Genomic DNA, 57,671 nt, shown 5'->3' on the forward strand with positions numbered 1-57,671 from the left:
GCTGTTTGGAATATTCCGGTGGCGTGTAATGAGGTAAGTGCAGATATGTTATTAAGCTCACCGCTTATGGACGTAGAGCTTGAACGTACATTGCCAGATTACGAAAAATACCTCGCTACCCGACAAATAGATCTTTAAACCTCAATTGTAATCTAGGTTATTTATAAAGCATGCTGGCCCATTTAGTCAGGCCAGCGGTTACACTACCAAAGTGATCCCCGTTAACCATCTTTATATCGCCTAAGTGCTCACTTAAAGCCGCTTTAATCAATGGTGACTGTGCACTACCGCCAGTTAAGTAAATAATGTCTGGCGTGGTCGCAGCGTCGCTGATTGCTTGTTTTGCTAAAGTAACTATTTGGCTAATACTACTCTCAACGGCAACAGCTAAATCTCCTACAGATACATTTTTATTCAGCCCACTATCTAAAAAGCTTAAATCACAATCAAACACACTAGCAGACGAAAGTGCTATTTTAGCCGCTTCACCTTGTTGCACTAACTGATGGCCTTGCTTGTTTTGCTGTAAATGTATTAAGCGCTTATAAAGCTCAGGTGCACTTACATCACGTAATTGTGCGTTTAGCTCTCGGGTATGGCTTTCACTATAAAATTGGCTTTGTAAGTTTACATCGTTAATTTTACACGCTTGCCAAAACGCTTGATTAGGCAAAGGCAAACCCGATTTAAACGTACTACCTAAACCCAATAACGGCATTAAACCATGAAAGCTCAAAGCAATATCTAAATCGTTTCCGCCAACACGTTTACCACTGTGAGATAAAAAATCGCTATCGCGCTGGCTATTTCCTCTAAAGCTTGGGCCCATTTGTACAAATGAGCAGTCACTTGTACCACCACCAATATCAATAACGAGTACTTTTTGATCCTGAGTTAAATCACTCTCGTAGTCGATACCCGCAGCAAGTGGCTCATATAAAAACTCTACGTCTTTAAAACCAGCACGTTTAGCAGCACGCTCTAAAATACCGACCGCTTGTTGATTTGATTGCTCGCCACCCACAGCTTGAAAGTTTACCGGGCGACCAATTACTGTTTGTGTAAGTGTTTTACCTAAAGAGAGCTCAGCGCGTTGCTTAATTTTTAAGATCATCGCGGTTGCGATATCTTCAAAAAAGTTAATTTGACCTTGCTTTAAACCTGTTGCACCAAAAAATGATTTAGGAGACTTAACAAAATAGCCTTCTTCAGGAAACTGCACGTACTCGCTAATCGCTTCACGACCAATAAATAGGGTTTCATCTGAAGGTTGTAAATCAAGGTCTGACTTAATACGAGGTAAGGTATTTAATAATGCTTGGCGCTGCGTTAAAAAGTCATGCTCATGGGCTGTGCCATGTAAATGCTTAGCAACAAAATCAACAACCAACGCGCTGTGATGAGTGTAAAGTGTAGACGGTAAGTAATGTTTTCCTTGCTCTAGCGGTACTAATTGAACATTACCCTCGCTCATTACACCCATAGCACAATTAGAACTACCGTAATCAAAACCTACAAACATACTTCACCACACATTACCAAAAAGGCCGCGCAATTTAGCACACTTTGTAAAATTTATAAATATTATAAACTATCTCTGACCCGTAAAAAACTGGCAAAACGCGGTAACCCATTTTTTGTTAAGCCATGAAATCGGTACGTTACAGTACTACCAATCTCCGGTGGGATGGAGCGCTGTGCATCATTAAACCCAGTACCAATAGAAAATACCTGTCCCTGCGCTGTTTTTACCCTTAATGCCCCTAACATACCTTGGTACTTGCCTTTACCTGGTAAATGCGCAACTACAATCGCTTCAGCATCTAAATAAGGCTTTAATTTTAGTAATGCATTACTTCTTCCATTGCTGTGCTTAGCACTAGCCAAATGAAGCATTACGCCCTCACCGCCCTGTTTAGTTATGTTTTCAAAATACTCTATAAGCTGCTCATTATTGGTAAAGCTATATTGAACTACAACACTAATATGCGGCGAGTTTAGGCTAGTAATGAGCTCATTATAGTTTTTATAGCGAGTGCTAAAAGGCAAGTTTTTATCTGGCATATCAAATACTTTATAAGTAATAGTTTGCCAATCATGATTATTAGGTTTTTTAGTTCTTACTATGCCACTAAGCACAGAAAAGTGCTTACGCTTGGTCCATAGCTCACCATCAAGCCATACATTTGGCAATGTGGCTGTAAACCAACTTGGCGAATTGATAATATTGCCCTTGCGAGTAACAAACTGCGTGCCGGTCCAGATAGCTCTCACACCATCATATTTTTCACTGACTAAATATTTACTTACATCATAATGCTTCGTTTCGTCATATACTTTAGCCAGTAAAACAGAGGGTTGTGCTGCACTTATACATTGCGTAAAAAGTACAGCAACAATTAAAAGCAGATGTTTAAAAGTAAACATTGGCGCATCCAAGCAAGTAAAAGTTGGCTTAAACTATAGTTGAGATTGCGCCCATTGCCAAAACTCATCTAAGTTACTCATTTTATAAGTAGCTTGGCTAAAATCATGATCTTTAGTGTGGCTATTAGCAATAGCTACAACACGTAATAAGGCGTTGTTGGCCGCCGTAACGCCGGTAAATGTATCCTCAACAGCAATTGCATTGCCAGCTTGTATATTTATCTGCTTAAGCGCCAGTAAATATGGGTCTCCTGCTGGTTTAGGATTAGTTACATCATCTTTTGTTACCACCGTGTCAAACAGCTCATAAAACCCTAAACCTTTCAGTATTGGCATGGCTTCACTTTTAGCGCTACCAGTTACTAGCGCCATTTTTAAGCCACTCGCTTTTACAGCTTTCAATGTTTGCTCTGTAAATGGCATCAGTGGCGGTAAATGTGTTACTACATATTCACCAAATAAACGGTATTTTTCATCTGCTAAAAACTGTGCACTTACCGATAAGTTATGCTCTTGCTTAATTTCAATTGCGGCTTCTAAAGTGGGCCGTCCCGAAAAGCGCTGACAAAAATCATTTTCTAAATAACTAACACCGTAGGGTTTAAGTAATTTACTCCAGCATACAAAGTGCATGCTTTCTGAATCAACTAATGTGCCATCCATATCAAATAATATTGCTTTTAAAGTCATCCTCATTCCTTATTTAACTTGTGCTAAATTTTAACAATAAAAAAGGCGCCTTAAGCACCTTTTATATAAATACAGTTATTGCGTTAAGCCTGCTGGCGGCTCACCCGTTGCTTCCTCACCCGTTTCAACATCAACAAGCTCGTAGCCACGCGTTTTACGTACAACTTTAAGTACTGGTTTATCAAATGCAGTTTTTAAACGCTCGGAGTCATCTTTCAACTCATCTAAGGTTGTTCCAAAAGGGGCTGCGCCAGTTTCTGACCAGTTAGTTACTTTACCATTTAGGTTATACTCTACTTCATGTATTTGATATTGCGCTGCTTCGTCTTTCGTTGCTTCACAAAAAATTACACGGTAATTCCAAAATCCAGCCATCTTTTTATCTCTTTAAATTAATTAACGCTACTTTACCAGCTTTATAAAAACATAAAAGCCTGCACAAGGCAGGCTTTTAAAAATTAATATAATTTAAGGTTATCTCTAGAAGAAGTTAACTTTAAATTCAGCACCTACATAACGCTCTTCGTTAACAATACCTGTATTGTTATTGAAATCTACAGCGCCAATAACTTGTTGCTCGTCAAATAAGTTACGAACAAATGCAGCAACTTCGTATTCGTAATCGCCTTCAGACCATGTGTAACCTGTACGCAAACCTGTTTCAATAAGCTCTTTACCTTCAAACTCTACTGATTCGTAAAGGAACATGTTGATTTTACTGCGATAAGAAATATCACCGCTTGCGAAGAAGTTACCATCGGCAAGTTCTTTAGTGTAGCGAAGCGTAAAGTTAGAGATCCACTCAGGAGCATGCGGTAAGCTATTACCATCAAGTATTGCACGATCTTCAGGACCAAACGCACCTGCTACTTGGAAAGTCGGGTCTGTTACCGTACATTGTGCACAAACAGCCACAGCTAAATCGTTATCTTTAATTTCTGTTTTATTGTAGCTTAAGTTAAACGTTGCATTAAACTCATCGCTTAATACCCACTGCGTATCTAACTCAAAACCATAGCCAGTTGTTTTATCAGCATTAACTAAACGGTTAAAGTTAGCACCACCGCCTACAGCAGTAAGCTGTTGGTCGTCCATCGTATAATAAAACACAGTTGCATTTACACGACCTTGGCCGTCTAGCACGTCTGATTTAATACCTGTCTCGTACGATGTTACCGTTTCTGATTCAGCTGTTGTTACGTCATCACCAAATAAAATACGACCTTGTAAACTAGGTGCGCGGAAGCTATTTGCTACACGGCCGTACCAGTTAACATCATCGTTTACTTTGTAGTTTGCAGATAAATCCCAGCTAACATGGTTGTCACTAACATCACGTTCTACAAGTAAAGCACCACCGCCGATCGGGCTAATTGTACGGTCTGCTACAAAATCTTTATCATCGTCAGAGTAGCGAAGGCCTGCAGTTACTTTTAAATCATCTGAAAAAGTATAATCTACAGAACCAAATACAGCCCAAGCTGTTGTATCTTGTTGCTGGCGAACATAACCATTTAAAACACCGCCTTTCTCAGTGTCATAACTAAAGTTTTCAATAGTTAGCTCTTCATCAAAGTAAAATACACCTACTTGATAATTTAAATCACCATCAAAGTTACTCGATAAACGTAGCTCTTGCGTTAATTGGTCGTGTTCTGGAATGCCATCAGCACTTTCTGAAGAAAAGAAAATAATTTCAGGGCCGCTTTCTGGTGCAGCGTCAAAACCGCCGTAACCACCATCGATGTCAGCGCGAGAATATATTTCAGCGCTTTCCCATGCAGAAATTGAAGTGATTGTGTGGTTTTTAAGTTCCCACTCAAGCTTTAAGCTTGCACCTTCCGATTCTACTTGTTGAGTAGAGCGAGATGCCGCATCTTGATAAACAACATCATTTTCGTAGTTATCTACTAGCTCATTAGTACCCGCTTTAATTACATTTGCACGAAAGGCAATTGGTGAGCCATCTAAGTCACGTGTGTGATAGTTTAATAAAGCAGTAAAATCATCGCCTTCATATAAAAACTGAACGCGTGCCGCTTTTTCAGTGTAACCACCTTGCTCATCTTTAGCTTCAAAGCCTGGAGCTTGGTTATCAATGTAATCGTCTTTGTCTTGCCATAATAATGAAACACGAGCAGATAAACGGTCAGTTAAAGCACCACCTACAGCACCACTTGTATCTACAGCACCACGGCTACCGTATGAAACAGAGCCATAACCATCAAATTCTTGACTTGGTTTAACAGTATCAAACTTAACAAGGCCAGCTGGCGTGTTACGGCCAAATAGCGTTCCTTGAGGACCACGTAATACTTCTACGCGTTCAACATCAAATACTGGGAAACCTTTTAAAATTGCATTTTCTTGAACTACTTCATCAACAACAAGTGATACTGGCTGTGATGCATTCAAATCGAAATCGGTATTACCTAAACCACGAACGTAAAAGCGTGGGAATGAACGACCAAATGAAGACTCAATAGATAAACTTGGAATTTTCGCATTTAAAAAGCGAATATCCATACCTGCAGAGCTATATGCATCAAGGTTATCACCTTGTAATGCAGATACAGCTACAGGTACTTCTTGTGCATTTTCTACGCGTTTACGGGCGGTAACTTGAATAACTTCTAGTTGATTGCTTTTTTTAGCCGTTTCTTCTTCAGCGGCGAATGCTGAAATAGATGTGCCAGCAGCAGATAGTAGTGCAGCGTTAATAATTGTCGCTATTGCAGATTTCTTTAATGATTTCATGTCGGGTATTAACCTTTAGTATGCACTCTTGTTCAACGGTTTTTTGTGTTGCGCAATGTATTCATTGCGGGCTCGTACAATTTTTCGCGACTTGCTATATGGCGCGCGGACCTCATCACCGAGAGTACAAAACGGAGTAACAAGGCTGAACGAACGATTAAGATTATACCATTGTGTAATAATTTTACTGCATAAATATGAACATAAATGGAAACTTTTTTGCAACATTTAACTACAAGATTACGTGTTTTTATCAATATTTAGATGCAAAAACCTAATAATGAGGACATATGTCCTTTATTGAAGATCGCGAAGTAAAGTAGGAAAAATGGATTGCTTTACATATTAACCCAAAATAGAAACGTTGTGGTTACTCATAAAAAAGTCACACGCAAGCGACTTTTTTTATTAGAACTACGACCTTTTAAAAGCAATTTCACCATCTATATGAATATCGCGCTGTGGAAACGCAATCACTACATCATGCTCTTCAAATACAGCATAAATACTAAAACGAATATCACTGCGTACTTTTCTAAGCATGGTTTCAGACTCGGCGCATACCCAAAAAATAGCATTAAATACAAGCGAGCTATCTGCAAAGTCATCAAATAACACTGATGACTTTGGATTAACCAATATTGCATCATGATCATCAAGCACTTGCTGGATAAGCTTTTTAACCAGTATAACGTCTGAACCATACGCAACGCCGACACTGACCGATGAGCGTGCATTGCCATCTATCAGCGTCCAGTTTGTTACTGTATTTTCGAGCAATTGAGAATTAGGTATAAGCATATGTACGCCGTCATTTCGGCGAATACGTGTAGAACGCGTATTAATAGTTTCAACTACGCCCTTTGCGTTACCTACCTCTAAAAAGTCACCAATGCGAATTGGACGTTCCCACATCAATATCCAACCGCTGATAAAGTTATTAATAATGTTTTGTGCACCAAAACCTACACCAATAGCAATCGCACCGGATACAAAAGCAAATGCCGTAAGCGGGATGCTGAGCACTTCAAGCGATGTAAAAATTAAAATTGCGATACTTAAAATAAAGTAAATGCGAGTAAACAAATGCACTGCATCTTGGCTTATTTTTTTAGCGAGTAATGTTTTTTTAATAAGCTTGCCAATGCGTGTGACTACAAACCACATAGCAAACAATATAAGTGGCACTTGAATTACTTTTGCTACCGTAATATTCACATCGTTATAAGTGAATATTACAAAGGCTAAGTATTGATTAATTTGTTCGAGGGTCATAAGTGTTCCCAATATCTTTTTTGATTGTTATTTGTTCACTAAAAATAAGTGTGGTTCAGTTTTCGCTAAGCTTAGCACGTCATAATATAACTAAAACGCCAAGTTAATAAGTTCAATATGAATTTTATAAACAATTTATTAACTCTTTATTGCACCGAGTGCTATATAAATAGTGTACAAGCACTGGAGATCACATATGACACAACTTACTCTAAATCAAAGACTCGCTACTTTGCAGCCGCAGGTAGATTTAAAATTGTTTGAAAGCAGCCTAGATTACCGAAATAAAGTTTTGTGCTTGCTGGCCGAACAAGAGCAAACTCTAGCAACTATTAATAAAGAGTTTGGGCAGCAATCTAATAGCTTTGGCTCAGAGAAAAAATTTGTTTTAGGTTATAACTAACCCCCTCTCAAGCACACAATCGTATAATTAAGTAGCTTTAACGTTTGATTTTAGAGCTACTTTTACCCACCTTAATACTAATTATTAGCTAATTTGCGTTCAAATCCCCCTTAATACCGATAAACTTTATTGTATAAACCCACAAATTTGATAAGTTAACTAGGTTTTTCGACTCGCAAAGCCTATTTCGGCTAATCTTTTTATGGAGTTATTATGCGTAAAACCCTGATCGCCACTACTATTGCTAGTGCCCTAATCCTATCGGCTTGTTCTTCTAACGAACCTCAAGACATGGCAAAAGAGAGCGCAGCACAAGTGCAAGACATGAACGCAAACAATGTTTTATTCAAACCAAGCCCATTACAATACATGGCACCTGAGTTTGATAAGTTTGGTACAAAAGACTACGAAGCCGGCTTTGATGCTGGTATTGCTCAGCATACTGCGCAAATACAAGCTATTGCTAACAACCCAGCTCCTGCAACTTTTAAAAATACATTAGTTGAAATGGAAATGTCTGGCGAGCTACTAAACCGTGTATCAGCTGCTTTTTATAACCTTTCAGGTTTGATTTCTGATGACGAATACCAACGTATAAGTAAAAAAATGGCGCCGGTATTATCTGCTCACTCTGACGACATTTACTTAAATGGTGCATTATTCAAGCGCGTACAAACTATTTACGACAACAAAGACTCGCTTAATGCTGAAGATCAACGCCTTGTGGATTTTTACTATAAGCAATTTGTAAAAGCAGGCGCTAAATTAAATGACGCTGAAAAAGCAAAAATGCGTGAAATCAACTCACAACTTGCAGAGCTTTCTACTGCGTTTTCTCAAAACATTTTAAAATCGTTTAAAGAAGATGTCATTGTAGTTACCGATAAATCTAAACTTGCTGGCCTTTCTGAAGGTGAAATTGCAGGTCTTGCGGCCGCCGCTAAAAAAGCAGGTAAAGACGGCTACATGATCACGCTAGTAAATACGACTCAACAGCCAATTTTATCAAGCCTTGAAAACCGCGACCTACGTGAGCAAATATTTAAAGCCTCTGCTAACCGTGCAGCAAAAACTAACGGCCCAATTATTATTGAAGAAACAAACCTACGCGCTCAAAAAGCAGAGCTACTAGGGTTTAAAGATTGGGCATCGTATGTAATGACTTCGCGTATGGCACAAACAACTGACAACGTGTACGGCATTTTAGATGACCTAGCACCAAAAGCAGTTGAAAAAGCTAAAATTGAAGCAGCTGCTATTCAAAAAGTAATTAACGATTCAGGTGAAAGCTTTGAGCTTAAACCATGGGATTGGGCTTTTTACGCAGAAAAAGTACGTGCTGAAAAGTACGACTTAGATCCTGCCCTTGTTAAGCCTTACTTTGAAATGGATTCTGTAATTCACGATGGTTTATTCTTTGCAATGAACAAGCTATACGGTATTACATTTAAAGAGCGTAAAGACTTACCGGTTTATCATGAAGATGTTACAGCCTACGAAGTATTCAACGCTGACGGCAGCGCCATCGGTTTATTTTACCTAGACCCATACGCACGTGAAGGTAAGCGTGGCGGTGCATGGATGAGCGCTTACGTAAGTCAAAGCGGCTTAAAAGGCACTAAACCTGTAATTTACAATGCCCAAAACATTCCAAAACCTGCTGCAGGCGAGCCAACGTTAATGACGTTTGACGAAGTGTCAACTATGTTCCATGAGTTTGGTCATGCGGCGCACGGTTTATTCTCTGACGTTAAATACCCAAGCTTAGCAGGTACTGCTACAGCGCGTGACTTTGTTGAGTTTCCGTCGCAAGCGAATGAAGATTGGATGATTGAACCTACGGTACTTGCTAACTACGCCAAACACTACAAAACAGGTGAGCCAATTCCACAAGCTTTACTTGATAAAGTACTTGCATCGCAAAAATTCAACCAAGGTTTTGGTACCACTGAATATTTAGCAGCTGCTTTACTTGATATGGAATGGCACTCGTTTGGCTCAGATAAAAAAATTACTGATGTTCAAAAGTTTGAAAGCGATGCGCTAAAAGCACACGGTATTGATTACTACCCTGTACCACCGCGTTATAAATCAAACTACTTTAGCCATACATTTGCCGGTGGTTACTCTGCGGGTTACTACGCATACCTTTGGACTGAAGTATTTGCAGCCGATGCCTTTGCACACATGGAAAACAACGGCGGCTTAACACGTAAAAATGGTGATAAGTTCCGTAAAGAAATCCTATCTAAAGGTAACAGCCGCGACTTAATGCAAAGCTACATTGAGTTTAGAGGTCAAAAACCAACTACCGACGCATTACTTAAGCGCCGTGGTTTAGTTGAGTAAATAACTTAATTTATTAAGCTCACTTTTATAAAAGCCCGCTTGCGGGCTTTTATTGTTTATACCCTCACATATAACAGATAAACTTAGCTCAATATTTATTAAAAGATGATGGTTATGCAGTACTTATTTGCAGTCACTTTGCTTTGGGCGTTTTCGTTTAGTTTAATTGGTGTGTATTTAGCAGGCCAAGTTGACGCTTGGTTTAGCGTATTAATACGCATAGCACTGGCAACACTGATTTTTTTACCTTTTTTAAAGCTCAAACAAACGCCTAAACCTTTAGCCTTAAAGCTTATGCTGATTGGCGCTATACAACTTGGTGTTATGTATAGCTTTTACTACCACTCATTTTTATTTTTAACCGTTCCCGAAGTGCTGCTATTTACTGTAATGACTCCTTTGTACATTACCCTGCTAAATGATGTATTGAACAGACGCTTTAACCCACGCTTTTTTATAGTCGCACTTATTGCTGTAATCGGTGCAATTACTATTCGTTACGAAAACCTAAATAGCGATTTCATAATCGGCTTATTAATCGTTCAAGGGGCGAATATAAGTTTTGCTGTAGGCCAAGTTACCTACAAACGCTTAATGAATAACAATCAGCTTGATGACAAAGCCGTATTTGGATGGTTTTTTATAGGCGCACTTATTATTGCCACAATTTGCTATGCATTATTTGGTAACTCAAACAAATTACCAACCACTTTCACACAGTGGGGCATACTAATTTATTTAGGGTTGGTTGCATCAGGACTTGGTTACTTTATGTGGAATAAAGGCGCAACCCTTGTCAACGTAGGTGCTTTGGCAGTTATGAATAACTTGCTTATTCCAGCTGGGATTATAATTAACGTGCTGATCTGGAACAGAGATGCCGATATAGTTCGGTTAAGTATTGGGGCTGCTATAATGTTAGGTGCATTATTGGTCAATCAAATGCTTAATAAAAAAGTAAATTAATAAGCTTGTAGCAAAATTGTCATTAATAATCATTAAGGTAGTACAAATTTTACTTTTTAAGGATAAACAATGAAACGTATTACCTTACTTACAAGCTGTATATTGTTAGCCACACTTGCAGGCTGCGACGATGATGTAGAAATAGTAGAAAAAGAAGTGGTTGTTACCAACACCGAAGTGGAAATTGTTGAAGTACCTACGCCCATTGTTGTAGAGGTTGCTGAAGGAGTAAATATTCAGCTAGGGGCTCGCCCTGACTATTTAATTAACGATATGGCTCAAAGCACACTAAAAACAAAATTAGAGTCATGCAGCGAAGGTCCTTTTTACCGCACCGATTTTTCTATTGGTCATCGCGGTGCATCAATGCAATACCCAGAACACACTAAAGAAGCCTACATTGCGGCAGCGAGAATGGGCGCTGGCATTGTTGAATGCGATGTTACATTTACAAACGACAAAGAGCTTGTTTGTCGCCACTCTCAATGCGATTTGCATACCACAACTAATATTTTAGCCATTCCTGAACTTGCAGCTAAATGCAGTGTGCCATTTACACCAGCCAACCCTGCTAATGGTATTGCCGCTTCTGCAAAATGTTGTACCAGCGATATAAGCTTAGCGGAGTTTTTAACCCTTGAAGGTAAAATGGATGGTGCAAACACTAATGCAACGACCGTAGCCGATTACATGGATGGCACACCAAGTTGGCGCACTGATTTATATGCCACCAACGGCACATTGATGACCCATAAACAAAGCATTGCACTGTTTAATGAGCTAGGTGTAAAAATGACACCAGAGCTAAAATCGCCACAAGTAAGTATGCCATTTGATGGAATGACGCAAGAACAATATGCGCAAAAAATGCTAGACGAGTACACGCAAATGGGTGTGCCAGCCTCAAAAGTTTATCCGCAATCATTTAACCTTGAAGACGTAAAATACTGGATTAACAATAACCCTGACTTTGCAGATAAAAGCGTTTACCTAGATGGACGTGACAGTGAAGCCGGATTTGATCCAAGTAACCCACAAACATGGCAACCGGGTATGGATGAGTTAGTGGCTGATGGGGTGAAAATTTTAGCTCCTCCAATTTGGATGATGCTAACAATAGATAACGAAAGTAATATTGTGCCATCGCAATACGCTATTGACGCAAAAGCAGCAGGTTTAAAGCTTATTGCATGGAGCCTTGAGCGCTCGGGCCCGCTTAATGAAGGTGGAGGTTATTACTATCAATCAATTGCTGATGTTATAGATAACGATGGCGACATGATGACAGTAGTCGACGTACTCGCAAAGGACGTGGGGGTAATGGGTATTTTTTCAGATTGGCCGGCTACGGTAAGTTACTACGCCAGTTGTAATAAAATGCCTGCAAGTATTTAATACCAATCTGCTTATATATGGGGTCTATTTAACGTTAAGAAAATTACGCTAGGGCCTGTTTATCTTTCGAGGTTAAATTTGCATCAGACTGTTTGGTATTTAGGCAAGGCAGAGCCTATGTAGTGTGGTTATTCCCCATAAATAGGCGATAACGTAGCATAAATGCCAAACAGGCGCTGCCCAAAGGGTTCTGCCTAGGGGCTATTGACTCTTTGTTACTCGGTTTTTACTTAGCCCACTAGGTTACAAACCTCGCGCCGCGATTAAATGCCCCCTAGATTGAACAAATTTTAATCCTGAAAGGTCAATAGGCCCTAGAACTAGGCAAAAATTTTTTTATCTAGTTGTTCTAAATAAAAAATTTTTAACGACGTTGTAGTGAAATTTAATTCGTTAAATTGATCAAAGATTTATGCAGGTTGGTATAAATACTCAACGACAAAAGTCGTATATTTTATCGCGCTCAGTTACCATATCAGCATATATAATTTTATTTTACTGAGCGCTTTTTATGATAATCCAACAACATAATGCTGACTTGCCAACACCGACAGGTTTAATGCGAACAACTGTATATCGCCCTCAAGCGCAAGGACAGTTCCCTGCTATCATTTTTTATTCTGAAATATTTCAGCAAACTGCCCCCATCGCACGCAGCGCAGCTATTTTAGCAAGCCATGGCTTTGTAGTGTTAGTGCCTGAAGTGTTTCATGAGTTAAACCCTATAGGCACTGTGCTTGCTTATGATGATACAGGTAAAGACAAAGGCAATGCCGACAAGTGGGCAAAGCCACTTGAGCACCACGACAGTGACACACAAACTATGATCGACTTCATTAGATTACAAAGCTATTGCACAGGCTCCGTCGGCGCAATGGGCGTATGTATTGGCGGTCACTTAGCTTACAGAGCGGCACTAAATCCTGAAATTAATGCGGCTTTTTGTTTATACGCAACTGATATTCACAGCAATACATTACCTGCGCAACCTGGAAATAACTCATTCGAGCGTATGGCTGATATACAAGGCGAAATTCACTTTATATGGGGCAAACAAGACCCGCATGTGCCAAAAGAAGGCCGCGCTAAAATATACCAGCAATGCGTAAGCACAGGCATCAATTACCAGTGGCAGGAAGTTAACGCACAGCATGCCTTTATGCGTGATGAAGGTGAGCGATACGATGCAGCCCTTGCGATAAATATGTATCAACAAGCGGTGGCATTATTTAGCCGAACTTTATAAATGCTGTAAAAACTACTCATTAAGTACTTTTCAGCATACCTAAAGCGGTATGCTGTTTTACAAAGTATGCTTTTAAGTAATCAATAAACAATCGTAGCTTTTTAGAGCCCGCAGCCCCTGGCGGAAATACCCCGTAAAGCTCAATATCTTTGCTTTTATAATCATCTAATATTATTTCAAGCAGTCCAGCTTGCACTTTTGGCCACGCATCGTAAAGCGGAATACGCCCAATGCCATGCCCTGCTTCAACAAAAGCAGTACGAGCAGCGGCATTATTGGTGCTTAAGGCGCCTTGCATTGTAATATCGTGTTTTTTGCCATCTTTTTGAAGTGTTAATGTTTTACTGCCCAATTGATAAACGACCCATTGGTGCTCTGCTAGCTCTAAAGGCGTTTTAGGTTTACCAAAATGTGCAAAGTATTCCGGCGCGCCACAAATACAAGTGCTCATTGTAGTCAGCTTGGTTGCCTGCAAGTTGGAGTCACTCAGTGCCACGCCCCTAATTGCAAAATCAAACCCATTTTTAATAATATCAACCACATCGTCAGTAAGCTGTAAGTCTATTTGAATTTTAGGATATTGGCGCTTAAACGTATTTATTGCAGGCACAATTAACTGCATTCCCACATTTACTGGGCAACTAATTTTAAGTAAACCTTGTGGCTCGCTCTTTATATTTTCTATTTGCTGATTAGCCGCATTAGCTTGTTCGGTAATTATTCTACAACGCTCATAATAAGCAATGCCCGCTTCAGTGAGCGCCATGGTACGGGTTGAGCGATTTAGTAAAGTAACTTCAAGCTGCGTTTCTAATTTTTTTAAATGATAACTTGCAACTGCTCGCGTAAGCCCTAGCTGTTTGGCAGCAGCGGTTAAGCTGCCCTGCTCTACAATTTGTGCAAATACAACCATGCTCTTTAACTGCTCAAACGACACTTTCATAAATGCTCCGTAGTGTGTTTTAAATTCAACCTTTTTATTGTATCAATTATTAAACCAATAAAGTTAAATTTATCATCGTTGTTTAAAGCAGTGTTAGTGCATATAGTAATTGGTAAGCAAGATAAACTAATTCAAATCATCAGAAGGAATATATTCAATGTCTAAAAAAGTACTTATGGTTCTTACATCTCACGCAGAACTTGGTAACACTGGCGAAAAAACAGGTTTTTGGGTAGAAGAATTTGCAGCCCCTTATTACGCCTTCGTTGATGCAGGCGTTGAAGTAACATTAGCGTCTCCAGCTGGCGGCCAACCACCCATTGATCCGACAAGTACACTTGCCGATTTTCAAACAGATGCAACTAAACGTTACGACGCCGATAGCGCAGCACAAACACTTATGGCAAACACTAAAGTGTTGAGTGAAGTAAAATCTAGCGATTTTGACGCTGTATTTTACCCAGGCGGTCACGGTCCATTATGGGACTTGGTTGACAACACAGATTCAATCTCTCTTATCGAAAGCTTTGTAAAAGAGCAAAAACCTGTTGCTGCGGTATGTCATGCAAGTGCTGCATTTTTAAATGTTAAAGATGCCGATGGCAATGCACTAGTAGCGGGTAAAAAAGTAACTGGTTTTACTAACTCTGAAGAAGCTGCAGTGCAACTTACCGATATCGTGCCATTTTTAGTTGAAGACGAGCTAATTAAAAAAGGTGGCGATTATCAAAAAACTGACGACTGGGGTGTATTAGCACTAGAAGACGGTTTAGTAATTACCGGCCAAAACCCAGCAAGCTCTGAACTAGCTGCAAAAAAACTATTAACTAAATTAGGTTAATAGTGAGTAATAATTAAAATTAAGCACAGCATTTAATGCTGTGCTTTTTTAATTGCTTTTCATTAGCAAATACAATTCCTATACTGGCAACTCTTAAAGTCAATTAGGGCGATTATATGGCAACCAAGCCAACCACACTGTCATTACTAACAAGTACCCGTTTCGCAATATTTAGTATTGTTGTTATTTGCTTCGTACTACAGGTGATCAATAGTCTACCTGGCATAAATATTAATGGTTTAGGCATATATCCACGCAGTATCCAAGGATTAATTGGCATACTATGCGCACCTTTTTTACATGGTAGCTGGTGGCACTTTGCCAGTAATATGATCCCATTTGTAGTATTAAGTTGGCTAATTTGCCAGTACAGCGTAAAACGTTTTTATAACGTATTTATTTTTACCGCTCTAATCGGTGGACTTTTAGTTTGGGCATTTGGGCGCAGTAACATACATGTTGGTTTAAGCGGTGTTATATATGGTTTATGGGGCTTTATTCTATGCTACGGCTTAGTAAGACGCTCATTAAAATCAATTATAATTGCAGTTGTAGTGGCTATACTTTATAGCGGTTTTATATGGGGTGTTTTACCTCAGCGCTATCATGTATCGTTTGAAAGCCATTTATTTGGAGCGCTAAGCGGGTTGTTTTTAGGTTATAGATTAGCAAAAGCCGATAAATTAAAAGGTCGGTGAATTAAATATTTAGGGCCTTTAATTAATTTTTTATGGCCACATTTATGAGTAAGTATTAAGCATTTTCATTTAACATTGAGGTTATTTATGAGTGATCAAAACGAATACACGCCACCAAAAGTATGGACGTGGGAAAGTGAAAGTGGCGGTAAATTTGCCAGCATTAACCGCCCAATTGCAGGCGCGACTCATGACAAAACCCTACCTATTGGTGAGCACGCATTTCAGCTTTATTCTCTTGCTACACCAAATGGCCAAAAAGCTACAATCATGTTTGAAGAGCTTTTACAGCTTGGTTGCACCGATGCAGACTATGACGCATATCTAATAAACATAGGTGATGGCGATCAGTTTGGATCTGACTTTGTTGATATTAATCCAAACTCAAAAATCCCAGCGCTAATGGATCATTCAACTACCCCACCTACTCGCGTTTTTGAATCGGGTTCTATTTTACAATATTTGGCTGAAAAATTTGATGTACTCATCCCTAAGGATTTAAAAGCTAAAACGCAGTGTCGTAACTGGCTATTTTGGCAAATGGGATCAGCGCCATACTTAGGTGGTGGGTTTGGTCACTTTTATAGTTACGCACCAAGTAAAATGCAATACCCTATTGATCGTTTTACCATGGAAACTAAACGCCAACTTGACGTGTTAAATCGTCATTTAAGCGAAAATGAATACATGGCGGGTGATGAATACTCAATTGCCGATATTGCAATTTGGCCTTGGTATGGCTCGCTTGTTTTAGGCGACTTATATGATGCAGCTGAATTTTTAGATGTTGCCTCATACACTCATGTTGTTCGTTGGGCAAAACAAGTTGCTGATCGCCCTGCTGTAAAGCGCGGCCGCCGCGTAAATCGCACATGGGGCCCTGAAGAAGATCAAATGGCAGAGCGCCATAACGATAGTGATTTCGAAGGTTAAATATACTAAACAGCAAGTAAAGTCGTTAACACCTTAACCTGCTTAATAATTTTAAGGCTCATAATGATTATTTATTATGAGCCTTTTTACTGTGCTAGCTTTTTTTTTTGCTTTCATAAACTATATTTATTCTTATACTCAGGATTAGAGCCTAACTAATCGATGTTTAATACGCTTTTGTTCATCTGAAATACTTGCTGTATTTCTTGAACGTTTCTCCATCGCTAGTTGGAGTGACTTTTGTATAAGGTTTTACTTAGTGCCATATAAAAATCTAAATAGTGAAGAACGCAGAGAAACCGTTAAAATTTTATACTCTAATGCCATCTCTGGCATTGCCATTTCGACTGTAGTCAGTTTTATATTAGTGTTTGCTTTTGATTTAAATAACCAGAAAATATCCTACGAAAAAAGTATTTGGCTAAGCATTATGGTTGTCTTATTAGCAGCTCGCGCTATTGATGTAATATGGTTTTATAAAACCAAAAAGGATAGCCCGCTATTTAATGCTGACACATACTCAAAAAGATTTTCAACCGGGTGTATTTTAACTGCGCTATCGTGGTGTGGGTATGCACTTTGGTTTCATAGCACCTCATCAGCAATAGAGACGACAACCACGATTGCTATTTTATCGGCATTTGCAGGAGGCTCTGCAAATCTGCTTTCAGGAAGTCGAGTAACCGCTGTACTCTATAGCATTATTTTACTGGCGCCCTACTCTTTTTTATTAACCTTTTCTAACGAAAACTACAACTCTGTCCTCGGTATTTTAGGCCTAGCATTTACTGCTATTATGGTGGCTTCATCGTACAAATCAGCCACATTTACACACAGCGCAATCAAGCTCAAAAACCAAAACAGAGAGCTGCTTAATGAAATGGAAAACAAGGTTGAGCAACGCACAGAAGAAATCTACCGTTTATCGAATACCGATCCACTTACGAATCTATTAAACCGAACCGCATTTTTAAAAAATGCAAACAGACAACTAGCAGACAACCCTCAAGAACCCTTTGCTTTATTATTTGTAGATTTAGATGGGTTTAAACAAATAAATGATTCGTTGGGTCATAAAGTAGGCGATAAAGTATTAAAAGAAATAGCACGAAGAATTAGTAATGTATGCAATCAACAGCTATTTAAATGCCGATGGGGCGGGGATGAGTTTTTAATTTTAGCAACGTATCAAAAACAAGCTGAGCTTATCGAGTTTGCAGATAGAGTACTTCAAAGCATTGGTGCCGAGCATGAAACATATAAATATCAAAAATGGGTATCTGCAACTATTGGTATTGCCATGTATCCTGAGCACGGGAGTGATTTTAATACTTTAATTCGCTCTGCTGATACTGCAATGTATCACCAAAAACGCATCGCGAAAGGTAATATCAATATTTATAACGATTCACTCAAATTAATACAAGAAAGGGAGTATCTTTTGAGTCAACGCCTAGCCAGTGCCATAGAAGAAAATAGTTTAAGGCTAGTATTTCAACCAATTGTTGATAGCAAAACCTCAAAAGTAACCTCTTTTGAATCATTATTACGCTGGCAACTAGATGGTGAAAATATTTTCCCTGATGAATTTATAGCTATTGCCGAGCAATACGGTTTAATAACCGAGTTAGGTATTTGGGTAATAGAACAGGCATGTATACAAGCAACAAAATTAAGTCACTTACAACCACAAATTGCTATAAGCGTAAACGTATCGGTTATTCAGCTACAAGATCCTGATTTTGTATCTAAGGTATTAAAAATAGTAAATCGCCACCTGGTAGAACCTAAAAACCTACACATAGAAATTACTGAGTCAGTATTTGCCGAGGATAAACTCACATTTTTGACAGCCGTTAAAGCACTACAAAAACAAGGCTTTTGTATTTCAATTGATGATTTTGGTACAGGCTACTCATCACTATCAAGCATGCTTGATATTGGTGTCGATATAGTAAAAATAGACAGAAGCTTTATTCAAAATATGGATAAAAGAGGGTTAAGTATTATTCATGCAATTGTACAAATGGCCTCTACTTTAGATTTTACTGTTGTTGCAGAAGGCGTTGAAACTATTGAGCAAGCAAACACACTCACTAAAATTGGTGTATCTCACCTACAAGGTTATTACTTTTCAAAACCGATGGAAGTAGGTTTTGTAGATGCTTATTTAAATGAGCAAAATAAGCGATGTAGTTAATAACCAAACACTTCTAAAAGCGCTTAGCTATCATATGAGTTATGCGCTACCTTTCTTATTAGGGCCAGTATATTTTTCGAGGTTGAATTTGCAGCAGACTGTTTGATATTAAGCAAGGCAGAGCCTATGAAGTGTGGTTAACCCCCATAACCAGTTGATAACGTAGCATAAATGCCAAACATGCGCTGTCCGAAGGGTTCTGCCTAGGGAGATTGACTCTTTGTTACTAGGTTACAAACCTCGCGCCGCGATTAAATCGTCCTTGGATTGAACAAATTTCAATCCTTAAAGGTCAACAGCCCCTCCCTAAAACATAATCTTACAATTGCTTACACCCAGTACATAGTAATTAGCGTAGGCTAAATATAATCCAACTTACATATGTATATTACGTTTAAACGAAAAAGCCCCAGCGCTGGATAGTAGGTGAAATTATGCGCTGACGCTGCTTAAATAATAAAAAATTTAACGATACAACTAAATATAAAAAAGGAATTTGCATGATAAAACCACTTTGCTATTCACTCATCACTTTACTTACCCCCATAAGCGTTATAGCTCAAACAATGGCAATAAAAACAACGGATGAATTAGTATCAACCGATTCAGAGATTTTATTTGCATATAATAAAGAATTAAAACAATTAGAAGCCATCAATTTACTTACATCACTTAGTAGTGAACTTGCTTTACCAAAAAACGCCATCGGGTTTGATGTGGCAACACTTGCTAACATCACCGATAAACAAGCACTCGTACTAACAAGTGATGGCGTATATAAAGCCCAAGCAGGTAAACCAACATTGTTGTTTAATTATGAGTCGGTTCTTAATCAATTAAAAATAGATAAATTTGAAAAAGTAGACTTTGTTTTCGATGCTAACAACGATGGTCTAAGCGATATTTTCATTCCTGGGTTAGCAAGCAGTACTTTATACATTCAAAATAAAGATGGCAGCTTTAAGCCTAACCAATTTAAGCAAATACCTAAATATGAAGGCCGCTTTTCAGGAAAAGGGCTTTCTTTAGAAGTTAATATTAACAATAAACCTGTGGTTATCGATTTTAACCACGACGGATTAAACGACCTGGTTTTTTCAAATGACTTTGGAGCAGATGTACTACTTGCTAATTCAGAGGGCTTTGAGCAAAAGCTTACCTCAATTGATTTTAGCATTGAGCTAGGCGAGCTAAGCAATGGCGAGACTCGCAAAATAAAGCAAATTATTGATATTAATAACGACGGATTTCTAGATTTTACAACCAGACAGTTTAAGCCTACACAAGGTATGGACTCGCTAGATATAAAAATAGCACATACTTTGTACCTAGGGAGTGCTAAAGGTTTTACTAATACGCCCATTACCTTATTTGAAACACAGGGCCCTAGTGAGTTATTGCTCAAAACTGACTTTAATAATGATGGCTTAATTGATTTACAAAAAATGGACTTAGATATTGGCTTAGGTACTATCGCCTCTATGGCATTAGGCGGTGGCAGTACTGATGTAGATGTAGAAATGAATCTTTATAAGCAGCAACCCGACGGCTCATTTGCCAATAAATCGAGTATTGAACTTGATTTAGAAATGGAAGTGGGGATGAATGGCGATGAATCAGAACCGGCTCTCTATTTAGGTGACATTAACGGCGATAGCTATATTGATGCGGTATACAAATACAGTAAAAAAACGCTGTATATTTATTATGGAGAGCAAGACTCACTGCTAAATGATAAACGCAAAAAATTAAAGCTAACGCTGCCTAAAAATAATAAAGATATTCTTCTGGTAGATATAAACCAAGACGGTAAAAAAGATTTTGTATTTAAATTTACCGAAGAAGATGGCACCAGCAAAATAGAAACACGATTAAATTAAGCCAATAAAAAAGCCCAACAGAATTAACCGTTGGGCTTTGGACTTAAGACTTTCGAGTAACAGTCAGCTTTACTCTAAGTAATAACACCTAAGCAGTTACATTTAGCAGTGAATCGCCTTCACTTAAACCAAACTTCTCTTGCACTGATGCAAGGATTGATTCTTTATCTTCATCAGACAACTGGTTTGAATACTCAGTTAAGAGCTCATCTAAGTAGCTCACTACCTCGTCTGTATCGACTGATTCTAATGAGTTTTGTGGCGGTGGCGGCGGTCTTTGACCTTCTGCTCTTCCTGCATCACCAATGCTTTTAGCATCAAACTCGAGTTCGCCCATTAAATCAGCAAGCTCTTTTGTTGGTTCAATACCTTGTTCTTTAAATGCAGCTTGAATACTTTGCGCATCGTCGCTAGTTAAGTTTTCTGCATCAAACTGTGCAAGCGTTTCTTTAACAAAATCACTTTGCTCTGTTGTTAATTTTGCAGCTTGACTACTTTGTTGCGGCACAAAACTCACAGAGCTGCTGCCAATATTATTAATCATTTTAGTATCCTTTCAACGTTCACGACGAGGTGGTTTATGATCGCTAAGCTCTTGTTCACTAATTTCGCCATTACCATCGGCATCTATAGAATCAAAAATTGTTTGTGCATCACCGTGCGGCGGTTTTTTAGCACTAAACTCTTCAAAGCTGATTACGCCATCACCATCAGTATCAATAGTTGAAAAGTCAGGTTTTTCAGGAGGATTGTCACCGCCTCGAGCAGCTACATTAGCTGAAAAAGCAATAGATAATATTGCCACAGTGGCAAGAGTTGAAAAATGCTTCATAGTAATAACCTCGTATTTAAGAATTAAACTAAGCTTACGCTTTAAAAACGCAAACAATGTGCAAATAATGAGGAAGTAATAAATTATTTTTAATAAAAACTGATGATTCAAAAAAAGTTCTGGTTGATTGCTTTGCAATCAATATATAAGCTAATAAAATAATACGATTAATTACTCTCTGGCAGTAGTGTTACTGCCCTTAATTCTCAAAGCTGATATACTGCTTGAGCCAATTAAACAAACAAATACAGAGCACTTTCATAAATAATGATTAATAACCAACCCTACTTAGCAGGCAATCTGTGAAAATACCTAAACGCCTACAACCTCTTGTTGATGATGGCCTTATTGACGAAGTAATAAGCCGACTAATGAGCGGTAAAGAAGCCGATGTATTTATTGTGCGTTGTGGTGAACATATTCGCTGTGCGAAAGTGTATAAAGATGCGGTTAAACGTAGTTTTAAAAAAGCGGCACAATATCAAGAAGGCCGAAAGGTACGTGGTGGACGCCAAGCGCGTGCTATGGGTAAACGCTCTAGCTATGGCCGCCAATTAGAAGAAGAAATTTGGCAAAATGCCGAAGTTGATGCGTTATCTCGTTTAGCTGGCGTGGGTGTACGTGTTCCTGATACTTACTTTTGTATTGATGGCGTGCTGCTTATGGAGCTCGTCTCTGATGAAGATGGTAACGTAGCCCCTCAACTAGGACATGTCGTTTTTAGTGAAGAGCAAGCGATTGAGCAGTATAAACTCATGATACATTACATTAAGCTAATGCTTTGCGCAGGTATAATACACGGTGATTTATCTGAGTTTAATGTACTTGTAGATAATAACGGCCCTGTAATTATAGATTTACCGCAAGCCGTTAACGCCTCAGCAAATAACAGTGCACAAGCTATGTTCGCACGCGATGTCAATAACATACGCCGGTACTATGGTGAATTTGCGCCAAGCATACTAAAAACTCAATACGCTAAAGAAATGTGGGCACTATTTGAAGAGGCCAATTTAACGCCTAATTCAACGCTTACAGGTGAATTTGAAGACAGCGACGAACTTGCTGATGTAGATTCTATTCTTGATGAAATTCAAGCTGCCGAATACGAAGAGTTTGACCGTTTAGAGCGAATTAAAAATGCTGACGACGATGAGTAACTCATCGTCATAGCTCATTCCACCTTACTGTGGATGCACAAACCGGTAGCCAACCCCATAAACAGACTGGATAACACTTTCAGTTTGTGTCACTTCATCTAGTTTTTTACGCAACTTTTTAATATGGCTATCAATAGTACGATGGCTCACAATACGCTGATCGGCGTACATAGTGTCCATTAAGCTATCGCGCGAATAAATACGATTTGGGTTGTTAAACAAAGGTTTAAATAGTTGAAATTCAAAGTTCGTCAATTCTATACTGTTTGATCTATATTTTACGCTGTAGCTGCTCTCGTCAAGCTTCATTGTTGACTCTGTAACGTCACTTGCGTTATTTAATCGCCTTAAAATAGCTTTTACGCGTGCCACCAGCTCAGCATAACTAAACGGCTTACAAATATAATCATCTGCACCTAATTCCAGCCCAAGCAGCCTATCTATTTCTTCTACTTTTGCCGATACCATAATAATAGGCACGTTTGAAAAGCGCCTGATTGCTTTACACAGTTCAATACCACTTTGCCCTGGTAACATTATGTCTAGCAAGATTACACTCGGCCTGTTAATTTCAAGCCAAGGTAATACTTCATTCCCGTGATGTATTTGATGAGTAATAAAGTGATGGCTGCTTAAAAAGTCACTCATTAAGTTAGCTAGCTTTACTTCATCTTCCACAATTAGTATTTGTTCACTCATAGGCATCTCTGTAAGTAACCTTAACTTTATTTTATAAGCTAAATAGTTGGCAATCTAATAATAATAGCAAGGCCGCCTAATCTGGCTTTTTCTGCAGCTATTTCACCTTTATGACCTTTAACTATATGCTGGCAAATAGATAAACCTAAGCCAGAACCGCCCTCTTGGCGATTACGCGAACTATCTACTCGGTATAAATATTCAAATAAATGCGATAAATGCGACTGCTCTACACCTACGCCATTATCTTCGATTATAAGCTCTAAATAAGTTTGCCCTTTAATGCTTATATTATTAGCCGTTAAAGAAATAGTTGTACATTGTGCATAGTGTACTGCGTTCATTAGAATATTATCGAGTAGCTGCAAAAGGCGTGTTTTATCTGCTTGTACAGTTATGTGTTTAGCGCTATTTAGTAGGTATATTTTTATATTATGTTGTTCAAGCAAAACCTGATACTTTTGCTCAATAGTATTTAATAATAACGCCATATCAGTAGGTTGCATAGTGTAGTGCATACCTCCTAACTCTGCGCTATTGAGCATATGCAAGTCGTCTATTAAGCGTTTTAAATGTAGGGCTTCATCGTTAGCCGAACTTATATTTTTTGCGTTCGGTTCTCGTATACCAAGTAGCATAGCTTCAAGTTCACCGAGTAAAATACTCATTGGCGTCCTAAGCTCATGAGAAATATTAGCAAGCCAACGCTTACGTACTTGCTCATCTTTAGCGAGTGTAAATGCAAGCGTATTAAAATCTTCGCTCAACTGTCCTAGCTCGTCTTTTCGCTCAAGTGTGAGTTTGGTCTCGTAATTACCTTGCGTTAAGCGATGCATACCGTTAGCAATTTGCTTTACAGGGCTTACTAGGTGACGAGACAATAAAAAAGTAACCATTAATGTTAGCAATACCGCAGCTAAAGCAATAAACCATAAGTAGTTAGTTTGCTGCTGTAAAAAATCAAGCTCGTAGCCATCAACCAAGCTATCTCTTTTAGAAACTGCTAAGTAACCCACTATTTTATCGTTAACAATAATTGGGGTTGTTATATATTTTAAATCGCTGAGGTATCTACCCACTACTCGCTGTTTATTTTCGTCAAGCAAAGCGTAGTGAGCAATATTTTCTGGCGGTGGGCGGCGATCTTCCTCTAAACGAATATGATCTGGCGGCGGTGGTCGCATCATTCGCCCACGCGGACCTGGGCCTTCTTGTGGCCTAGGCAAAAACTGGCTATTTTCTAATTGCGATTCAACACGTTTTCTAAAGCTTTCGCCATTGCCGACAACATGCTCCCATGAGGGTGTTTGTTCGTATTGCTTTGCAAATTGCACAACAAGTGGTTCAAGCGCTTTCACCTCTTTTGCATTAACAAAATCAATTACGCCTTGCCCTATGCTCCACTGTATAAGAACCACAAGCCCTGCAATAACACTAAAGGTGAAACTAAATAGTATTAAAAAAAGTTTATTATGAATTTTCATTAATGCGTGTTTTCAACCTTGCTAGGAAAGCTCTCAAATCGGTATGTTATAAACTCTTTGGTTTGGTCGTTAACATACAGCGTAGCAACTATTTTTTTACCTTGAGCGGTCCAATACATATGACCATGATTATTTAAAGTAACCGATACGGTATTTATACCAGTTTTAAATAAGTTAGCAGGTAAATGCAACGCTTGTCCGTAAATTCGCTGTATTTTAACCCCATTAATGTATAAATGAGCATGACCTTGTAAAAAACCGGTGTCTTGGTTTGTTGTCACGCCCATCATTTGTTGCATGTTCATCGTGCCCTCTGGCGGCACAGACAAATCATAACGCTGTGTATCTAAAATTAAGTTATAACCCGACATACTATCTTTTAATAACTTAAGGCTTAATGCCGGGATTGGCGTGTCATTTGGCACAGCTATAGGCATATGGCTATGATCCATCATTTCCTGCTGCGCAAAGAGCTTAAAACTCAATAGCACAGCAGTAGTTAGGATCAATGCGTATTTAAAATAACGCATAGTTACTCCTTACATTCCCGGTGGTGGACCCATTGTTTCGCCAGTATCACAGCGACCAATTGAATTAGCGGCTAATTGACCTTTAAAACGAGGCCCTATTTGATAAGGAAAAGAAGGCTGTAATTTACCATCACTGTCTAACGTTAGTGTTATATGGTAGTGATAACCCTTACCATCATTAGTATCGTGGCCGTTATGCTCATCTAATTGAGCACCGGTTACTGTTTTTTGCGCGTAGTAATAATCTTCAAAGTAATAACCATCGTCGGCATTCAATGTATTACCAGAGAGCGTCGTTACTTGTGCACCTATAGCAGGACCTGCATCACTTGTTTGTGTACCTTGGCTAACATCGTATTGATCAACTAAGGTACAGCTTCGCTCACCCTCAGTACCACAACCCCCTTCACTTGTAGGTGCACCGTAATCTCGCATTTCCCAGCCACTTAATGCTAGTTGTCCGTTACTTTCATAAGGACCATAAAGCGGATAGCCATCAGCTGCAAACCCATAGATAGGTGAATGCGCATCGCCATCATCTTCAAGTAAATCAGCTAAGCAACTAGTATAAAAATGGTGATGATATTCACCGTTAGCAGCATGTCCACCACACACATCAACATCATATTGCTCAGCAATGGGCGCTAATGTATACCAAATATTATTTCCGTAGCTCATACCATCGCCCCAGTTAAATATACTGGTGCCATTAACCATTAAGCCAACTGTACCTAAACCTGTTTCGCAAGTTTCAGCGTCAGATAAATCGGTAGGTGTTAGCGGAAAATATGCTTCAACCGCTTGTTCTGTTGGGCAACCCGGTCCTGGAGGCCAATAACCTGCACCGCCTGTGTCATCACAGTTTTCAGTGCTGCTGTTATAGCCAATATCTTCACCAAAGGAAATGGTTTGCCCTACTGCTGCAGAAGTTACACCGTTATAAAAATCGGTAGCTGCACGCGGGCGGTTATTTAACGCGTCTACTTGGTCTTGTGTAAGCGTTACATCATATTTAGGAATGTCAGTAGTTTGCACATACATGTATTCAACGTCAGCATCTTCCTCAGTAACGCTAACAACCTCAACTGATTGAACATCTTCAACCACTGCACCATTATTTTGTATGTATGTAGAAGTTGTATCGTTGTTAATTAACCAGCTGGTAAGTTTTGCACTATTATCAACTGTATCTGAGTCTGATGAAGCAATAACATTAACTATAACTGTATCTACAACGACATCGTTTGTGCCATCATCTGCACTAATTTCAAATACAAGTGCTTCATCGGTTAAAACTTCAGGTGCAACAAACTCTGTAGACGTTGCAGTACTTGAAGATAAACTAACGGTAGTGCCTGATGTTTGTGACCAACTAACCGATACTTCACCGTCATCTTCAACCATTGAACTTAAATAAACGGTATCGCCCGCATTAACAGTTTGGTCAATACCAGCATCAACCGTTGGAGCACTATTACTGACTGTATCGCCGTCTGTTGCAGTACTTGTTGAATCGCTATTACATGCGCTTAAAGCGATACAAAGCGCACTTAACGCAAATAACTTAGTTGCATTAGCGGCTTTTGTTTTAAGAAGTGTTTTCAATGCTTGAACCTTTACTTTAACGTTTAATAAAACAAAGTTAACAAGTAAAAGTGCAAACAATGTGCACAAACAAAGGAAGATTGTGATCAAAAAAGACAACCTAAGTTGTCTTTTTGCTATTTAACTGGAGTCTGGCTATTTATTTTTTTCAAATGTTTATCAAAAAAGTCTAAAAATGCCTGAAGAGTTTTAACTCTGTGTTCTTGATAAGATAAGTAATGATCGCCATCCTCAAGCTCAATATAAGTAACATCTTTTGCTTCATCATCAAGTTCATCCTGCATTTCTCTACTATGATAAACAGGTACCACACTGTCGTCAGTTCCATGTACAAGCAATATTGGTCTTGTTATTTTTTTAGCAAAATTCACTGGAGAATTAGCTTCTAGTAAATCATCATCAGTTCCAAACTGCTTTCTAACGATATTTTTGTTTGTAAAGTGTCGTGCTTTACTCACTAAATACTGTAAATCACTTACCCCAGCAAAACTAGCTGCACATTTAAACGTTTCTGGGTGCTTAATTACAGCCACTAACGCTGCATAGCCACCATAGCTAGCACCACCAATACAAATGCTATCTGCTTGTGCTATTCCTTGGTCAATTAACCAGTTTGCACCGTCTTGCAAGTCATCTTGCATAGCCAAACCAAAACCTTGAATTGACTGCATTAAAAAGTCGTGCCCATAACCACTCGAACCACGGAAATTAGGCTGTAAAACAGCATATCCGTTATAGGCTAATAAAGCTGTCCAGTAATCAAAATTAGCATAATCCCTTGCCATGGGGCCGCCATGTGGAAATATAATTGTTGGTAACTTATCACCTTCTTTATATTCTACTGGTAGAGTTAGATAGCCTTCTATTTTCAAGCCATCTCTTGCCTTGTAGCTAATGCGCTTTTTGCCTCTGTATACAGAGGCATCTATTTGCGGATAAACATCAGCAATTGCACTCACCTGCTTTTTTACTCTATCCCCAAATAAATAACTACCCGACGTTTTGTCTGAGCTGATATAGAGTATATATTTTTGCTGATCTTTACTGGTACTTACAATGTCTAATTTATATTCATCTTTAGGGAGCGATACGCGCAAAGAACGATGTAATTTATCTAAGTCTTTATCCCAATATTTAATACCATCATCTAAATGTGAATCAGTAAAGCCTGCAACTTCGCCAGTTTGTTGTGAATAAAAAATAGACCCATCAAAATCATATTTACTATTACTGTAAATTAGCTCGCGAGCTTTAGTCGTTAAATTGAGTTTAAATAATGCATCGCGCCCTTCATGTAACGCAGTGATGTATAAAAAATTAGAGTCTTTATCAAACCCTAATATAGAAATACTTTGCTTACTAAAAACCTCATAATCAAATAAAGTTTCCCACGACTGTTTATTCTCATCAAAATAATCGTAAGTAAATTGCGTATCGTCCATTTTTTTTGCAATACGAACTTTACCTTGCCTGTCGGCAAACCAAGTAACAACATTACTGCGTGGCCTTTGGATTTGGGTCTTACGTAATGTGGTTAAATCTAACTCATAAACTGCTGGGGCATTTGCTATTTTAAAATCCCCTTGAACTAAAATTTTATTCTCTTTTTCAGGTAAAAAACTAACAATTCGGTCTGAAAATTGTGGCTGGATTTCATCTCTTACTGTGTTGGCTTTAAAAGCTAATTTAAGACCTTTATCATTTTTAAAGTTATACGCATACATAAGCGTTGATGTATATTTGACTCCGCCAAACTGATATTTTATATAGCGAGCACCAAGTAATAGTACGTCATCATTTGCCCAGTTATACCAATCAAAAAACACTGTATGGTTATTTGAGTTTATAATTGGTGTAGTAACCCCCGTCTCCGAGTTTTTAACCATTAAGATTAAAGTCCCTTGATGGTTTCTTACAAAAGCGAGGTTCTTACCATTGGGAGATAGCTTAACTTGGCTAAAATCTTTTAAGCCTGCAAAAACTTCTATAGGTAGTTTTTTATCTTGTGTGGCAAAAGAGCCAAAACTTTGCAAAGCAATTAACAAAGTGAAAATGAACTTAAACATTCGTAAATCCTTTTATTATTGTATTCCTAAGTAAACGATTATTTCACAACTGTGGCCTTTTAAGCAAAAACTTATCTTTGGTTGTACTAAAGTAATCGCCGCCCATTTTGCCCACTGCATTTAATAATTCAGGGTCAATATAGCCACCACTCATCACTTCATCGTCTATACAAATACCCACTACATCCAGCAACATCATTTTTCCGCCGCCAGGCTCATTTGAAATACTAATAACTTCGCGTAACTTACATTCAAACCGTACTTTTGAATCGGCAACGCTTGGCGCGTTAACTAACTTACTTGGAGCTTGGGCAATGTTAGCTGCATCAAATTCGCTTATATCACTAGGATAATTTGCACAACTTTGATTCATTTTTTCAACTAGTTCTTGGCTGACAATATTAACCACACATTCTTTAGTTGCCATTAGATTATTGAGCGTATCTTTATTCGTTTTATCACTAGGGTTTACTTGCGTAACACTTAAAACAGCTGGCTTGCAGCTAGCCACAGTAAAAAATGAATAAGGCGCAATATTTGCAATACCTTCGCTATTTAATGTACTTATCCATGCGATAGGCCTTGGGCTGATACCGCCTACTAAGTAAGAGTAAACATTTTGGTTGGTATTTTCGGTGAGATCTAAAAACATATTTTTTCAACTAAATAAGAATATCAACATGCCTAATATCTTAATCCGATGAAGGTTGGGGTTAAAGAAGATTTACAAATGAGAAAAGTTAAAAAGTAAAACCGAGCCTTCAGGCTCGGTTTTCAATCCATTTAGCAAGGCGCTACATTATTGAATACTCTGACTTTTGTTTTTAAATCAAATGCAGCATAAGCTGCAACAATAATAAAACACCCCGCAGGCACAACATAAGAAAACGCGACACTGTATGTATCAATAAACACAGCTTGGAATACAGGAACTATCGCTCCACCTAAAATAGCCATTACTAAACCAGCAGCACCTAGTTTTGCATCATCGCCTAACCCATGTAGTGAAATCGCGTAAATAGTTGGAAACATTAATGATAAGCAAGCCGATATACTTACCAGCGCCCATACGCCACTTATATTTGGCATTTTCACCATATAAAAACACAGCAGCATTGCAATAATAGAGGTTGCCATTAACAGTTTGGCAGGACGAATAAATCCCATAAGCCAGGTCATTACAAATCGAGAAACTAAAAAGGTGATCATACTGTATTGTAAAATACTTCCCCCGGTAACTTCATTTGTATCGAGTGCCTCCATTACGTACTGGATGGTAAATGTCCATACACAAGTTTGCGCCGCAACATTAAAAAACTGGGCGATAACACCAAAGCGGTAATGGGTATTTTTAAACAAACGCTTAAACGTTGCACTAAATTCTACATGCTTAGAGACTTTTTTTTGCTTACAAAAATTAGGTGTTTTAGTAAACGCAATTGCCAACCAAATAAAAACCAACACACAAGCCATACCAACATAAGGCACCATAACTGCATCAAGTTCTGCGCTTATAATGCTAGTTAATTGCTCACTATTCATATTTATGCGCTCACCAGAGGTTGCTGTATTGAGCTTTGGTAAAATAAGGGTGGCGGCTAAAAAAACACCAATGTTAGTACCGACAGGGTTAAATGATTGCGCCAAATTCAACCTGCGAGTTGCACCTTGTTGGGTGCCCATTCCCATTACATAAGGGTTTGCTGATGTCTCTAAAATAGATAAGCCTCCAGCTAACACAAACAAAGCCACTAAAAAAAAACCATAAGTCATTGCTTGGCTGGCGGGATAAAACAAAAATGCTCCGATTGCAGCCATCCCTAAACCGGTTAACACACCTGTTTTATACGAAAAGCGTTTATTGATATATGCCGCCGGAATAGCTAGGCAAAAGTAAGCTCCATAGTAGCTAAATTGTACCAATGCAGACTGCACTGACGACATAGTAAAAATTTTACTAAACACTTTTACTAGCGGATCAGTCATGTTTGCCGCAGCTCCCCATGCAGCAAAGCACAGAACAAGTAAAATAAAGGGAACCACCATCTCCTTGGAGACAAGAGGTGTTTGTGTGTGTGTGTGTGTGGTCATTGCCGTGTCTCAGTTGTTAATGTTAAGTAAAGCATTTAACCAGTTAAATATCATTCCGTCAATAAATCAACTATAGTTATTTATTGACCTCCTGTGACTTATTTATACTCTGTCGTAAATTTAATAATAAGAAATGAACCCGGCAATAAAGCTAATATAGTCGCCAATTACACACACTCGGTGTACAATTAATCAGGTTATTCAAGATAATAACAACTAGGTAGGAATAATTATCAAATCTAAAAACCCTCGACTCTCTTTACAAGAAGGCCGAAGCCAATCTGGCCTGCGTGCTCATAATGAACGCCGAATTATGTCATTAATTCGCCAACACGGTAGTGCTCCAAAAGCTGAAATTGCACAAAAAACAGGGCTTTCAGCACAGGCCGTCACAGTAATTATCAATAGTTTAGAAGCCGAATCGTTATTAATACGGAAAGACCCTCAGCGTGGTAAGGTTGGCCAACCAACCATCCCATTTGCGTTAAATCCAGATGGTGCATTTGGAATTGGCTTAAAAGTAGGTCGTCGCAGTTTTGATTTAACCTTGATTGACTTAGTAGGAAATATACGCGCAACTTTGCACGAAAACTGCGCTTACCCCACAGTACAGAGCTTGCTAACCTTTTTAGAGAAAGGGATCAGCGTACTTAAAATGAGCTTAAGTGACGAATTAGCCAAGCGTATCTTAGGTGTGGGTGTTGCAACCCCTTACGAAATTTGGAACTGGACAGAAGAAGCCGGCGCTCCAAAAACAGTATTGAATGAATGGAAGTCTTTTGATTTTAAAGAAAAAATAAATCAAATTGTACATCTTCCCGTGTATGTATGTAATGATGATACCGCTGCTTGTTCAGCTGAATTAAGCTTTGGTAATCCTGCTCGTTTTAGCGATTTTTTATATATTTTTATTGGTACTTTTATTGGTGGTGGAGTTGTTATAAACGAAACCTTATTTACTGGTAAAAAAGGTAATGCCGGCGCTATAGGTTCATTACCTAGGCCTATGCTTAATAGAGAAGGACAACTAACCTCCCAACAACTTATTATGCAATCATCACTGTATATTCTCGAAAAAATGCTCAAAGGTGATGGCTACAATACTGACATAATATGGAGTTCAAAAGAGTATTGGGGAGACTTAGGCCCCGTACTCGATAAGTGGATAGACCAAGTTGCAGATGGCCTCGCCTACGCGGCATTGTGTTCTTTAGCTATTTTTGATTTTGAGGCAATTGTCATTGATGGCGCCATTCCTATCAATGTCAGAGAAAAAATAGTTTTGGCAACAAAGTTAAAATTGAGCCAGGCTGATCATCGCGGTATTAATCGCTGTGAAGTACAAAGTGGCTCTATTGGCGCCAAGGCTCAATCAGTAGGCTGCGCTAACCTTCCGTTACTTATCAACTTTTCTCAAGATCACGCAAGCCTTTCACACCACTAATATACTTTAAAGTTAAAAAGCAGCCATCGGTAACGTTGGCTGCTTATTTATTTTTTATCAGAGGTAAAAAATTCACTTAAACAATCAAAAAGCTGTACAAAAAATAATAAGTAATAATAGTTGATTTATTATTTTAAGTTCTCTACATTCTATTTACAAATTTGATAACACTGACATGTTTGATTAATAAAACCGCAAATTTGTATACACACACAACAAAGAGAGAACAGAAAAATGAAAGTATCAGCAAAAATGACTCTAATTGCAGTCGCTGTAGGTCTATCCATATCCCCTAGCGTCTTGTCACAAGAGCAACAAGAAGCAAAAAGTGATTTAGGGTTTGAGCGCATCATTGTAACGGGAACATCTCGGCCAAAAGAGAAAATCGAATCAACTAATGCAATAACTACCTTTAACGAAGCAAAGTTAGAGCAATTGGCTCCGCACAGTGTTGCTGAATTAGTGCGAAGTATTCCTGGTTTTCATGCCGAAGACACCGGTGGAGAAACCGGTAACAACGTAGCCCCACGAGGCTTTCCGTTATCAACGCAAACAGAGTTTACAGCACTACTTCGTGATGGTATGACCGTGTTTTATAATCAAGATATTTTATTTACTCAAAATGATCGCTTTACCCGTTTGTCTAATTTTGTTGGCAGCGTTGAAGCTATTCGTGGTGGTGCCTCGTCAATTTTTGTTGGTAGCGCGCCAGCTGGGTTTATTAATTTTATTTCTCGTGAAGGCTCCGATGATACCCAAGGTGATGTGTTTTTTGAAACCAACAGCAACAACCGCCTAGGTGGACAAGGTTGGGTTAGCGGATCAATAGACGATCAGACAACCTATGCTGTTGGCGCTTGGTATCGCAAGGATGACTCCGCACGCGATCCGGGGTATACAGCTAACCAAGGTGGTGAGCTTAATGGCAATATTAAGCACTTTTTTAAAGATGGCAGCGGCTTTACCCGCTTTGAGTTTAATAAACAAAACGATAGATCATTCTTTTTTATTCCTCAGCCATTAATAGGCTCAACCACCAATGCTAAAACAATCCCAGGCGGGATGGATATCAGAGATGGCACCACCGGTAACTCAGCAGGTGCGCGTTTATTAACTCTTAATAACACCCCAAGCGGCGACATTGATTTGGATATTGCAGATGGTAACTACGCTAATGTGACCTACTTTGGCAATACAACCGAAATTGAAATCAACGAAAACTTAGTCTTTTCAAATCAAATGCGTTATACCGATATGCTAACAACCTTTACCGGCATCATTAACGTAGGTAACGCCGAATCGTTAGCTAGTAAAGCACAAGCTATATATGCTGCAAATACTGATGTCCTTGCAGGTGCCATGGTTGATGGTAACCTAAGTTACGATATACGCGATGCAGGAAACGGCTTTGTATTGGCTGATTCAAGCAACGTAAATACCTACAACACCAATGGATACGGAATAAACGCAGGCTTTTGGCATAGACGTTTTGAAGGCGATAACTTTCAAAACGAAACCAGATTCAACTACACCTTTGATGATGTAGGCGAAGGGACTCTTTATGCTAATTTTGGCTTATTCTTCTCTAATATTAATGGCCATGTTACCGACTATCGAATTAATACACTGCAATCAGTAGAGCCCCTGCCGCAGCGCTTAGATGTTGTATTTACAGATGCACAAGGTCTTGACATTGCCAGCGGTACTTACAAAGGTATTCAGGCTGGATCACATGGTTTTGCCGATATTGTTTATAGTGAAAATACCCTTGCGCCCTTTGCTGACTTTGAATACGAGCTTGAAGATGTGTCGTTTAATCTGGGCCTAAGGTACGAAACCCTCAAAGCAGATGGGGAAGCGCAAAACCAAGCTAATTACACAATTGACAGTTTTGCCAGCGATACTGATACCGTCAATGGGAATATTACCCTGCCCTTTGGTGATGGGACTTACCGAAACTTTGATGTTGAATACAACGAAATGGCATGGACAATTGCAGCTAACTACAAATTTAACGACGACTTAGCGGTATTCACTCGATATGCAGATGGTTTTCGTATGCCTGATGTAGATAAATACATGGCGATTACCAACCTAACTAGTCAAGAGGAAATTAATCAATTTAATAACTCTGAGAGACGCGAAACACAACCAGCTTCAACGGTAATGGCCGAGGTGGGCATTAAATATAACGAAGGTGATGTCGCAGCATTTGTAACCGGTTACTTCGCCGCTGCGGATGATTTATTCTTTAATGTACCTACTGTTGAAAATGGTCAAGTAGTGCAACGTCAAGCCTTTAGAAACACAGAAACCTTAGGTGTAGAAGCCGAATTTAACCTGCAAATCACCCAAGACTGGCGCATTGGTGTATCTGCAACGTACCAATCACCCGAATTTGTAAACACACCAGCGGCGCAATACTTGGATGCTAATGGAAGCTCTGCCTCTATTGATATAAACGGCAACTTACCTGTACGTGTGCCTAAGCACTTTGGCCAATTAACTAGTAGCTATCAGTTTGAAGATTTTTCGTGGGGTATGGCAGCTATTCATGGTAGCTACTCTTGGAGCGGTAAACGTTATGCCGACGACGCCAACACAGCAGAACTGCCTATGTATGGCATGTTAAACCTTGGTTTATCCCTTGAAAACGAAGACGGTTATTACCTTCGTGCCGATGTTAAAAACCTAAATAACTCAGAAGGCTTATCAGAGGGGGATCCTCGCGCAGGTGAAACGGTAGCAGGTCAAGCAACTACATTTAATGCGCGCGTTGTCTTACCTCGTACCTTTAGCCTTACTATTGGTAAGCGTTTTTAATTTTACTCTAATCTAGGGTATCGTCATGCAAAGCGATACCCTCGCAATTTTTAGGAAAATATAATGGAAGTAGTTGCAATTGGTGAAGCTTTAATAGATATACTCTCACATGACTGCATGCACAATAAGGCATCAAATAGCGAACTAGACTTCACACAGTTTGCCGGAGGCGCACCCGCTAATGTTGCTGTAGCCGTAGCAAAGCTTGGTGGTTCAAGTTATTTGCTTGGTAAAGTAGGCAATGATAAATTTGGTCGCTTTTTAATAAATGCACTCAAAATGTATAATGTAAACACATCTTATGTTGGCTTTTCAAAAAAAGGGAAGACGGCACTCGCGTTCGTATCGTTGGATGAAAACGGTGAACGTACATTTGAATTTTACGATAAAGATGCTGCACATTACGATTTACAAATAACCGATTTAGAGCCCTCTTTATTTTCAACACCTAAAATTGTGAGTTTTTGTTCAGGCTCTTTTGCAAAACCTTTAGTATTAAATACAACCTTACATGCGCTAAAACACTTTAAAGAATCAGGCTCGGTTACATGCTTTGACATTAACTTTCGTTCAGCCTTCTGGGATGAACCACTCACAGCTAAATCTGTTATTGAGGATGTTGCTAAAACAGTTGATGTTATTAAAGCGAGTAAAGATGAGCTGATCTCGCTTTATGGAATAGAGCATATTGATACCACTATTAGAAGTTGGGTAGATAGTGGCGTAGCTTTAGTTTTAATGACCGATGGTGGCGAGCCTATTACTTTTTCATCTAGCTCATTTAGTGGTACTTATCCTTGCCCTAAGGCATATGTTGTGGATACCACAGCTGCAGGCGATGCGTTTGTAGGTGGTTTTTTATATCAAATATCTTCGCTAGTGAGTAATAAAACAGAATTTACTGACTGGGCAAATAACTTTACTAACGTTTCAAAGGCTATCGACTTTGCTACTAAATGCGGAGCCAAAACAGTAGCAACGTTTGGAGCCTTTGATGCCCTACCTACATACCATGATATCTCGGCGAGTACCCTTAAATCTTCGTGTCGATGTTAAAAACCTAAATAACTCAGGAAACTTATCAGAGGGAAGTTTCACTCAGGTGAAACGGTAGCAGATCAATCAATTATATTTAATGCGCGCGTTGTCATATCTCGTGTCTTTAGCTTTACTATTGGTAAGCGTTTTTAATTTTACCCTAACTGAGGGTATCGTCATACAAAGCGATACCCCCGCAAGTTTTAGGAAAAGATAATGGAAGTAGTTGCAATTGGTGAAGCTTTAATAGGTGTACTCTCACATGACTGCAAGTGCCAAAATTGCTTAACTATCACGGTAATTCTCCCTATTTATAATACTTCTTTTATTGGCGACTCATTTTAGTATCACCTTAACATGAGTTGCCTATATCAAAATCGTTTTTACACTAGTCTTCTTCTACATTTAATACGTATTGGTTTTGTCCTATTATTTATAATGCCACGGTTTTAATATTGCCAGTATGAAAGAAAAAATAAACATCGTGTGGTTTAAACGTGATTTACGTCTTAGCGATCATCAACCATTAAAAAATGCATTTAGTAATGGCTTACCGACCCTGTTACTTTATAACTTTGAGCCATTACTGCTCGAAGATGCACACTACAATGAGCGGCACTGGCGCTTTGTGTATCAATCGATAGTTGAGTTAAATAATCAGCTAGCGCGTTTTAACGCCTGTGTTTATATATTTAATTTAAATATGAACGATTTACTTGAGTCGATAAAGACGCAGTTTGAAATAGTTAATATTTTTAGCCATCAAGAAATAGGCTTAAACAACACCTTTGAGCGCGATAAGGCAATAAAAGCATGGTGCCAGCATAACCACATTAATTGGCAAGAGTCGCAAACAGGCGCGGTAATTCGCGGCAAAAAAAATCGTAATAATTGGAACGAACGCTGGCAGCAAACAATGCAAGCACCTATTGCTGTTCCTAATTGGAAGAGTATAAAAACAATTACCCTTAATAACTATCAAGCGCCTGAGTTGCCAAGCGCTTACACTCAAGATCACGACAGCTTTCAACAAGGTGGCCCACTGCATGCGCGAACTGTAATGCAGAGTTTTTTTGCCGAGCGCGGTAAAGGTTATCAAAAGGGAATATCGAGCCCAAGTTTAAGCCAAACCCACTGCTCTCGGCTTTCGCCCTATCTAGCATGGGGGAACATTAGCCTTAGGCAAGTGTATCAAATGACCATTGATGAATATCATTCAAAACACCCTGACAAAAGAGGTTGGAAACGCCCACTAGCAGCGTTTGTATCGCGCTTGCATTGGCACTGCCACTTTATGCAAAAGTTTGAAAGCGAGTGCTCTATGGAGTTTTTAGCTCTTAATCCGGGTTATCACGTATTTCCGTATCGTGATGATGAACGTGTGAAAAACGATATTGAACGCTGGGCGCAAGGTCAAACAGGTATTCCAATTATTGACGCTTGCATGCGCTGCTTAAAAGCCACCGGTTATATAAACTTTAGAATGCGCGCCATGCTTGTAAGCTTTGTAACGCATCATTTAAATATAAGTTGGCAGCAAGCAAGCTTTCCGCTCGCTAATTACTTTTTAGATTTTGAGCCAGGGATTCATTATCCGCAAATTCAAATGCAAGCCTCGGTCACAGGTATTAATACCATTAGGCACTACAACCCAATTAAGCAATCAGAAGATCAAGACCCAACAGGTTCGTTTATTAAAAAGTGGTGCCCCGAGCTTGAAAAACTCCCTATTGAATATTTACATCAGCCTTGGGAGCAAACTCCAATGGAAGCACTCTTTAACGACTTTAAGTTAGGGGAGGATTACCCTGAACCCATGCTTGATTTAACAGCGGCCTCAAAAGAAGCACGCGAACGCTTATGGCAATACCGTGAGCGAGCCGATGTTAAACGTGCCATAGGGAAAATTCTTAAAAAGCACGTTGGGGGTACTCAAAAAGTTACTCGAACAAAAAGTAAAACGGATACTAAAAATAACAGTAAGGCTAAGTAAGCATGGCGCACAAAAAACTAAACTTACCTCAAAAAATGTGTCCTATTTGTAGTAAACCTTTTACGTGGCGTAAAAAATGGCAGCGCGACTGGGATAACGTTATTTACTGTTCAGAGCGCTGTAAGCGAAATAAACAGGGGTAACAATTAACTGGCGCCTATTTTGCAACATCATCAGTAATTAGTGCTTTTAAGGCTTTATATAAGTTTATTTTGTAAATAACGCTTAGATAACCTGAAAAGCTTACACTCTAGCAAGGAGAAGATGATGACGATTAAAAAAACGGCAAGTTCAACATGGTCTGGCGACATTAAAACAGGCAAAGGTAGCATATCAACTCAAAGTGGCGCGCTTAATAAACAACCTTATGGTTTTAATACCCGCTTTGAAGATGAGGCGGGCTCAAACCCTGAAGAATTAGTAGGTGCAGCGCACAGTGCATGTTTTAGTATGGCGCTTTCACTTGCATTAGGTGATGCAGGCTTTACCGCAGATAAAATTGATACTAAAGCCACTGTAAGCCTTGATGAAGTAGATGATGGTTTTTCGGTGACGCATATTGCCCTTGAGGTAAAAGCGCGTATTGATGATATTCAAAACGAGCAGTTTCAAGCTTTATGTGAGCAAACCAAAAAGAGCTGCCCTATTTCAAAACTCTTAAATACCGAAATATCACTAGATGCGACACTTCAATCAGCATTTTAAATATTTAGGTTTAGATTACTGTAAATAAAGCACATTAAATTAAAGCCAAGTAAATTATTACTTGGCTTACTAATCATCAAGATACCTTTTTAGAGCTGCTTATACCTAAGACTTCAGATAATAAAGCGATCCCCATGCCAAGCGCGGGCCAAATCACCCATAAGGAGTTTGGTGATGTAATTAAATTAATTAATCCTAAAAACACTAAAGCAACTGCATACTGTTTAAAACTTTGAAATATTGTTGTTGATGTATTCATGTTTATCCTCCTGTTAATGTATAAATCTATTTTTATATAAAAACGAAATGCAAACTCCTGCCAAATGTCATTAAATAGCATGACATTAGTCATCATATTACTCACATATAAATAATCACTTATTACGTTAAAAAAAATATAAACTAATACTTTAATCTATTTGTGTTAGGATCTACCCTCAACTAACTTTAAAAATAAACATCAGAGGATGAACTAAGTGATCGAAAAATCAAAAGATTGTGAAAAAGTGACATGTAGTAATTGTGCTGACGCCAACGATCTTGAATTTGATTTTTCTATGGCTTTTCAACCGATTATAAACTGTAAAACTCGCCTAATTTATGGCTATGAAGCATTGGTTAGAGGTTTAAATGGCGAGTCTGCTTATTCAATTATTTCAAAAGTGAATGAAGACAACCGCTATGCATTTGATCAGCTTTGTCGTATTAAAGCCATTCAACTAGCCGCAAAGCTGGGCATAACATCAATGCTAAGCATTAACTTTTTACCTAATGCTATTTATAAACCTGAGCGATGTATACGCACCACACTCGAAGCTGCAAAAAAGTATAACTTTCCTATTCAAAATATTATGTTTGAATTTACTGAAGTAGAAAAAATAGAAGACACCGCACACATTAAACGCGTTGTTGATTACTACCAGTCTCTCGGATTTAAAACGGCTACCGATGACTTTGGTGCAGGTTATTCTGGTTTAAATCTACTGGCTGACTTTCAAACAGATATTATCAAGCTTGATATGGCGCTAATACGCGATATAAGCAACGATAAAAAACGCCAATTAATAGTAACTCATTGCTTAAATATGTTTCGCGATTTAAACATCACCGCACTAGCTGAAGGAATTGAAACAGTAGAAGAATATACGTGGCTAAAAAACGCAGGTGTTGAGCTTATGCAAGGGTATTTATTTGCCAAACCAAGCTTCGAAAACTTGCCTGAGGTAACCTACGTTTTTAATTAGGAAAACCTACAATATGCAAACACTTTATTACAATCATTTAATTGCCTTATAAAACTGCATTAATATAATACCCATTCTAGTAACAAGTTTACTCGATTATAAGAAGGGATACTTATGCGCTTTTTAATGCCACTCACTTTACTCACACTTAGCTGCACAGCGTCTGTAAACGCTGAGCAGTCAGAATCAAAACAATGGTTTAACTCTATAAACTACGCAAAAATTGATTCTGATTATTACAACGATGATGTGTACGGGCTATCAACTCACTATTACTTTGAGAAGCAGCAAAACTCTGGTGTTTGGGATGATTATGGCTACTTGGATACAGATAGTAATATAGGCTTAAATTATTTTAATTCAGATGGTTACAGTGGAAAAGGTATTTTTGGAGAAGGTTTTTACGGCAATGCTTTTGCAACTTTTGAACTACCTAATATTGGTGATGCCGACAACTATTCACTAGGTTTAGGTTACTTATTTGCTGATTCACTAAAAGTATCTGTACGTATGTTAGATTATGAATATAGCGATACAGATTATTTGTTTAAAGCTCAGTATAATCATGAAATTAACGACACCGACTACATTGGTTTTACTGTTGAAACAGATGATGAAACAGAGTCGTGGGACCTATCATCACGTTACTTTGCCCATCTTTATGATGACAGCTATTTTGCTGTAAATGTTGACTATCTAGATGTTGGCGACGACTCAGTTTTTAATGTGCTCGCAAACTATTACTTCAATAAACATGTTGCAGTCGGTATTGGCTCAAACGACTCTGATTTAGTTATTGAAGGTAAGTACTTTATTAATGATAGCTACTACTTCACTGCTAATTACACTGATAATGATAACTATGATATATACAATCTTAGCTTTGTAGCCCAGTTTTAATAAACACAAAAAAGCCGCCTTGCTGGGTCTGCTCAGTTAACCAAGGCGGCTTTTACTAAACAACTATAACTACATATTACCAAGCTCTATCATCATTGCTGTGTACATACGTAAATTCAGTTCAAGTTGCTCAAGTGTCATAAATTCATGCTCTGAGTGACCTGTGTAGCGCTTACCCGGCATTGAAGGGCCAAACGATACAGCATTATCAAACAGCTTTGCGTTAGTGCCACCACCTATTGATACAAAGTCAGCTTTTTCGTCGCCCGTAAAATGCTTGAAAATATCAAGCAGCTTTTGCGCATGTGGCGCGCCATCAAGTAGCATAGGTGTGCCAATAATTGTTTCTATGTTAGCAAGTGTTACATTGTTAGTAGCTTGCCAATTAGCGAGTGCATCATCAATTTGCTTTTGTAATACAGCTTCGTCTTTACCCATTGGGCGACGTGCATTTACAGCAAGTGTTAGCGCATTACCATCGCGCTCAATAACGGTTGGTGCCACTGTCATTGGGCCCATAAAGTCGTGCTTGTAAGCTATTTCGCCAAATTGTTTACCGTGAATGTCTAAACCAATTAACTGATTCACAAAGTCGATTAGCTCGCCGTCACTGTTATTTTCAAGCTTCACACCTTTAAATAACTCAGCTAAATAAGCAATAGCATTTATACCCGACTCCGGCTCAGATGAATGCGCCGACATACCTTTAACGCTTATTGCTAAACCATTACTTTTTTCACTAAAGTTAAATTCAACTTTATTTAATGTTTTAGCTTTTGCTTTTAATGTATTAATAAGTGCCGCGTCTGCATTGTGAAGCACTAAGCTGGCGTCTTCTGGAATTTGGCTTCTAAACGCACCGCCAGTTACATCCTTTACATATAAACCCGTTTGTGGTGATGTTGCATTAAAAGTAGGTGCAATTAAGCTCCAGCCTTTCTCGGCAACCACTACAGGGTATGATGCATCAATCGTTACTGCATATTTTGGTTGTTCATACGTTTTCATAAATTGAGTAAGCGGACCCCAATCAGACTCCTCAGCAAGGTAAATCATAAGCTCAATACGGTTATTAAGGGTTATGCCTTTATCTTTAATTGCTTTCATGGCGTAAAGCGCTGTTGCTATTGCACCTTTGTCGTCCTCAGTACCACGACCAACTAATTTACCCGGTTCAGATGTATCAATAATAAAAGGGCTTTGTTTCCATTTACTTGCATTAGCAGGTTGCACGTCGCCGTGGGTTACTACCGTTACTTTTTCGCTTTGCTCGCCCATACCAATTAATACGGTGTAGCCTAAATCTTGGTAGTCAAAACCAAGCTCTGCGGCTTTCATTTTTAAAAGTGCTTTAAAGCCAATAAAATCGGGATTTTGAGGAGTGCTAATGTCGCTTTTATTAACCGTCGGAAAAGCCACTAAGTTAGTTAGTGTGTGTATTTGAGCATTTTGGTAGGTATTTACTGCGTAATCGGCAACGCTATCAATATTTTTATTTAACTGCGCATGAGCGCCAAATGCAAATAAAGCAATACTGGCTAAAGCTAACTTTTTCAAAACAATTCCCATTTAATTAATAACTAAGAGCGGTAATTATAACGCTATGAAGTGCCTACTTATAGCTCTTTACGCCAAACACACAGGTAACTTAAGGTAAATAACCGGAACTCTGGATAATAAATCTATCTCAAGCAGCTATTTTCAGCGCTAACTGCGTTGAACTTACTTGCAATAGGCCAGCTATTGACGCGTAAGTTCGCCTTGTTTTCACTGAAAATCTCTGGCTAGAGAAAATAAATTTAAATATCACTATAGTTCAATACGCTGGTAAACCTCTTACCCAGAGTTCATGTTAAATATTTATATAGCAGCTTTTATGAGGATGACTGTATAATGCGCGACTTAAAATTAACAGGGTATTTAATTGTGAACCGTCGTAAAAAAATCGTCACTAAATTTCAAAAAAAAGATAAACGCACTAACGCTAAATTGCATAAAAGCAACAAACCGTCTTATGTATCAAAAGCTGAGCGCGAAAAACTAGCTGAACAAGAAAGTAATGAGCCACAGGCAACCCAAGAGTAGCTTTATGTTACCTGTTGCTTTGATAATTTAAAGTGGCAAAAGTAGCGACCACTTACATAACATACCACTGCCGTGGCAACTATAAGTTCAAACGTGGCTAAGTAATTAACTGTATCTACATATGGCATTGCGAGGTTTATACTTTGCATCCAATCAGCCATTTTAAATAATGCAGTTGCCCCAATAACCATTGGAAATGTAAAAGCAGCGTAGCTCGGCGTAAAAGGTCTGCTTAATAACTTTATAAATAACACATAAACAATCAGTGTTTTTATTATCGCTAATATAAATAATGCCCCCACTATAACAAGTGACGGATTAGCTAAAACATGAAAATACCCCACTAATGTTAAACTGGCTGGTGCTGCTAAAATGGCGAGTGTTGGCTGTATTTCGTAGTCACTTTTTAATGCTAATAAAAAACGATAAAACATAATTGGCAGCATTATAGCGTACGTTGATATACCAATAACTAATGCACTATAAGCTAACCACGCTAATGTCGGATTTCCCGAAAAAGTAACATCTGCAATAATTATCCCCACTGGTGGCACAAACCAGCTAGGCGCCATATCTTCAAAATTAAACTTTTTTGCTCGCTGGTATAAAAAACTCACCAAAAAGGTTAGATGCAACACAAAAGCTAAAACCCACATAATGTCGCCAGCTAATTGGTTAAATTGCCCAACTGAGTTTGAAATAACAAGATTAGCCATTGCAAATGTAGGGATCACACTTCCTGCAACTGGGTGTGCTAAATCGGCTTTTAATAAATGAGGGTGTAGTAAAAACTTAGCAGCCAAAAGTAAAACTAATACGCCAGCTAATACCGCTCCCAAAGATTGCCCTTGGGAGTTTAAATTAAAAACGTTTTCCCATGTCCATCCCATACTAGCAATACCCAAAGCTAAACCGGCCATAGCTGTTGGCGCACCCATCACTTTATTTTTAAATTGCTTAAACACTGTACTTCCTAATCATTGGGTGATGAACAAGTTACTGCTTTTTACTGCATTGCCTTAAAATAACGCTGTAAAATTAGTACAAGCGTGCTTAATAGAACGCTTTTTGCGTACAAATATTTCATAAAAATAAGTTTACGGCTTACATATTAAAGCGTATGAAAAAAGCCATAACACAGTTATGGCTTTTACTTTATTTTAAAATTTAATTTAGTTAAAACGCGTAACTAATGCTTACATTAAATGAACGACCCTGCCCAGCAAGTTGTTCAAACCCGTTGCTGCTATCTTGTTTAAGTGCTGCAATACTTACGCCGCCTAGTGGGAGTTGGTAGTACTCATCAAACACGTTACTCACTTCTGCGCTTAGCGTTAATGAATCCCATGTGGCTTTAGAGCTTAAATTAACCAAGCTGTAGCTGTCTGTTTGGTTTTCAAAACGATTATTATCTACACGGCTTTTATTATCGACCCACTGCCAAGATAATGCGTTTTCAAACCGACCCATTTGCTGGCTAATACCTAGCTGGGTCTGCAGTGGTTTAATTTGATAAAGCGGCTGGTTAGTATCGTCGCGCTTGCCTCTCGTATTAGTAACATTAGCGTGTAACTGCCAGTTACCTAAATCCTTAGATTCATAAATGTTGGCTGTTAAATCTATTTTTGCACCATATAAAATGGCATCTACATTAGTAAACTGCAAAATATTACGCGCTGTGTTGTCCAAGTCATAACTATTGAAGCTTCTTACAATATCAGCATCAATATAGTCGCTCACATCGGTATACCACACATTGGTACTTAATCGCCAACCATCATCTTTAGCCGATTTAATATAAGTAGCACTTATTGTATGCGCAGTTTCAACGTCTAAATCAGGGTTACCAATATAGCCACTACCATCGCCATACCAACCAATCATGGTGGTTGCCATGGTGCTTACACCCCAACTGTATCGCTCGTATAAATTGGGCGCGCGGTTTTTACGGGCAAGACCAAATTGCAGCTCATCAAAATTTGTTATTTGGTAATTAATTAATAAGTTAGCATCAACTATGGTGTCGGTTTTATCTCTGTCTCCAGCATTAAAGTTCTGTGCAGCAATGCTATTATCTGTAGACGTATCGCTCATGGTCATACTTTCCATACCCCCCATGTCGCTCATATCGCCCATATCCATCATGCTCATACCGTCGTTGTAAGGCTGAACCTCACCTACTTGGGTATTAACACTTTCAATACGTACACCTGCGTTTAGCCACAGTTTTGTATTTATTTGGCTCTCATATTCAGCAAATGCTGCTATGCGCGCTCGTTTGCCATTATTTATATTTACGTAATCGTTTGGTCCCATCATGGTTGAGCCTTCAATACCTGGCCACCAATCATCAATGCGGTAATGGTAATATTCTTGAGCGAGTAAAATACTGCTGCTTTTATTAAGCGCGATACGCCATTTAAGCTGCGTACTTATATCTTGTGCATCGGTTTTCATTGGCATCATGCCTGTTTTTTCTTGGCTAAAAAAACCCATTTCGTGCTTTACACTGTGCCAATTAACTTGCCCTTCAAGCTCGCTGTTATCAAAAGAGCGTTTGTATTGAGCTATTGCACCGTAACTGGTGTTATCGGTCATATCCATATACTGATTTGCAAATCCCTGATACGGGATTTTTTGATGTGTTAGCTTTATCACTAATTGCTGTTTATCATCGCGCATAGCTGCGGTTAAACTATGATTTTGTGCTCGATACAATGTATCTAATACTACATCGCCGTTACCGTCTTCATAACTATCTGCGTCACTAAACGAACCCTGATAATTAAGGCTAAGCGTGTCACTTGCTAAACGTGCACCAACGCCAAGTTTACGTCCGTTATCAACGCTACTGTACTTTGCTGACACATAACCTGAGTGCCAACCTAATTCATTGCTATCGCTATACTGTGGTGAAATAGAATTAACGCTTATTACGCCAGCAATATTATCGCCGCCCGCACTCACTGGCGACACGCCTGCAACCACATTATAAGACGTAATTTGATTAGCCGAGATATATGAAAGTGGCGGGTTCATATGATTAGCGCATGCAGCGGTTACATCTGCGCCATCAATTAACACTTTAACTCTGTCGCCCATTAAACCATTTAAAATAGGTAAGTTAGATACGCCGCCCGCAGCTGAAAAGTCGACACCTAAATCACTTAATAACGATTCTGACGAACCAAGTGCTAAGTGCTTATTTTGAGCATGTCCGTGTACTTCAATTACTTCTAAAGACGTATCGTCGGCAAATGCAAAAGTAGATAGCACACCGCTAATAAAAAGTGCGACAGGGGAAAGTAAGTAAGTTTTTTGAGTTTTGCTTTTATAAACCATTGTTAATTTATGCCACTGTAATAATTGGCGTAATTATAGTGTGAACTGCAAAAGCAAAAGCGCGACATATTGTCGCACTTTATCAATTTTGAATGTTGTTAGGCGTGTTTAATCTAAAAGGTCATATAATAAATTAAGTATTTAACTCAGCGACTGTTTGAGAAACAATATCAGCCCCTCGCTCAATCTCTTTAATAACCTCAGATACATTCGCAATAAGCTCTCGGCCTTGCTCTGAAGAGTCTGAAACCGACGTAATTTGCCTTGATATATCATTAGTGAGCTCTTGGTTATTTTTAACAACGGTCGCTATTTCATTAGTTGAACTACTCGTACTGGCTGCAAGTTGCCTTACTTCGTCAGCTACTACAGCAAAACCTCGACCGTATTCACCAGCACGTGCAGCTTCAATAGCAGCATTGAGTGCAAGTAAATTAGTTTGATCAGCAATGCTGCTGATTGTAGAAACAATGGAGCCTATTACAGCTGATTGTTCATTAAGATTTTTAATTAAATCAACTGACTTAAGAACTTGGCTTACAATGGCATCTGAGTTTGCAACAGAACTTTGTAGTATCTCAGAACCTTTTTTAGCGGTTTGCGCTGTAGCTACCGCCGATTCATACGCGATTGCAGCGGCTTCAGTCACTGCATTATTATTGTGTATACGATCAGTAATATTTGATGCAAACTTAATTATTTTAATTACATTACCTTTGCTATCTAATATTGGGTTATAAGTAGCTTCTAGCCAAATTTCTGAACCGTCGGCGGCAATACGTTTAAATTTTCCTGACTTAAACTGCCCCTGCGCTAATTCATTCCAAAAGTGTGGGTTTTTCTCATAAAACACTTCAGTACAAAACATTTTATGATGTTTACCTACAATATCTTTTAAGCTGTAGCCTACTGTCGCTAAAAAGTTTTGATTTGCGCTTAAAATATTACCTTGTGGGGTAAACTCTATTGTAGCCAATGCTTTATCGAGTGCACTAGCTATGGCTTCTTGTGCCTTTCGTTGTATATAACTAGTCGTAATATCAGAGGCTATTTTAATCACTTTAGTGACTACGCCATGCTCTTCTACAGGAAAGTAAGTTGCCTCAAGCCAAAGCTTATCGCCATTAGCTTTGTATCTTAAAAACGATCCTGATTTAGAATCTCCGGTTTTTAATGCTTGCCAAAATTGGCTATATTCATCTGACTTTGCATATTCAGGTTCGCAAAACATGCGATGATGTTTGCCAATTATTTGCTCTTTGCTGTAGCCTACAGTAGCTAGAAATAACTGATTTGCGTCTAATATTATTCCTTCAGGTGTAAACTCTATATAAGCCACATGCTTGTTAATTGCCGACAAGATAGACTGTTTTTGAATTAATTGAAGCTCCATTTCTTCAATTTTTGCGTTTCTTTTAGAAATACCAAACATATAAAAACCTTAAGGAGTAAATTAGTAAAAACATTAGCAGAATAACGTTAAACAAATATGTAACTATACTGTAAATATAAGCTCTAAATAACCTTTCGGCGAATATTTAACACCTTATAGATGCATGCTTTATAAATAGTTTTTTTATTTTATAAATTTTAAGTAGTATTTACTTCTAATTAACATTTAAAAAACCTAACAAAAACACTAATTTATGCATGACTCTGTACTTTTTTTAACTTAAAATAGCACTCTCACAGACTACCCTCTCACACCAAAATTTAAGCATACATATAATATTTTCTATTCAGAATTTATTGTGCTGTTTCACTTTTAAAATTAAATCTTAAGGGATCATCTATGACATCAGATGTAACGTCGGCATCTAGTCAACTTAACAGAACCGCTATTTTACTCGTATTAGCACTTGGCACATTTATTTTAGGATTATCTGAGTTTTCGATGATGCCTATGCTGCCACTAATTAGCGAAACATTTGGATCAACGCCCTCACAAAGTGGTTACGCAATTAGTGCTTACGCCATTGGTGTTGTAGTTGGCGCCCCTATTTTAATGCTTACCACTGCTAATATGAGAAAGCGCAAAGCATTGCTCATTTTTATAAGCTTAATGTTTATCTCAAACGGGTTAAGCGCGATGGCAACATCGCTTGAGCAGCTTGTAATATTTAGATTTTTAAGTGGCTTACCTCATGGTGCATATTTTGGTGCTGCTATTTTATTAGCATCAGATATTGCCCCAAAAGGTAAGCGTGCAAGCTTTATGTCTAAGGTGTTTATGGGTTTAACTGTGGCTACTATTGTTGGCGTGCCTATAGTTACACTTGTAGGTCAAAATTTAAGTTGGCGTTATTGTTTAGCTGGCGCTGCAGTACTGGCCTTTATTGCTTTTGTTTTTGTTTATAAAGTAGTGCCTAGTATCGATAACGCTAAGCCTTCTAACTTACTAAACGAGTTTGGCGTACTTAAAAATAAACTGGTTTGGTCCATTTTGGGTATTGTAATTATTGGCTTTGGCGGAGTGTTTTGTATTTATACTTACATTGCCGACACCATATTAGTGGTAACAAAAACAGCTCCGTATACTATTTCTATCGCAATGGTAATGTTTGGTATCGGTTGTACACTCGGTAACTATGTACTGGGTAAAGCTGCCGATAAATCAGCAATTAAAACGACTGGCCTTGCGCTTGTATGTACTATTGTATTTGCCTTTGCATATGTAACGGCAAGCCATAATATTTGGGCTCTTTACGCGGTGATCTTCTTTATTGGTTGCAGTGTGGGCTTGGCTACGCTGATTCAAACGCTTTTAATGGACGTTGCGCCCGAAGGCCACGCTATGATTGGTGCCTTAGTACAGTGCGCATTTAATACTGCCAATGCTATAGGTCCTTGGGTTGGCGGAATAGCAATAGCGCAAGGTGCTGCACCTAATCAAACAGGTTACGTAGCAGCTGCATTGTTTTTAGGTGGTTTGGGTATGTGGCTATTAAGTTACTTACAACTAAACAAACAGCAACCAACAGCGCAAGCTACTAATTAACTGAGTTCGAGTTAATTTAAAATACAAAAAGAGCCGCTAATTAGCGGCTCTTTTATTTTTAATTTACCTAGTAAATTAAGCGTTTAACGATGCCATATCAATAACAAAGCGGTATCGTACGTCTGACTTTTCCATACGCTCGTATGCCGTGTTAATTTCGTCAATGTTGATCATTTCGCACTCAGGTAGCACGTTATTTTCACCACAAAAGTCGAGCATTTGTTGCGTCTGTGCAATACCACCAATAAGTGAGCCTGCAATACGACGGCGACCCATTAATAATGGCACCGTGCTTAGCTCATCCACTGGACCAACTTGGCCAACAATAACTAATGTACCATCTACATCAAGTAGCGGTGTGTAAATAGATAAATCATGTTTTACAGGGACTGTATCTATAATGACGTCAAAGGCAGATTGCGAGTCTTTCATTTCGTCATCATTAGATGACACTAAATAGTGCTGAGCGCCTAATTTAACCGCATCATCTTTTTTAGACTCACTACGGCCAATTACCGTAACGCTTGCACCCATTGCAACTGCATTTTTAACGGCCATGTGACCAAGCCCACCTAGACCAACAACACCAACACGGCTACCTTTTTTTACGCCCCACTTATGAAGTGGCGAATACGTAGTAATACCTGCACAAAGTAGCGGTGCAACGCGTGAAAGGTCTAAATTTTCTGGTACAGAAAGTACAAATTCTTCGCGTACAACAACATGTTTAGAATACCCACCTTGGGTCATTTCACCACTAACGCGGTCTTTGCCTGCGTACGTACCAACCATGCCTTCGCGGCAAAATTGTTCTTCGTCGTTATCACATTGATCGCAACTTTGGCACGAATCAACCATACAACCCACAGCAACTGTGTCGCCTTGCTTATATTTTTTAACGTCGCTACCTACCGACATAACTTTACCAACAATTTCGTGCCCAGGTACTAGCGGATAGTTACTGCCACCCCAATCATTTCGTACGGCGTGTAAATCTGAATGGCACACACCACAGTATAAAATTTCAATTTCTACATCGTTATTTCGTAAATCGCGGCGCTCAAAAGAAAACTCTGTCAATTCAGAACCTTGGCTTTTTGCTGCATATCCTACTGTTTTCATAATAACTCCATAGTGGTTAAAAATTTAAATCATCAACAGCATAGTCCATAGCCCGTGAATAGAACCTGACAATATAAAATAGGCACAAAAAAGCCCAAACAGTGTTTGGGCTCAATCGTTAGTACTAGGGCGCTAAACTTAATTATTTTGCAAGTAAGCTGTTTAGTTCATTAATAATTGAATGAATGCGCTCTGCATTTTTTCCTAAATCACTACGCCCTACTCGCGATTTACTACGAATATCAACAAAACGTTGGCTGCCTTCATCTTTAATACGAATGACCACATCGTCTTTAAAACCGAACCATGTTGTTGTATCAGTCGCCTCAACAATACCCGTAGCCGTATTTGCACTTACCACTGCAAAGCCAAGATTTTTAACTGCTTGTTCGCTTGCTGTCATTAAATCGGCTTTAGATTGTGCAAAGCTTAACGTTGCCAGTTCAGGGTATGCTTTGCGTTGCTGTACTGCCGTTTCTTCACCCGCGTACTCTACTGGATTTGGTGCTTCAGCACGAAGTGGCGCAATTGCTACAAATTTTGGTGGGTTAACTAAATCTGTTGAAATATCATGAATTGCCGGTACGCTTTTAGCTTTGTTCATCATGTTAAGTGGCATAGCAATAGCCACAACCGAAAACACAAGCGCAATAACACCACTGCTTAGCGTTAACGTTTTACGCATAAATAACGCTTGTACTATAAGTAGCACCAATGCAGCGCCACCAGCGTAAACACCAAATTTAAAACCAGCAAACGCAGTTCCTAGCTCTACAATACCAAATTTATACAAAGGCCCTGGCAGTATGACGAGTAAAAAGGCGATTAGACTAACTAAGCTCACTAAAACTTTCATTTTATGATTCCTATATTGTGTGATTTTTTATTATTAAAACAATTAAGCACTATTAAACAGTAGCTTATACTACTAACAAGCGCTTTTAGATTACTATTAGCGACTAATTACACAAAAAAGTCCAATGTTGTGTGATCAAAGTTACTCAAGTTTGGAAAAATATCAACAAGCTCAGAGCTTGGCACACCAAACCACTGAGCCAATGTGGCAAAGTACTGCTCATTAGCAACACTTGGAATTAAACGCCCGCCACCGGTATCTTGTGCGCCATCCAAATGTTGAGTTAATAGCTCGCCATATATATTGCCGCCTTTTACTGCGCCGCCCATTACTATTTGGTTCCCTGCCCAACCATGGTCAGTGCCATCGCCATTTGAGGTCAACGTGCGACCAAAATCAGACATAGTAAACGTAGTCACTTTATCAGCCATATCAAGCTCTTTCATCGCACTATCAAATTCACTTAACCCTTGAGCTAACGTATTTAATAAAGCAGGGTGCGTTGTTAATTGGTTGTCGTGGGTATCATACCCCCCCATAGAAACAAAAAACACTTGGCGTTGAGTACTCAACTTTGCCTGTACGCTAATTGTTTTAGCGACTGCGGCAAATTGCTCACTAAGGCTATTATCGCTAAATGGGGTAATAAGTGCAGGCGCGCTTTCTAACGCGCTGTTCATTGCTTGAGTGTTATTTATCGCACTTGTTAAGCCATTGGCATAAGCTGTACTTAACGGATGGCTCGTATTGCCTAGTAAGCGGTTCATAATAGCGGTTACGTGCTCGCTACGAGGTTGATACCCTCCAAACGCGTTAATACTACTAATGCCGCTTTTGTTAAGCGCAAATGCATTGCTAGCACTTCCCGTTTGCCATAAATTAGTACCGTCGAGTGATACATTAGCTGCAAACTCATCTTGTAACTCTAAACGCTCTAAAAGTCGTGCGCCCCACCCGCTATTAAGTGATTGTTTTTCTCGACCATACATCCACGCAGCTTGCTGATCGTTATGCGAAAACAAATGCTTAGGCAAACCTATTGTTTTATAGTCATTCAATGTTGTGGGAGCGAGTAAAGTACCTACCCCGCCTATAAATGCTAAATTTTGGGATTCAAACACATTTTGTATGGGTTCAAGTGAAGGGTGAATACCTACGCCACCAGCAAACTGGCTTTTAATGCTTAGCTCAAGTGGGCTTTCTACCGCTAGGTTTTGCCTGCTTTGCTCGTACAAACTCCGTTGCTCGCCTTCAAGCGGAACGAGCATATTTAACGAATCATTCCCCCCGTATAAATACACACACACTAATGCTTTATAATCACCTAGCTCAACGGCATTAGTCGCTCCAGTTAATGCTTGTAATTGCAGGCTCGTTAACGCGGCAGCCGATACGCTGCCTTTTACACATAACGACAAAAACTCTCTTCTATTAATGCTCATTATGCGCTCCTAATTCTGCACGTTAAATTCAGGTGAAATAGCAATCATATATAATAAATACGAAACCCGTTCACGGTATTGCTCTTCACTAAAGTAGGCATCTAAATCAAGTAATGCTTGGCGTGTGCCACTGCTCATTGCGCCTGCAAAATATAACGTGTTGTACTGAGTTAATAGGGCGCTAACACCGTTTTTCTCTAAAACATTCATGTCGTCTTGAATATAAACATAAATACCATTTGAATTTAAATCACTGTGTGCTTCAGCGGTACTCCACACTAAACTTGCGTAAAGCGCGTTCATGGTGCCAATCAGTGTCGCATCGTTTGCTATTTGTAACTCTGGCGCAACAATACCTTCATTTCGCAAAGCTGCGGTTTGATAATCAGGCCTAAAAAAGTTAAATACCGAAGCCGACTGCATGGGTCCTTGCCCGTAGCTATTTATTAAATTCCATGTTTTATAATAACCCGCTGGCGATTTAGCATCGAGATTTCGCCAAAACTGTACGGTTTTTAAAATAGGCTCTTTAATTTTACCTTGATAGTTGAGCACTGAGCCAAAATGCCGTGCTTCATCATCTAAATATATAGCCTTTACTACAGCCGCTAAATCGCCGCGTACACCGGCGCCATTGTCAACAAACACATTAGCTACTCGTTCAACGTATTGGGGGGTTGGATTTGACGTAATTAATCGCTGAATAAGTTGCTTAGTAATAAATGGCGCAATATTTTGATGATTAAATAAATTATCGAGCGCTATTTGCATTGACTCTTCTGCGGCGTAACCTTGTGGTATAACCTCGCCATTTAGTAAGGTTTTTTGTTTACTAGAATGGTACTCGTCAAATGCTTCCATTGATTTAATATAGTCACGACTTTTACGCTTAAATGTTTCACTATCGGCAAACGTCCAACCAGTAAATACGCGTGCAAAACCCTCTATTTCGACCTGTCCGTAAGTAGCAATAGTATTACCTTGTGCATCAAGCTTGGCGCTGCCATCTAGGTTTAGCTCTTCAAGGCCAATAGTAAATAACTGCATTACTTCACGTGCGTAATTTTCGTCTGGGCGAATATTAAGTGCATCGTCTGCTTTTTCGTTACCCAAATGGCTTAAGTAAGTTCCCATAATAGGCGAAAGCGTGACATCTTCGAGTAAGTCACGATAATTACCAAAGGCATGCTTTAGTAGCAAATCGTAATAAGTGATCATGCCCTCAGGTTGGCCTCTTAAGGCACTGTTTTCATCCGACACTACTAATATTTCACTTAACGCAAATGCAACACGTTGACGAAGTTGATCGTCACTTTGCATTACTGCCTTCCACCATGCGTCTATGCGGCTTATGTATTTAAAGTCATCATCGTCATTTAACTTTACTAAATAATCACGGTGATAATTAATAGGTAGCGCTATTTGTTTATCAAGCCATTGCTGCTCGCTTAAACCTTGTGCGTTTTGTATTTCACTAAGCTTAGGTCCCATTGTTGCTTGGTGTAGTAACCGTGCGGCGCTAATGTCATCCATATTATTACGTGCAGTAAAGCTTAGCGTTTTTACACTGCTTGCCCCTTCGTTATCGGTTGCTGTTACCGAAAAAGCATAATCAACAGGCTTATAACTTTGCGCATTTAGCAGTGTTACTGAAGTAGTTGTTGCCTCTAAAGGCCCACTAATTAGTTCAGGCCCTTGCGTTTGTTGCCACACAACAGATGTAATAGTGCCGTCTTTATCACTGGCTGTTGCTGTTAGCTCAATTGTTTGGCCTTTACTTAATTCACTAGGAATATCAGCGACTGACAAAATGGGGATTTTATTTCCGTTAACGGTTGGCGTATCATCGGAGCCTGAACCACCGCAAGCGCTTAGTATAAAAACCGAGCTTGCGATAAGAGCAAATTTATAATGCATGTAAAGTCGTCATCATTTGTTAATTAAAGTACGTTAGTGTGTACCGAGTTTAATGCATTTATTGAAACACAAAATTTACAATTTAACTCTTAATTTTTTGTAACCGAATCATGAACGCCCCATTAATAATGCGCTAGCAGCTGGGGTAAACAGCCAGAGCTTTATTATTTATGAAAACAGAAATTCGCTATTGTTTTGAATCTTCACAAGTTGCTAACCGATTTTTACACGAGCTCAAAGACTGGCCGGTTAACGATGTAAAAACACGACTTTTTAATGGCGGCGATAGTGTAAAAGTGACATACGAATACGACGAAAGTGGTTTTGATTACACTTGCGCCGAACTTGATGACCTTGCACAGAGCCATGGCGGGAAAGAGGTTTAGCAGGCAGTAACATAAAAGTAGCGCCTATTCTTATAATAAAAGCCAAGATCATGCCGATACTCTGCATTTAGCTGTATAGGGTGCTTTACAAAAATTAACTACCATAAAAAATAGCTATGTATAAATAGCCTTACTGTATAAAAAGCGCCATTGATACAGTGCTTCAATGGCGTAAAATTATATTTTTAGATAGAAAAAAAGCTGAAACTATTTCGCTACCGAAACTTCCACTTTCGATGAAGATGAACTCGCAAGATCCAGTACTTCATAATAATTTAAGCCATCAATTTTTTTACCAATAATAAAATAATTCATTTCATTCATCATGGTTGGGTCGCCTAAAACATCTTCTGCGCTTTGCACATCAGAAAATTGAATTGCAATTAAGGCGCCTATAAAGCGCATTAAATCTTGAGATTTTAATGTCTTTAAAACTTTGTTAACTCCCGCCTGAGTTGACTCAGGTGTAGAACCATCAAATCTAAAATCACTTTTTGTACTAGCGCATGCACTAAGCATTAATATTGATAGTGCGATAAGTAAATGTTTCATATATATCCTTATTTGTTATTCGTGGTACTTGCGGATCATCGCCACTTTACCATTTTCAACTTCAATCACTTCCATCATTGTGGAGGTGTATTCTATTGGCTGCTTACTTTGCGGGTGAATGCCCTTTGCATGACTCTTATAACGAATAGCAAAGCCTGTATCATTAAACACAAATGTATTAAGCAGTGCGCTTTCAAACAACGTGTGCGCACCTAAGTAAAAACTCATACCTTTGCGCATCTGCTCTTTGCCATCAGGAGTACGTGAGTCATCCGGTTGATACTGAATATGCTGATTACCAATATCATCGGTTAACAATGCAAGATAAGCCTCAAGCTCTTTAGCACCTGCGTTAGGTGCTTGTGTTGCGGTCATTGTTTTATAGTATTGCTGCGCAAATGCATTTAAGTCGAGTGGCTTTTCAGCATAAGCCGAAAAAGCAGTTACTAGAGCCAAACCTAACGTTAAAAGTAACCTCATTGACTATTCCCTGTAGTTAAAAATATTTTATAGGTACATTACCTTAGTAAGTTCAATAATCAAACAAAATCAGTTTTAAGTAAATTAACACCTACATTTTGCTCTTTACTCTATTTGTTGCAACGCTGTTGGCTGGGTCGTCTGGCCAAAAATGTTTAGGGTAGCGGCCTTTCATTTCCTTTTGCACATCGCGGTAACTGCTAGCCCAAAAGTGGGCTAAATCTTGAGTAAGTTGCAATGAACGTTTACCTGGCGATAGCAGCTCCATAAGCAATGGCAATTTACCGTTGGCAAGCATAGGCGTACTGGTCAAGCCGTAAACTTCTTGCATACGCACGCTTAGCTTTGCGGGGCCATCAAGTTGGTATTCTATTTTTATATTTGAGCCACTGGGCACCGTTAAGCGCAAAGGTAACAAAGCTTTTAACGTGGTTTGTTGTTGCCAATCAAAGCAGTTTTGTAATGCTTCAAAGTAGTTAAACTTTTTAAGCTGCGTGAGCGTTTTAATATCTTCTAAAAACACGCCTAGCCACTGCGCTGCATTTTGAATAAGTTGTTGCTCGTTTATTTGCGGGAATTTATCGGGCATTAAATTACTTGCTAGGCTCATACGTATCAGCAATTGTTGCGCATCAGGTTGCTCGTTAAATAATGCAAAACCGTGTTTAGCAAATAAGTTAAGCCACGCTTTAGCACGCTCGCTCTTATCTAGTTTTTGTTTACTAGGCTGGCTGCTGAGCGTTATAGCCCCGAGCTTTACTTCATCTTGGTGAATAAAGCGCGCTGATTTTTCATCAAACTCACAACGAGTAAGTTCACTAAATAAATGCGGTAAAAATTCTTGTAACTCAAATGGGTTAAGCGCGGTGGCTGC

Annotated in this window: 51 protein-coding genes (2 of these 51 cut by a window edge); 23 read left to right on the top strand and 28 right to left on the bottom strand. The window is 38.9% G+C overall.

Features of this window, described 5'->3' with window-relative positions; all coding sequences use genetic code 11:
- A protein-coding gene (locus H5118_RS09630) for a methylglyoxal synthase (RefSeq protein ID WP_002958191.1) crosses the window boundary here: on the top strand, nucleotides 1-138 show its 3' end. 327 nt of this gene lie to the left of the window's left edge; 138 of the gene's 465 nt are visible here — the last part of the coding sequence; the start codon falls outside the window, past its left edge; it ends in the stop codon at nucleotides 136-138.
- Between the two features lie 19 nt (nucleotides 139-157).
- Here the strand turns inward: H5118_RS09630 and yegD are convergent, their stop codons facing one another.
- The 6 genes from yegD to H5118_RS09660 all read right to left on the bottom strand — a co-directional run bounded on the left by yegD (nucleotide 158) and on the right by H5118_RS09660 (nucleotide 7,149).
- On the bottom strand, nucleotides 158-1,522 hold the full coding sequence (gene yegD, locus H5118_RS09635) for a molecular chaperone (protein WP_182748659.1): 1,365 nt from the start codon (nucleotides 1,520-1,522) through the stop codon (nucleotides 158-160).
- 62 nt (nucleotides 1,523-1,584) lie between these two features.
- Complete coding sequence (locus tag H5118_RS09640; RefSeq protein WP_182748660.1) at nucleotides 1,585-2,427, bottom strand: DNA ligase; 843 nt, start codon at nucleotides 2,425-2,427, stop codon at nucleotides 1,585-1,587.
- A gap of 33 nt (nucleotides 2,428-2,460) precedes the next feature.
- Complete coding sequence (locus H5118_RS09645; RefSeq protein ID WP_182748661.1) at nucleotides 2,461-3,117, bottom strand: HAD family phosphatase; 657 nt, start codon at nucleotides 3,115-3,117, stop codon at nucleotides 2,461-2,463.
- A gap of 75 nt (nucleotides 3,118-3,192) precedes the next feature.
- Nucleotides 3,193-3,492, bottom strand: coding sequence for a hypothetical protein (locus tag H5118_RS09650; RefSeq protein WP_002958185.1), 300 nt, complete (start codon nucleotides 3,490-3,492; stop codon nucleotides 3,193-3,195).
- A 105-nt stretch (nucleotides 3,493-3,597) separates the two neighbouring features.
- A complete protein-coding gene (locus H5118_RS09655; RefSeq protein WP_182748662.1) occupies nucleotides 3,598-5,874 on the bottom strand; it encodes a TonB-dependent receptor in 2,277 nt (758 codons plus the stop codon).
- 414 nt (nucleotides 5,875-6,288) lie between these two features.
- A complete protein-coding gene (locus tag H5118_RS09660; protein ID WP_002958183.1) occupies nucleotides 6,289-7,149 on the bottom strand; it encodes a mechanosensitive ion channel family protein in 861 nt (286 codons plus the stop codon).
- Nucleotides 7,150-7,345: 196 nt separating this feature from the next.
- Between H5118_RS09660 and H5118_RS09665 the strand changes: the two genes are divergently transcribed.
- From H5118_RS09665 to H5118_RS09685, 5 genes are all read left to right on the top strand, one after another.
- Complete coding sequence (locus tag H5118_RS09665) at nucleotides 7,346-7,552, top strand: hypothetical protein (protein WP_002958182.1); 207 nt, start codon at nucleotides 7,346-7,348, stop codon at nucleotides 7,550-7,552.
- 213 nt (nucleotides 7,553-7,765) lie between these two features.
- A complete protein-coding gene (locus tag H5118_RS09670; protein ID WP_024598247.1) occupies nucleotides 7,766-9,901 on the top strand; it encodes a M3 family metallopeptidase in 2,136 nt (711 codons plus the stop codon).
- A gap of 114 nt (nucleotides 9,902-10,015) precedes the next feature.
- The gene (locus tag H5118_RS09675; RefSeq protein WP_024597044.1) at nucleotides 10,016-10,867 is read left to right on the top strand and encodes a carboxylate/amino acid/amine transporter; all 852 of its coding nucleotides are present in this window, start codon (nucleotides 10,016-10,018) and stop codon (nucleotides 10,865-10,867) included.
- Between the two features lie 69 nt (nucleotides 10,868-10,936).
- Nucleotides 10,937-12,262 carry a glycerophosphodiester phosphodiesterase family protein gene (locus H5118_RS09680; RefSeq protein WP_182748663.1) on the top strand — a complete coding sequence of 442 codons (1,326 nt, stop codon included), beginning with the start codon at nucleotides 10,937-10,939 and terminating at the stop codon, nucleotides 12,260-12,262.
- Nucleotides 12,263-12,773: 511 nt separating this feature from the next.
- The gene (locus tag H5118_RS09685; RefSeq protein WP_024597042.1) at nucleotides 12,774-13,508 is read left to right on the top strand and encodes a dienelactone hydrolase family protein; all 735 of its coding nucleotides are present in this window, start codon (nucleotides 12,774-12,776) and stop codon (nucleotides 13,506-13,508) included.
- 19 nt (nucleotides 13,509-13,527) lie between these two features.
- On the opposite strand, the gene H5118_RS09690 is transcribed toward H5118_RS09685, so the two are convergent.
- Nucleotides 13,528-14,451 carry a LysR family transcriptional regulator gene (locus tag H5118_RS09690; RefSeq protein WP_024597041.1) on the bottom strand — a complete coding sequence of 308 codons (924 nt, stop codon included), beginning with the start codon at nucleotides 14,449-14,451 and terminating at the stop codon, nucleotides 13,528-13,530.
- 157 nt (nucleotides 14,452-14,608) lie between these two features.
- Between H5118_RS09690 and H5118_RS09695 the strand changes: the two genes are divergently transcribed.
- The 5 genes from H5118_RS09695 to H5118_RS09715 all read left to right on the top strand — a co-directional run bounded on the left by H5118_RS09695 (nucleotide 14,609) and on the right by H5118_RS09715 (nucleotide 21,003).
- Nucleotides 14,609-15,292: a type 1 glutamine amidotransferase domain-containing protein gene (locus H5118_RS09695; protein ID WP_024597040.1), complete on the top strand. Its 684-nt coding sequence runs from the start codon at nucleotides 14,609-14,611 to the stop codon at nucleotides 15,290-15,292.
- A 116-nt stretch (nucleotides 15,293-15,408) separates the two neighbouring features.
- Nucleotides 15,409-15,990 carry a rhomboid family intramembrane serine protease gene (locus H5118_RS09700; protein ID WP_182692844.1) on the top strand — a complete coding sequence of 194 codons (582 nt, stop codon included), beginning with the start codon at nucleotides 15,409-15,411 and terminating at the stop codon, nucleotides 15,988-15,990.
- An 87-nt stretch (nucleotides 15,991-16,077) separates the two neighbouring features.
- Complete coding sequence (gene yghU, locus H5118_RS09705; protein ID WP_024597039.1) at nucleotides 16,078-16,923, top strand: glutathione-dependent disulfide-bond oxidoreductase; 846 nt, start codon at nucleotides 16,078-16,080, stop codon at nucleotides 16,921-16,923.
- Nucleotides 16,924-17,182: 259 nt separating this feature from the next.
- Nucleotides 17,183-19,123, top strand: a complete 1,941-nt coding sequence (locus H5118_RS09710; protein WP_182748664.1) for an EAL domain-containing protein — start codon at nucleotides 17,183-17,185, stop codon at nucleotides 19,121-19,123.
- Between the two features lie 500 nt (nucleotides 19,124-19,623).
- Complete coding sequence (locus H5118_RS09715) at nucleotides 19,624-21,003, top strand: VCBS repeat-containing protein (protein WP_182712568.1); 1,380 nt, start codon at nucleotides 19,624-19,626, stop codon at nucleotides 21,001-21,003.
- Between the two features lie 88 nt (nucleotides 21,004-21,091).
- Here H5118_RS09715 and H5118_RS09720 read toward each other — a convergent pair whose 3' ends face one another.
- Together H5118_RS09720 and H5118_RS09725 are read right to left on the bottom strand one after the other, a co-directional pair.
- The gene (locus tag H5118_RS09720; protein ID WP_024603529.1) at nucleotides 21,092-21,547 is read right to left on the bottom strand and encodes a hypothetical protein; all 456 of its coding nucleotides are present in this window, start codon (nucleotides 21,545-21,547) and stop codon (nucleotides 21,092-21,094) included.
- 12 nt (nucleotides 21,548-21,559) lie between these two features.
- Nucleotides 21,560-21,835: an EF-hand domain-containing protein gene (locus H5118_RS09725; protein WP_007581281.1), complete on the bottom strand. Its 276-nt coding sequence runs from the start codon at nucleotides 21,833-21,835 to the stop codon at nucleotides 21,560-21,562.
- A gap of 302 nt (nucleotides 21,836-22,137) precedes the next feature.
- Between H5118_RS09725 and H5118_RS09730 the strand changes: the two genes are divergently transcribed.
- On the top strand, nucleotides 22,138-22,995 hold the full coding sequence (locus tag H5118_RS09730) for a PA4780 family RIO1-like protein kinase (RefSeq protein WP_002958167.1): 858 nt from the start codon (nucleotides 22,138-22,140) through the stop codon (nucleotides 22,993-22,995).
- A gap of 24 nt (nucleotides 22,996-23,019) precedes the next feature.
- Here H5118_RS09730 and H5118_RS09735 read toward each other — a convergent pair whose 3' ends face one another.
- From H5118_RS09735 to fucP, 7 genes are all read right to left on the bottom strand, one after another.
- Nucleotides 23,020-23,694: a response regulator gene (locus H5118_RS09735; protein ID WP_024604678.1), complete on the bottom strand. Its 675-nt coding sequence runs from the start codon at nucleotides 23,692-23,694 to the stop codon at nucleotides 23,020-23,022.
- Between the two features lie 38 nt (nucleotides 23,695-23,732).
- Complete coding sequence (locus H5118_RS09740) at nucleotides 23,733-25,178, bottom strand: ATP-binding protein (protein ID WP_182748665.1); 1,446 nt, start codon at nucleotides 25,176-25,178, stop codon at nucleotides 23,733-23,735.
- Entirely contained in the window at nucleotides 25,178-25,708 is a 531-nt protein-coding gene (locus H5118_RS09745) for a hypothetical protein (protein ID WP_182748666.1), read from the bottom strand. Before H5118_RS09745 ends, H5118_RS09740 begins: the two co-directional genes overlap by 1 nt.
- A 9-nt stretch (nucleotides 25,709-25,717) precedes the next feature.
- Nucleotides 25,718-27,373 carry a YHYH protein gene (locus H5118_RS09750; RefSeq protein WP_182733501.1) on the bottom strand — a complete coding sequence of 552 codons (1,656 nt, stop codon included), beginning with the start codon at nucleotides 27,371-27,373 and terminating at the stop codon, nucleotides 25,718-25,720.
- Between the two features lie 56 nt (nucleotides 27,374-27,429).
- Nucleotides 27,430-29,379: a S9 family peptidase gene (locus H5118_RS09755; RefSeq protein WP_182748667.1), complete on the bottom strand. Its 1,950-nt coding sequence runs from the start codon at nucleotides 29,377-29,379 to the stop codon at nucleotides 27,430-27,432.
- 43 nt (nucleotides 29,380-29,422) lie between these two features.
- On the bottom strand, nucleotides 29,423-30,031 hold the full coding sequence (locus H5118_RS09760) for a flavin reductase family protein (RefSeq protein ID WP_182748669.1): 609 nt from the start codon (nucleotides 30,029-30,031) through the stop codon (nucleotides 29,423-29,425).
- 131 nt (nucleotides 30,032-30,162) lie between these two features.
- The gene (gene fucP, locus H5118_RS09765; protein WP_182748671.1) at nucleotides 30,163-31,470 is read right to left on the bottom strand and encodes an L-fucose:H+ symporter permease; all 1,308 of its coding nucleotides are present in this window, start codon (nucleotides 31,468-31,470) and stop codon (nucleotides 30,163-30,165) included.
- Between the two features lie 286 nt (nucleotides 31,471-31,756).
- Here fucP and H5118_RS09770 point away from each other — a divergent pair, with 286 nt between their 5' ends.
- The 6 genes from H5118_RS09770 to H5118_RS09795 all read left to right on the top strand — a co-directional run bounded on the left by H5118_RS09770 (nucleotide 31,757) and on the right by H5118_RS09795 (nucleotide 39,473).
- Nucleotides 31,757-32,914: an ROK family transcriptional regulator gene (locus H5118_RS09770; RefSeq protein WP_220497250.1), complete on the top strand. Its 1,158-nt coding sequence runs from the start codon at nucleotides 31,757-31,759 to the stop codon at nucleotides 32,912-32,914.
- 234 nt (nucleotides 32,915-33,148) lie between these two features.
- Nucleotides 33,149-35,737, top strand: coding sequence for a TonB-dependent receptor (locus H5118_RS09775; RefSeq protein ID WP_024597027.1), 2,589 nt, complete (start codon nucleotides 33,149-33,151; stop codon nucleotides 35,735-35,737).
- 63 nt (nucleotides 35,738-35,800) lie between these two features.
- Nucleotides 35,801-36,793, top strand: coding sequence for a carbohydrate kinase (locus H5118_RS09780; protein WP_024598256.1), 993 nt, complete (start codon nucleotides 35,801-35,803; stop codon nucleotides 36,791-36,793).
- A gap of 445 nt (nucleotides 36,794-37,238) precedes the next feature.
- Complete coding sequence (locus H5118_RS09785; RefSeq protein WP_182724970.1) at nucleotides 37,239-38,768, top strand: cryptochrome/deoxyribodipyrimidine photo-lyase family protein; 1,530 nt, start codon at nucleotides 37,239-37,241, stop codon at nucleotides 38,766-38,768.
- Nucleotides 38,769-38,770: 2 nt separating this feature from the next.
- A complete protein-coding gene (locus H5118_RS09790; RefSeq protein WP_182695980.1) occupies nucleotides 38,771-38,911 on the top strand; it encodes a DUF2256 domain-containing protein in 141 nt (46 codons plus the stop codon).
- 124 nt (nucleotides 38,912-39,035) lie between these two features.
- The gene (locus tag H5118_RS09795; protein ID WP_024593544.1) at nucleotides 39,036-39,473 is read left to right on the top strand and encodes an OsmC family protein; all 438 of its coding nucleotides are present in this window, start codon (nucleotides 39,036-39,038) and stop codon (nucleotides 39,471-39,473) included.
- Nucleotides 39,474-39,549: 76 nt separating this feature from the next.
- On the opposite strand, the gene H5118_RS09800 is transcribed toward H5118_RS09795, so the two are convergent.
- Entirely contained in the window at nucleotides 39,550-39,732 is a 183-nt protein-coding gene (locus tag H5118_RS09800; RefSeq protein ID WP_182748673.1) for a 2TM domain-containing protein, read from the bottom strand.
- A 217-nt stretch (nucleotides 39,733-39,949) separates the two neighbouring features.
- Between H5118_RS09800 and H5118_RS09805 the strand changes: the two genes are divergently transcribed.
- Nucleotides 39,950-40,717, top strand: a complete 768-nt coding sequence (locus tag H5118_RS09805) for an EAL domain-containing protein (RefSeq protein ID WP_182712562.1) — start codon at nucleotides 39,950-39,952, stop codon at nucleotides 40,715-40,717.
- Between the two features lie 114 nt (nucleotides 40,718-40,831).
- The gene (locus H5118_RS09810) at nucleotides 40,832-41,617 is read left to right on the top strand and encodes a putative porin (protein WP_182748675.1); all 786 of its coding nucleotides are present in this window, start codon (nucleotides 40,832-40,834) and stop codon (nucleotides 41,615-41,617) included.
- Between the two features lie 69 nt (nucleotides 41,618-41,686).
- Here H5118_RS09810 and H5118_RS09815 read toward each other — a convergent pair whose 3' ends face one another.
- Nucleotides 41,687-43,174: a dipeptidase gene (locus H5118_RS09815; protein ID WP_182196875.1), complete on the bottom strand. Its 1,488-nt coding sequence runs from the start codon at nucleotides 43,172-43,174 to the stop codon at nucleotides 41,687-41,689.
- A 336-nt stretch (nucleotides 43,175-43,510) separates the two neighbouring features.
- Here H5118_RS09815 and H5118_RS09820 point away from each other — a divergent pair, with 336 nt between their 5' ends.
- Complete coding sequence (locus tag H5118_RS09820) at nucleotides 43,511-43,702, top strand: DUF2986 domain-containing protein (protein ID WP_024597023.1); 192 nt, start codon at nucleotides 43,511-43,513, stop codon at nucleotides 43,700-43,702.
- 2 nt (nucleotides 43,703-43,704) lie between these two features.
- On the opposite strand, the gene H5118_RS09825 is transcribed toward H5118_RS09820, so the two are convergent.
- The 3 genes from H5118_RS09825 to H5118_RS09835 form a co-directional block, all read right to left on the bottom strand.
- Nucleotides 43,705-44,667, bottom strand: a complete 963-nt coding sequence (locus H5118_RS09825) for a TDT family transporter (RefSeq protein WP_182748676.1) — start codon at nucleotides 44,665-44,667, stop codon at nucleotides 43,705-43,707.
- 211 nt (nucleotides 44,668-44,878) lie between these two features.
- The gene (locus H5118_RS09830) at nucleotides 44,879-47,044 is read right to left on the bottom strand and encodes a TonB-dependent receptor (RefSeq protein ID WP_182748678.1); all 2,166 of its coding nucleotides are present in this window, start codon (nucleotides 47,042-47,044) and stop codon (nucleotides 44,879-44,881) included.
- A 133-nt stretch (nucleotides 47,045-47,177) separates the two neighbouring features.
- The gene (locus tag H5118_RS09835) at nucleotides 47,178-48,476 is read right to left on the bottom strand and encodes a PAS domain-containing methyl-accepting chemotaxis protein (protein WP_182196878.1); all 1,299 of its coding nucleotides are present in this window, start codon (nucleotides 48,474-48,476) and stop codon (nucleotides 47,178-47,180) included.
- Between the two features lie 360 nt (nucleotides 48,477-48,836).
- On the opposite strand from H5118_RS09835, the gene H5118_RS09840 reads away from it, so the two are divergent.
- Nucleotides 48,837-50,042 carry an MFS transporter gene (locus H5118_RS09840; RefSeq protein WP_024598262.1) on the top strand — a complete coding sequence of 402 codons (1,206 nt, stop codon included), beginning with the start codon at nucleotides 48,837-48,839 and terminating at the stop codon, nucleotides 50,040-50,042.
- A gap of 75 nt (nucleotides 50,043-50,117) precedes the next feature.
- Here the strand turns inward: H5118_RS09840 and H5118_RS09845 are convergent, their stop codons facing one another.
- From H5118_RS09845 to H5118_RS09860, 4 genes are all read right to left on the bottom strand, one after another.
- Entirely contained in the window at nucleotides 50,118-51,164 is a 1,047-nt protein-coding gene (locus H5118_RS09845; RefSeq protein WP_182748679.1) for an NAD(P)-dependent alcohol dehydrogenase, read from the bottom strand.
- 142 nt (nucleotides 51,165-51,306) lie between these two features.
- A complete protein-coding gene (locus H5118_RS09850) occupies nucleotides 51,307-52,020 on the bottom strand; it encodes a DUF1499 domain-containing protein (RefSeq protein ID WP_182748681.1) in 714 nt (237 codons plus the stop codon).
- A gap of 107 nt (nucleotides 52,021-52,127) precedes the next feature.
- Nucleotides 52,128-53,462, bottom strand: coding sequence for a DUF1501 domain-containing protein (locus H5118_RS09855; RefSeq protein ID WP_182748683.1), 1,335 nt, complete (start codon nucleotides 53,460-53,462; stop codon nucleotides 52,128-52,130).
- A 9-nt stretch (nucleotides 53,463-53,471) separates the two neighbouring features.
- Complete coding sequence (locus H5118_RS09860) at nucleotides 53,472-55,379, bottom strand: DUF1800 family protein (RefSeq protein ID WP_182748685.1); 1,908 nt, start codon at nucleotides 55,377-55,379, stop codon at nucleotides 53,472-53,474.
- A 170-nt stretch (nucleotides 55,380-55,549) separates the two neighbouring features.
- On the opposite strand from H5118_RS09860, the gene H5118_RS09865 reads away from it, so the two are divergent.
- Complete coding sequence (locus H5118_RS09865) at nucleotides 55,550-55,765, top strand: hypothetical protein (RefSeq protein ID WP_002958138.1); 216 nt, start codon at nucleotides 55,550-55,552, stop codon at nucleotides 55,763-55,765.
- 207 nt (nucleotides 55,766-55,972) lie between these two features.
- Here the strand turns inward: H5118_RS09865 and H5118_RS09870 are convergent, their stop codons facing one another.
- From H5118_RS09870 to hrpB, 3 genes are all read right to left on the bottom strand, one after another.
- On the bottom strand, nucleotides 55,973-56,317 hold the full coding sequence (locus tag H5118_RS09870; RefSeq protein WP_182735964.1) for a hypothetical protein: 345 nt from the start codon (nucleotides 56,315-56,317) through the stop codon (nucleotides 55,973-55,975).
- A gap of 15 nt (nucleotides 56,318-56,332) precedes the next feature.
- Entirely contained in the window at nucleotides 56,333-56,797 is a 465-nt protein-coding gene (locus H5118_RS09875; RefSeq protein ID WP_182748687.1) for a nuclear transport factor 2 family protein, read from the bottom strand.
- 91 nt (nucleotides 56,798-56,888) lie between these two features.
- On the bottom strand, nucleotides 56,889-57,671 hold the 3' end of the coding sequence (hrpB, locus tag H5118_RS09880) for an ATP-dependent helicase HrpB (RefSeq protein WP_182748689.1). It continues 1,644 nt past the right edge of the window; 783 of the gene's 2,427 nt are visible here — the last part of the coding sequence; the start codon falls outside the window, past its right edge; its stop codon occupies nucleotides 56,889-56,891.

The sequence above is a fragment of the Pseudoalteromonas sp. SR41-1 genome (assembly GCF_014164015.1).
GTDB lineage: Bacteria > Pseudomonadota > Gammaproteobacteria > Enterobacterales > Alteromonadaceae > Pseudoalteromonas > Pseudoalteromonas distincta.

Excerpts from the sequence above, each read along its gene's own strand:
- H5118_RS09735 (WP_024604678.1), bottom strand. The coding sequence starts at position 23,694 with ATGAGTGAACAAATACTAATTGTGGAAGATGAAGTAAAGCTAGCTAAC.
- H5118_RS09875 (WP_182748687.1), bottom strand. The coding sequence starts at position 56,797 with ATGAGGTTACTTTTAACGTTAGGTTTGGCTCTAGTAACTGCTTTTTCG.
- H5118_RS09850 (WP_182748681.1), bottom strand. The coding sequence starts at position 52,020 with ATGAAAGTTTTAGTGAGCTTAGTTAGTCTAATCGCCTTTTTACTCGTC.
- H5118_RS09755 (WP_182748667.1), bottom strand. The coding sequence starts at position 29,379 with ATGTTTAAGTTCATTTTCACTTTGTTAATTGCTTTGCAAAGTTTTGGC.
- H5118_RS09795 (WP_024593544.1), top strand. The coding sequence starts at position 39,036 with ATGACGATTAAAAAAACGGCAAGTTCAACATGGTCTGGCGACATTAAA.
- H5118_RS09775 (WP_024597027.1), top strand. The coding sequence starts at position 33,149 with ATGAAAGTATCAGCAAAAATGACTCTAATTGCAGTCGCTGTAGGTCTA.
- H5118_RS09715 (WP_182712568.1), top strand. The coding sequence starts at position 19,624 with ATGATAAAACCACTTTGCTATTCACTCATCACTTTACTTACCCCCATA.
- H5118_RS09845 (WP_182748679.1), bottom strand. The coding sequence starts at position 51,164 with ATGAAAACAGTAGGATATGCAGCAAAAAGCCAAGGTTCTGAATTGACA.
- H5118_RS09780 (WP_024598256.1), top strand. The coding sequence starts at position 35,801 with ATGGAAGTAGTTGCAATTGGTGAAGCTTTAATAGATATACTCTCACAT.
- H5118_RS09820 (WP_024597023.1), top strand. The coding sequence starts at position 43,511 with ATGCGCGACTTAAAATTAACAGGGTATTTAATTGTGAACCGTCGTAAA.
- H5118_RS09830 (WP_182748678.1), bottom strand. The coding sequence starts at position 47,044 with ATGGTTTATAAAAGCAAAACTCAAAAAACTTACTTACTTTCCCCTGTC.
- H5118_RS09655 (WP_182748662.1), bottom strand. The coding sequence starts at position 5,874 with ATGAAATCATTAAAGAAATCTGCAATAGCGACAATTATTAACGCTGCA.
- H5118_RS09695 (WP_024597040.1), top strand. The coding sequence starts at position 14,609 with ATGTCTAAAAAAGTACTTATGGTTCTTACATCTCACGCAGAACTTGGT.
- H5118_RS09685 (WP_024597042.1), top strand. The coding sequence starts at position 12,774 with ATGATAATCCAACAACATAATGCTGACTTGCCAACACCGACAGGTTTA.
- H5118_RS09725 (WP_007581281.1), bottom strand. The coding sequence starts at position 21,835 with ATGAAGCATTTTTCAACTCTTGCCACTGTGGCAATATTATCTATTGCT.
- fucP (WP_182748671.1), bottom strand. The coding sequence starts at position 31,470 with ATGACCACACACACACACACACAAACACCTCTTGTCTCCAAGGAGATG.
- H5118_RS09810 (WP_182748675.1), top strand. The coding sequence starts at position 40,832 with ATGCGCTTTTTAATGCCACTCACTTTACTCACACTTAGCTGCACAGCG.
- H5118_RS09670 (WP_024598247.1), top strand. The coding sequence starts at position 7,766 with ATGCGTAAAACCCTGATCGCCACTACTATTGCTAGTGCCCTAATCCTA.
- H5118_RS09690 (WP_024597041.1), bottom strand. The coding sequence starts at position 14,451 with ATGAAAGTGTCGTTTGAGCAGTTAAAGAGCATGGTTGTATTTGCACAA.
- H5118_RS09790 (WP_182695980.1), top strand. The coding sequence starts at position 38,771 with ATGGCGCACAAAAAACTAAACTTACCTCAAAAAATGTGTCCTATTTGT.
- H5118_RS09785 (WP_182724970.1), top strand. The coding sequence starts at position 37,239 with ATGAAAGAAAAAATAAACATCGTGTGGTTTAAACGTGATTTACGTCTT.
- H5118_RS09740 (WP_182748665.1), bottom strand. The coding sequence starts at position 25,178 with ATGAAAATTCATAATAAACTTTTTTTAATACTATTTAGTTTCACCTTT.
- H5118_RS09645 (WP_182748661.1), bottom strand. The coding sequence starts at position 3,117 with ATGACTTTAAAAGCAATATTATTTGATATGGATGGCACATTAGTTGAT.
- H5118_RS09675 (WP_024597044.1), top strand. The coding sequence starts at position 10,016 with ATGCAGTACTTATTTGCAGTCACTTTGCTTTGGGCGTTTTCGTTTAGT.
- H5118_RS09840 (WP_024598262.1), top strand. The coding sequence starts at position 48,837 with ATGACATCAGATGTAACGTCGGCATCTAGTCAACTTAACAGAACCGCT.
- H5118_RS09835 (WP_182196878.1), bottom strand. The coding sequence starts at position 48,476 with ATGTTTGGTATTTCTAAAAGAAACGCAAAAATTGAAGAAATGGAGCTT.
- H5118_RS09665 (WP_002958182.1), top strand. The coding sequence starts at position 7,346 with ATGACACAACTTACTCTAAATCAAAGACTCGCTACTTTGCAGCCGCAG.
- H5118_RS09855 (WP_182748683.1), bottom strand. The coding sequence starts at position 53,462 with ATGAGCATTAATAGAAGAGAGTTTTTGTCGTTATGTGTAAAAGGCAGC.
- H5118_RS09800 (WP_182748673.1), bottom strand. The coding sequence starts at position 39,732 with ATGAATACATCAACAACAATATTTCAAAGTTTTAAACAGTATGCAGTT.
- H5118_RS09760 (WP_182748669.1), bottom strand. The coding sequence starts at position 30,031 with ATGTTTTTAGATCTCACCGAAAATACCAACCAAAATGTTTACTCTTAC.
- H5118_RS09680 (WP_182748663.1), top strand. The coding sequence starts at position 10,937 with ATGAAACGTATTACCTTACTTACAAGCTGTATATTGTTAGCCACACTT.
- yegD (WP_182748659.1), bottom strand. The coding sequence starts at position 1,522 with ATGTTTGTAGGTTTTGATTACGGTAGTTCTAATTGTGCTATGGGTGTA.
- H5118_RS09745 (WP_182748666.1), bottom strand. The coding sequence starts at position 25,708 with ATGCGTTATTTTAAATACGCATTGATCCTAACTACTGCTGTGCTATTG.
- yghU (WP_024597039.1), top strand. The coding sequence starts at position 16,078 with ATGAGTGATCAAAACGAATACACGCCACCAAAAGTATGGACGTGGGAA.
- H5118_RS09660 (WP_002958183.1), bottom strand. The coding sequence starts at position 7,149 with ATGACCCTCGAACAAATTAATCAATACTTAGCCTTTGTAATATTCACT.
- H5118_RS09865 (WP_002958138.1), top strand. The coding sequence starts at position 55,550 with ATGAAAACAGAAATTCGCTATTGTTTTGAATCTTCACAAGTTGCTAAC.
- H5118_RS09650 (WP_002958185.1), bottom strand. The coding sequence starts at position 3,492 with ATGGCTGGATTTTGGAATTACCGTGTAATTTTTTGTGAAGCAACGAAA.
- H5118_RS09640 (WP_182748660.1), bottom strand. The coding sequence starts at position 2,427 with ATGTTTACTTTTAAACATCTGCTTTTAATTGTTGCTGTACTTTTTACG.
- H5118_RS09700 (WP_182692844.1), top strand. The coding sequence starts at position 15,409 with ATGGCAACCAAGCCAACCACACTGTCATTACTAACAAGTACCCGTTTC.
- H5118_RS09720 (WP_024603529.1), bottom strand. The coding sequence starts at position 21,547 with ATGATTAATAATATTGGCAGCAGCTCTGTGAGTTTTGTGCCGCAACAA.
- H5118_RS09860 (WP_182748685.1), bottom strand. The coding sequence starts at position 55,379 with ATGCATTATAAATTTGCTCTTATCGCAAGCTCGGTTTTTATACTAAGC.
- H5118_RS09870 (WP_182735964.1), bottom strand. The coding sequence starts at position 56,317 with ATGAAACATTTACTTATCGCACTATCAATATTAATGCTTAGTGCATGC.